General features: G+C 59.1%; 54 protein-coding genes and 2 pseudogenes (1 of these 56 running past the window's edge). 27 read left to right on the forward strand and 29 right to left on the reverse strand.

The window, feature by feature from the left end; translation table 11 throughout:
- The 5 genes from JH25_RS28970 to JH25_RS22515 form a co-directional block, all read left to right on the forward strand.
- Positions 1 to 220, forward strand: a 220-nt coding sequence (locus tag JH25_RS28970) for a hypothetical protein (protein ID WP_236648023.1), incomplete at its 5' end; no start/stop codon positions are given.
- Positions 217 to 1104, forward strand: a complete 888-nt coding sequence (rhtA, locus tag JH25_RS22530) for a threonine/homoserine exporter RhtA (RefSeq protein WP_032876927.1) — start codon at positions 217 to 219, stop codon at positions 1102 to 1104. The genes JH25_RS28970 and rhtA, both read left to right, overlap by 4 nt.
- Positions 1105 to 1266: 162 nt before the next feature.
- Positions 1267 to 1548 (forward strand): hypothetical protein, encoded by a 282-nt coding sequence (locus tag JH25_RS22525; protein WP_003190182.1) that lies wholly within the window; start codon positions 1267 to 1269, stop codon positions 1546 to 1548.
- Between the two features lie 108 nt (positions 1549 to 1656).
- A complete protein-coding gene (locus JH25_RS22520) occupies positions 1657 to 2388 on the forward strand; it encodes an SDR family oxidoreductase (RefSeq protein WP_032876930.1) in 732 nt (243 codons plus the stop codon).
- Positions 2389 to 2423: 35 nt separating this feature from the next.
- A complete protein-coding gene (locus JH25_RS22515; RefSeq protein WP_032876933.1) occupies positions 2424 to 3014 on the forward strand; it encodes a 2-hydroxychromene-2-carboxylate isomerase in 591 nt (196 codons plus the stop codon).
- Between the two features lie 37 nt (positions 3015 to 3051).
- On the opposite strand, the gene JH25_RS22510 is transcribed toward JH25_RS22515, so the two are convergent.
- From JH25_RS22510 to JH25_RS22500, 3 genes are all read right to left on the reverse strand, one after another.
- Positions 3052 to 4860, reverse strand: a complete 1809-nt coding sequence (locus JH25_RS22510) for an aminopeptidase P family protein (protein WP_032876936.1) — start codon at positions 4858 to 4860, stop codon at positions 3052 to 3054.
- Positions 4861 to 4909: 49 nt separating this feature from the next.
- Entirely contained in the window at positions 4910 to 6070 is a 1161-nt protein-coding gene (locus tag JH25_RS22505) for a cysteine desulfurase family protein (RefSeq protein WP_032876939.1), read from the reverse strand.
- Positions 6071 to 6303: 233 nt separating this feature from the next.
- Entirely contained in the window at positions 6304 to 6573 is a 270-nt protein-coding gene (locus tag JH25_RS22500; protein WP_032876941.1) for a hypothetical protein, read from the reverse strand.
- A gap of 421 nt (positions 6574 to 6994) precedes the next feature.
- Between JH25_RS22500 and JH25_RS22495 the strand changes: the two genes are divergently transcribed.
- Entirely contained in the window at positions 6995 to 8098 is a 1104-nt protein-coding gene (locus tag JH25_RS22495) for a sigma-54 interaction domain-containing protein (RefSeq protein ID WP_032876943.1), read from the forward strand.
- Here JH25_RS22495 and JH25_RS22490 read toward each other — a convergent pair.
- Positions 8087 to 8452, reverse strand: coding sequence for an antibiotic biosynthesis monooxygenase (locus tag JH25_RS22490; protein WP_005786757.1), 366 nt, complete (start codon positions 8450 to 8452; stop codon positions 8087 to 8089). The genes JH25_RS22495 and JH25_RS22490 overlap by 12 nt on opposite strands.
- A gap of 100 nt (positions 8453 to 8552) precedes the next feature.
- Here JH25_RS22490 and soxR point away from each other — a divergent pair, with 100 nt between their 5' ends.
- Complete coding sequence (soxR, locus tag JH25_RS22485; RefSeq protein ID WP_032876945.1) at positions 8553 to 9008, forward strand: redox-sensitive transcriptional activator SoxR; 456 nt, start codon at positions 8553 to 8555, stop codon at positions 9006 to 9008.
- 74 nt (positions 9009 to 9082) lie between these two features.
- Complete coding sequence (locus JH25_RS22480; protein WP_032876949.1) at positions 9083 to 9541, forward strand: VOC family protein; 459 nt, start codon at positions 9083 to 9085, stop codon at positions 9539 to 9541.
- A 119-nt stretch (positions 9542 to 9660) separates the two neighbouring features.
- On the opposite strand, the gene JH25_RS22475 is transcribed toward JH25_RS22480, so the two are convergent.
- Genes JH25_RS22475 through JH25_RS22460 form a run of 4 tightly spaced genes read right to left on the reverse strand, consistent with a single transcriptional unit; the run spans position 9661 to position 14111 of the window.
- Positions 9661 to 10893 carry an MFS transporter gene (locus tag JH25_RS22475; RefSeq protein WP_032876951.1) on the reverse strand — a complete coding sequence of 411 codons (1233 nt, stop codon included), beginning with the start codon at positions 10891 to 10893 and terminating at the stop codon, positions 9661 to 9663.
- Positions 10890 to 11606 carry a 2OG-Fe dioxygenase family protein gene (locus tag JH25_RS22470; protein WP_032876954.1) on the reverse strand — a complete coding sequence of 239 codons (717 nt, stop codon included), beginning with the start codon at positions 11604 to 11606 and terminating at the stop codon, positions 10890 to 10892. Before JH25_RS22470 ends, JH25_RS22475 begins: the two co-directional genes overlap by 4 nt.
- 4 nt (positions 11607 to 11610) lie before the next feature.
- Positions 11611 to 12978 (reverse strand): ATP-grasp domain-containing protein, encoded by a 1368-nt coding sequence (locus JH25_RS22465; RefSeq protein ID WP_032876957.1) that lies wholly within the window; start codon positions 12976 to 12978, stop codon positions 11611 to 11613.
- Positions 12975 to 14111 carry a KamA family radical SAM protein gene (locus tag JH25_RS22460; protein ID WP_236648024.1) on the reverse strand — a complete coding sequence of 379 codons (1137 nt, stop codon included), beginning with the start codon at positions 14109 to 14111 and terminating at the stop codon, positions 12975 to 12977. Before JH25_RS22460 ends, JH25_RS22465 begins: the two co-directional genes overlap by 4 nt.
- A gap of 782 nt (positions 14112 to 14893) precedes the next feature.
- On the opposite strand from JH25_RS22460, the gene JH25_RS22455 reads away from it, so the two are divergent.
- Genes JH25_RS22455 through JH25_RS22420 form a run of 8 tightly spaced genes read left to right on the forward strand, consistent with a single transcriptional unit; the run spans position 14894 to position 21047 of the window.
- Positions 14894 to 16096, forward strand: coding sequence for a PepSY-associated TM helix domain-containing protein (locus JH25_RS22455; RefSeq protein ID WP_032876963.1), 1203 nt, complete (start codon positions 14894 to 14896; stop codon positions 16094 to 16096).
- Positions 16093 to 16629: a hypothetical protein gene (locus JH25_RS22450; protein ID WP_032876967.1), complete on the forward strand. Its 537-nt coding sequence runs from the start codon at positions 16093 to 16095 to the stop codon at positions 16627 to 16629. Before JH25_RS22455 ends, JH25_RS22450 begins: the two co-directional genes overlap by 4 nt.
- Entirely contained in the window at positions 16626 to 16949 is a 324-nt protein-coding gene (locus JH25_RS22445) for a hypothetical protein (RefSeq protein WP_005786738.1), read from the forward strand. Before JH25_RS22450 ends, JH25_RS22445 begins: the two co-directional genes overlap by 4 nt.
- The gene (locus JH25_RS22440; protein WP_032876971.1) at positions 16946 to 17506 is read left to right on the forward strand and encodes a DUF6162 family protein; all 561 of its coding nucleotides are present in this window, start codon (positions 16946 to 16948) and stop codon (positions 17504 to 17506) included. Before JH25_RS22445 ends, JH25_RS22440 begins: the two co-directional genes overlap by 4 nt.
- 19 nt (positions 17507 to 17525) lie before the next feature.
- Positions 17526 to 18446 (forward strand): metal ABC transporter substrate-binding protein, encoded by a 921-nt coding sequence (locus tag JH25_RS22435; protein WP_032876974.1) that lies wholly within the window; start codon positions 17526 to 17528, stop codon positions 18444 to 18446.
- Positions 18443 to 19189: a metal ABC transporter ATP-binding protein gene (locus JH25_RS22430; RefSeq protein WP_005786733.1), complete on the forward strand. Its 747-nt coding sequence runs from the start codon at positions 18443 to 18445 to the stop codon at positions 19187 to 19189. Before JH25_RS22435 ends, JH25_RS22430 begins: the two co-directional genes overlap by 4 nt.
- On the forward strand, positions 19186 to 20085 hold the full coding sequence (locus tag JH25_RS22425) for a metal ABC transporter permease (protein WP_005786732.1): 900 nt from the start codon (positions 19186 to 19188) through the stop codon (positions 20083 to 20085). The genes JH25_RS22430 and JH25_RS22425 overlap by 4 nt, the downstream gene beginning before the upstream one ends.
- Positions 20085 to 21047, forward strand: a complete 963-nt coding sequence (locus JH25_RS22420; RefSeq protein WP_032876978.1) for a metal ABC transporter solute-binding protein, Zn/Mn family — start codon at positions 20085 to 20087, stop codon at positions 21045 to 21047. The genes JH25_RS22425 and JH25_RS22420 overlap by 1 nt, the downstream gene beginning before the upstream one ends.
- Here JH25_RS22420 and JH25_RS22415 read toward each other — a convergent pair.
- Positions 21028 to 21753, reverse strand: coding sequence for a UTRA domain-containing protein (locus JH25_RS22415; protein WP_032876981.1), 726 nt, complete (start codon positions 21751 to 21753; stop codon positions 21028 to 21030). The two genes, JH25_RS22420 and JH25_RS22415, sit on opposite strands and share 20 nt — an antisense overlap.
- Positions 21754 to 22104: 351 nt before the next feature.
- Here JH25_RS22415 and JH25_RS22410 point away from each other — a divergent pair, with 351 nt between their 5' ends.
- The 8 genes and pseudogenes from JH25_RS22410 to JH25_RS0126840 form a co-directional block, all read left to right on the forward strand.
- Positions 22105 to 23181, forward strand: a complete 1077-nt coding sequence (locus JH25_RS22410) for an ABC transporter substrate-binding protein (protein WP_005786727.1) — start codon at positions 22105 to 22107, stop codon at positions 23179 to 23181.
- A 179-nt stretch (positions 23182 to 23360) separates the two neighbouring features.
- Positions 23361 to 24167: an alkaline phosphatase family protein gene (locus JH25_RS22405; protein WP_032876984.1), complete on the forward strand. Its 807-nt coding sequence runs from the start codon at positions 23361 to 23363 to the stop codon at positions 24165 to 24167.
- Positions 24168 to 24172: 5 nt separating this feature from the next.
- A complete protein-coding gene (locus JH25_RS22400; RefSeq protein WP_164699551.1) occupies positions 24173 to 25009 on the forward strand; it encodes an ABC transporter permease in 837 nt (278 codons plus the stop codon).
- Positions 24996 to 25796, forward strand: coding sequence for an ABC transporter permease (locus JH25_RS22395; protein ID WP_032876990.1), 801 nt, complete (start codon positions 24996 to 24998; stop codon positions 25794 to 25796). The genes JH25_RS22400 and JH25_RS22395 overlap by 14 nt, the downstream gene beginning before the upstream one ends.
- The gene (locus JH25_RS22390) at positions 25793 to 26782 is read left to right on the forward strand and encodes an ABC transporter ATP-binding protein (protein ID WP_032876992.1); all 990 of its coding nucleotides are present in this window, start codon (positions 25793 to 25795) and stop codon (positions 26780 to 26782) included. The genes JH25_RS22395 and JH25_RS22390 overlap by 4 nt, the downstream gene beginning before the upstream one ends.
- Positions 26783 to 26815: 33 nt before the next feature.
- The gene (locus tag JH25_RS22385) at positions 26816 to 27469 is read left to right on the forward strand and encodes an HAD family hydrolase (RefSeq protein WP_032876994.1); all 654 of its coding nucleotides are present in this window, start codon (positions 26816 to 26818) and stop codon (positions 27467 to 27469) included.
- 361 nt (positions 27470 to 27830) lie between these two features.
- The gene (locus tag JH25_RS22380; protein WP_228309648.1) at positions 27831 to 29912 is read left to right on the forward strand and encodes a carboxy terminal-processing peptidase; all 2082 of its coding nucleotides are present in this window, start codon (positions 27831 to 27833) and stop codon (positions 29910 to 29912) included.
- A 180-nt stretch (positions 29913 to 30092) separates the two neighbouring features.
- Positions 30093 to 31133: pseudogene (locus JH25_RS0126840) on the forward strand (GGDEF domain-containing protein); the annotation flags it as partial.
- Here JH25_RS0126840 and JH25_RS22375 read toward each other — a convergent pair.
- The 4 genes from JH25_RS22375 to JH25_RS22360 form a co-directional block, all read right to left on the reverse strand.
- Positions 31130 to 31501 (reverse strand): hypothetical protein, encoded by a 372-nt coding sequence (locus JH25_RS22375; protein WP_005786715.1) that lies wholly within the window; start codon positions 31499 to 31501, stop codon positions 31130 to 31132. The pseudogene JH25_RS0126840 and the gene JH25_RS22375 sit on opposite strands and share 4 nt — an antisense overlap.
- A complete protein-coding gene (locus JH25_RS22370; protein ID WP_005786712.1) occupies positions 31498 to 31836 on the reverse strand; it encodes a helix-turn-helix domain-containing protein in 339 nt (112 codons plus the stop codon). The genes JH25_RS22375 and JH25_RS22370 overlap by 4 nt, the downstream gene beginning before the upstream one ends.
- A 97-nt stretch (positions 31837 to 31933) precedes the next feature.
- On the reverse strand, positions 31934 to 32389 hold the full coding sequence (locus tag JH25_RS22365; RefSeq protein ID WP_005786711.1) for a YkvA family protein: 456 nt from the start codon (positions 32387 to 32389) through the stop codon (positions 31934 to 31936).
- 290 nt (positions 32390 to 32679) lie between these two features.
- A complete protein-coding gene (locus JH25_RS22360) occupies positions 32680 to 33420 on the reverse strand; it encodes an FKBP-type peptidyl-prolyl cis-trans isomerase (protein WP_005786709.1) in 741 nt (246 codons plus the stop codon).
- A 247-nt stretch (positions 33421 to 33667) separates the two neighbouring features.
- Between JH25_RS22360 and JH25_RS22355 the strand changes: the two genes are divergently transcribed.
- A complete protein-coding gene (locus tag JH25_RS22355) occupies positions 33668 to 35476 on the forward strand; it encodes a di-heme-cytochrome C peroxidase (protein WP_032876997.1) in 1809 nt (602 codons plus the stop codon).
- Positions 35477 to 35505: 29 nt separating this feature from the next.
- A pseudogene (locus JH25_RS0126845) lies at positions 35506 to 36638 on the forward strand (catalase family protein).
- A gap of 270 nt (positions 36639 to 36908) precedes the next feature.
- Here JH25_RS0126845 and JH25_RS0126850 read toward each other — a convergent pair.
- Positions 36909 to 37157, reverse strand: a complete 249-nt coding sequence (locus tag JH25_RS0126850) for a helix-turn-helix domain-containing protein (protein ID WP_103735460.1) — start codon at positions 37155 to 37157, stop codon at positions 36909 to 36911.
- A 132-nt stretch (positions 37158 to 37289) separates the two neighbouring features.
- Here JH25_RS0126850 and JH25_RS22350 point away from each other — a divergent pair, with 132 nt between their 5' ends.
- The gene (locus JH25_RS22350; protein ID WP_050549314.1) at positions 37290 to 37865 is read left to right on the forward strand and encodes an acyl-homoserine-lactone synthase; all 576 of its coding nucleotides are present in this window, start codon (positions 37290 to 37292) and stop codon (positions 37863 to 37865) included.
- Here the strand turns inward: JH25_RS22350 and JH25_RS22345 are convergent.
- The 15 genes from JH25_RS22345 to ileS all read right to left on the reverse strand — a co-directional run.
- Complete coding sequence (locus tag JH25_RS22345) at positions 37858 to 39396, reverse strand: amidase (RefSeq protein ID WP_032876999.1); 1539 nt, start codon at positions 39394 to 39396, stop codon at positions 37858 to 37860. The two genes, JH25_RS22350 and JH25_RS22345, sit on opposite strands and share 8 nt — an antisense overlap.
- Positions 39397 to 39433: 37 nt before the next feature.
- Complete coding sequence (locus JH25_RS22340) at positions 39434 to 40138, reverse strand: helix-turn-helix transcriptional regulator (protein ID WP_050549315.1); 705 nt, start codon at positions 40136 to 40138, stop codon at positions 39434 to 39436.
- 191 nt (positions 40139 to 40329) lie between these two features.
- Complete coding sequence (locus tag JH25_RS22335; RefSeq protein ID WP_032877002.1) at positions 40330 to 41721, reverse strand: aromatic ring-hydroxylating oxygenase subunit alpha; 1392 nt, start codon at positions 41719 to 41721, stop codon at positions 40330 to 40332.
- Between the two features lie 39 nt (positions 41722 to 41760).
- The gene (locus JH25_RS27585; protein WP_050549316.1) at positions 41761 to 43749 is read right to left on the reverse strand and encodes an alpha/beta fold hydrolase; all 1989 of its coding nucleotides are present in this window, start codon (positions 43747 to 43749) and stop codon (positions 41761 to 41763) included.
- A gap of 34 nt (positions 43750 to 43783) precedes the next feature.
- Positions 43784 to 45361, reverse strand: a complete 1578-nt coding sequence (locus JH25_RS22330; RefSeq protein ID WP_032877004.1) for a class I adenylate-forming enzyme family protein — start codon at positions 45359 to 45361, stop codon at positions 43784 to 43786.
- 69 nt (positions 45362 to 45430) lie between these two features.
- Complete coding sequence (locus JH25_RS0126860) at positions 45431 to 45814, reverse strand: Rieske (2Fe-2S) protein (RefSeq protein ID WP_050549317.1); 384 nt, start codon at positions 45812 to 45814, stop codon at positions 45431 to 45433.
- Positions 45804 to 46046: a hypothetical protein gene (locus JH25_RS22325; protein ID WP_032877005.1), complete on the reverse strand. Its 243-nt coding sequence runs from the start codon at positions 46044 to 46046 to the stop codon at positions 45804 to 45806. Before JH25_RS22325 ends, JH25_RS0126860 begins: the two co-directional genes overlap by 11 nt.
- A 144-nt stretch (positions 46047 to 46190) precedes the next feature.
- Positions 46191 to 48428: a beta-ketoacyl synthase N-terminal-like domain-containing protein gene (locus JH25_RS27590; RefSeq protein ID WP_050549318.1), complete on the reverse strand. Its 2238-nt coding sequence runs from the start codon at positions 48426 to 48428 to the stop codon at positions 46191 to 46193.
- Positions 48425 to 48745, reverse strand: coding sequence for an acyl carrier protein (locus tag JH25_RS22320; protein WP_032877008.1), 321 nt, complete (start codon positions 48743 to 48745; stop codon positions 48425 to 48427). Before JH25_RS22320 ends, JH25_RS27590 begins: the two co-directional genes overlap by 4 nt.
- Entirely contained in the window at positions 48739 to 49512 is a 774-nt protein-coding gene (locus JH25_RS22315; protein ID WP_078820783.1) for an SDR family NAD(P)-dependent oxidoreductase, read from the reverse strand. Before JH25_RS22315 ends, JH25_RS22320 begins: the two co-directional genes overlap by 7 nt.
- A complete protein-coding gene (locus tag JH25_RS22310; protein ID WP_032877009.1) occupies positions 49509 to 50864 on the reverse strand; it encodes an ANL family adenylate-forming protein in 1356 nt (451 codons plus the stop codon). Before JH25_RS22310 ends, JH25_RS22315 begins: the two co-directional genes overlap by 4 nt.
- A gap of 47 nt (positions 50865 to 50911) precedes the next feature.
- Entirely contained in the window at positions 50912 to 51841 is a 930-nt protein-coding gene (locus tag JH25_RS22305; RefSeq protein ID WP_032877010.1) for a VOC family protein, read from the reverse strand.
- A complete protein-coding gene (locus JH25_RS22300; protein WP_032877012.1) occupies positions 51838 to 53202 on the reverse strand; it encodes a cytochrome P450 in 1365 nt (454 codons plus the stop codon). The genes JH25_RS22305 and JH25_RS22300 overlap by 4 nt, the downstream gene beginning before the upstream one ends.
- 125 nt (positions 53203 to 53327) lie before the next feature.
- Positions 53328 to 54179, reverse strand: coding sequence for a 4'-phosphopantetheinyl transferase family protein (locus tag JH25_RS0126870; protein ID WP_050549320.1), 852 nt, complete (start codon positions 54177 to 54179; stop codon positions 53328 to 53330).
- Positions 54180 to 54239: 60 nt separating this feature from the next.
- A protein-coding gene (gene ileS / locus JH25_RS22295) for an isoleucine--tRNA ligase (RefSeq protein ID WP_032877014.1) crosses the window boundary here: on the reverse strand, positions 54240 to 57228 show its 3' portion. The gene runs 104 nt beyond the window's last position; the window shows 2989 of its 3093 coding nt (coding positions 105-3093); its start codon lies beyond the right edge, outside the window — the gene reads right to left on this strand; its stop codon occupies positions 54240 to 54242.

Genomic DNA, 57228 nt, shown 5'->3' on the forward strand with positions numbered 1-57228 from the left:
AATTTCGACTGCGCCGGAAGTGGGGCGAATTATAGGCTTCCAGAATCTGCCGTCAACTCTTAATTTTGGTTTTCTATTAAATCCGCGGCAAACTCAAGAATTACACTATATAGACAACCACTGCGTGCGATTTGAGCAATATATTGCTCATCGCTTGACAGTTAAGCATCATAGCGTCTTCTGCTTATTGACTACGACCTCAGAAGAGCCCTCTCAATGACCACTTCACCCCGCAGCCTGGCCTCGGCACTGTTTCCCGTCGGCCTGCTGTTGATCGCCATGGCCTCCATTCAATCCGGGGCATCATTGGCCAAGAGCATGTTTCCCGTTGTCGGCGCACAAGGCACCACCGCCCTGCGTTTGATTTTTGCCAGTGTGATCATGCTGCTCATATTGCGACCATGGCGCGCCAAGCTGACGGCCAAGTCACTGCGCACAGTGATCATCTACGGGATGGCGCTAGGTGGCATGAACTTCCTCTTCTATATGTCACTGCGCACTGTCCCCCTGGGAATTGCCGTAGCGCTCGAATTCACAGGCCCGCTTGCTGTAGCTATCTATGCCTCGCGCCGAGCTGTCGACTTCGTGTGGATTGCTCTGGCGATCATTGGCCTGCTTCTGTTGATTCCGACGGACAAGGCCAGTAGCGGCATTGATCTGATAGGGGCCGCTTACGCGCTGGGCGCCGGCGTATGCTGGGCGCTCTACATTTTGTTCGGCCAAAAGGCGGGAAATGACAATGGCGTCCAGACCGCCGCGCTCGGGGTAATGATTGCCGCCCTCTTCGTTGCACCGATCGGCATCGTGCATGCCGGCGCCGCGCTGCTGACGCCGGCACTGATCCCTGTCGCCATCAGCGTGGCGATTCTGTCCACTGCCCTGCCCTACACCCTTGAGATGGTCGCACTAACACGCCTTCCCGCCCGTACTTTCGGCACACTGATGAGTATCGAGCCGGCGTTCGGCGCCCTCTCCGGCCTGTTTTTCCTGCACGAGCATCTATCGCTCGCCCAGTGGCTGGCCATCACCTGCATTATCCTGGCCTCGGTCGGTGCCACTTTGACGATGCGCCACGAATCCAAACCACTGGTACCCGCCGACTGATCATCTTTAACCCCAGCTCTGGTATTTGCCGCTCATTTAGGCCATGTTTAGGCCGTAACCGAATGTCATTCATGGAGAATTTCGACACGGACTGCATGAACGCTTCGCTCGAGAGCGAGTAAAGCAGCCCTGTTCTTTGCAGGGCGGCTATTAAGGATGGGAATGAAACGAATTTTGATACTGTTGCTGGTTGTGGGCATCGCGGGGTGTGCCGCCACCACTAAAACAGAAGTGAAACGCGGTAAAAAAGGACTGCATATCAACTGTTCGGGCCTGTCCTCCTCCTGGGACCAGTGCTACACCAGTGCCGCCAATTCATGCGGCGCCAAGGGTTATCGAGTGATTGCCAAGTCCGGCGACAACTCCGAAGAGCCAGGGGACTATCCCTTCGGTCTCAACCCTGCCGGCTATACCAGCCGCAGCATGATCGTCATCTGCAAATAGCTGCCCGAGCAGTCTCCCTGACTGCTCATCTTAAATTTCCACACAGGCCAGGCGATTTACGACATGGCGACTAAACTCCTGCTCGATCATCGAGCCAATGGAGTTCCCATGACGCACAACAACAAAATCGTATTGGTGGTAGGCGCCGGTGACGCAACCGGCGGCGCCATAGCCAAGCGCTTTGCCCGAGAAGGTTACATCGCCTGCGTTACCCGTCGTAGTGCCGACAAACTGCAACCACTGGTAGACAGCATTCAATTGGCGGGCGGGCAAGCCCATGGCTTTGCCTGTGATGCACGTAAAGAAGAAGACGTGATCGCACTGGTAGAGCAAATCGAAACGGAGCTGGGGCCCATTGAAGCGTTCGTCTTCAACATCGGTGCGAACGTGCCTTGCAGCATTCTGGAAGAAACCGCACGCAAGTACTTCAAGATTTGGGAGATGGCGTGTTTCTCCGGCTTCTTGAACGCGCGCGAAGTCGCCAAGCGTATGGCCACCCGTAAACGCGGCACCATCCTGTTCACCGGCGCCACTGCCGGCTTGCGTGGGGCCGCGGGATTTGCCGCATTCGCCGGGGCCAAACATGGTATCCGCGCCCTGGCCCAAAGCATGGCGCGGGAATTAGGCCCGATGAACATCCACGTCGCCCATGTAGTAGTCGATGGCGCCATTGATACCGAGTTCATTCGCGAAAATTTCCCGCAAAAATATGCCCTCAAGGATCAGGACGGCCTCCTCAACCCTGACCACATCGCCGAAAACTACTGGTACCTGCACAGCCAGCCCCGGGACGCCTGGACGTTCGAGCTGGACCTGCGCCCCTGGAACGAACCCTGGTAACACGCCCCTATAACAATAAGCAGCGAGTATCGACCATGAGTAAAACCCTGGAATTTTTCTTTGATCTCGGTAGCCCCGCGACTTACCTGGCCTATACCCAACTACCGGCACTCTGCACCGAGACCGGCGCGCATCTGGTCTATCAACCGATGCTGTTGGGCGGCGTATTCAAGGCTACTGGCAACGCCTCACCGATCACTGTGCCGGCCAAGGGTCGCTACATGCTGGATGACTTGGCGCGCTACGCCAAACGCTACAATGTACCGCTCAGGTTCAACCCGCACTTTCCCATCAATACACTGGTACTGATGCGCGCAATCACCGGCATACAAATCCATGAGCCTGAGCGCTTCTCCGACTTTATCGACTGCCTGTTCCGCGCCCTCTGGGTGGAAGGCCGACACCTGGGCGATCCCGAGGTCGTGGCCCACGTGCTGACCGAGCATGGGTTCGACCCAGAGCAGGTATTGGCCCTGTCCAATGATGAAGCCGTCAAAAGCGCGCTCAAAGACAAAACCGAACAAGCCGTTAAACGCGGCGTGTTCGGTGCCCCCAGCTTTTTTGTAGGCAATCAGCTGTTTTTTGGTCAGGACCGGCTGGATTTCGTGCGCGAAGCCCTCAGCTAAATATCGCTTGCAGCCGGCACAGGCCGGCTGCTGCCAATCAAATAGCTGTGGTACGCACCTGCAACCACTCAAGCGCCGCACCACTGAGCAACGGGCTCAAGCGCTCACGCACCTGGGCGTGATAGGCGTTGAACCATTCGCGCTCATCCGCCGTCAGCAACGACGGTTCCAGGCAACGGGTGTCAATCGGGCACAAGGTCAGGGTTTCGAACTTGAGGAACTCCCCAAACTCGGTCTTGCCCGCTTCACGGTTCAACACCAGGTTTTCGATGCGTACACCCCAACGACCAGGGCGATAAGTCCCCGGCTCGATGGAAGTAATCATCCCGGCTTGCATCGCTGTTTGTGGCGCGGCAGCGGCCTGGTAGGCAATAACCTGCGGCCCCTCATGCACATTGAGGAAATAACCTACGCCATGACCTGTACCGTGACCGTAGTCCACCCCTTCGGCCCAGATCGGCGCACGGGCAATCGCATCCAGCAACGGTGAGAGAATACCTTTGGGGAAGTGTGCACGGGACAGGGCAATCACACCCTTGAGTACCCGCGTGCAATCGCGCTTCTGCTCATCACTCGGGGTACCGATGGGCACCATCCGCGTGATGTCCGTGGTGCCGCCCAGGTACTGGCCACCGGAATCGATCAATAGCAGGCCATCGCCTTCAATCAGGGCATGCTCTTGTTCAGTCGCGTGGTAATGCGGCATGGCGCCGTTGGCGTTGAACGCAGCAATGGTGTTGAAGCTCAGCGACACATAGCCAGGGCGGCAGGTACGCGCCGCAGTCAAGTGTTCGTCGATCGTCAGTTCGGTAATGCGCTCGCGGCCCAGGGCGCTGTCGAGCCAGGCAAAAAATTCGCACAACGCAGCGCCATCCTGCTCCATGGCCTGACGAATATGTTCCGCGTCCGCCAGGCTCTTGCGGGATTTTGCGAGCGTAGTCGGGTTGAGTCCTTCAACCAGCTTGACGCCGGCATCGAGATTTTCCAGCAAGCCGGCCGTCACGCGTACGGGGTCCACTTGCAAACTGGCCCCCGACGGTACGGCACGCAGTGCATCGGCCACTTCGCTGTAGTCGCGCAACGTCACGCCATCCTGCTCGAGCATCACCCGCAACTCGGCATCGACCTTGCCCAGCGCGACAAACAACGTAGCCTGCTGTTGGTTGATCAACGCAAAAGACACAAACACCGGGTTGAAGGACACATCACCGCCACGCAGGTTGAACAACCAGGCGATGTCGTCCAGCGTCGCGATGAAATGCCAATCGGCGCCCTTGTCTTTCAAGCTGGCGCGCAGTGCGGCGAGTTTCTCGCCACGGCTGACGGTGGCTTGAGGCGGCAGATGCTGGTAGATCGGCTGGTTTGGTAGCGTCGGGCGGTCTTGCCAGACTTCGTCGAGCAGGTCGATATCAGTGCGCAAGCGGGCGCCGCGCTCGGCCAGCTTGCCCCCCAGAGTACGTGCCGAAGCCACGGCCATGACCGCACCGTCCACAGCCACTACGCCACCTTCAGGGGTTTGCTCGGCCAGCCATTCCAACGGCCCAGGCTGGCCCGGTTGCAGCTTTACCAACTCAATGCCACTGCCCTTGAGTTCCTTGGTCGCCTGCTCCCAGTAACGGCTATCGGCCCAGACCCCGGCAAAATCCGCCGTGACGATCAGTGTCCCCACCGAACCATGGAACCCCGACAACCATTGGCGCCCCTGCCAGTAGCCCGGCAAGTATTCGGACAAGTGCGGGTCAGCCGATGGCACCAGCAGGGCGTGAATGCCCTCGCGGCGCATCAGTTCACGGGTATGCGCCAGGCGCTGGGGAACCGTTCCATGGGTCAAAGGCTGCGTACTCATTGTGTCTCCTGCTAACCACGAATAATTGTTATATGTTGCCAATGATAAATCAGACCGCCCAAAACGCCGGGGCGCTGGCCAATGCTGCCTTGATCAACTGTGCGGCTTCGTCGATGTCCTGTTCGGTGGTAAACCGGCCCAGGCTCAAGCGAATGGTACGACCGGCGGTGCAAGCATCATGCCCCAGGGCCAGAAGCACATGGGACGGTGCGTTGCTTGCCGAATTGCACGCCGAAGTCGCGGAAAAGGCAATGCCCGCGCTCAGTGTGGCAGAGTTGAACTCACCCTCGCTGAACGTCAGGCTCAGAGTATGTGGAATACGCTGAGTTGGGCTGCCATTGAGGCGCAAGCCGGTAACTGACGTCAGGTGATCCAGCAGGCGCTGGCGCAACGCTGCAATCCGAGCCTTCTCATCAGCAAAGGACGCTGCCGCCAAGGCAAACGCCGTCCCCATGCCGGCAATCTGATGGGTCGCCAGGGTGCCAGAACGCAAGCCCCCTTCGTGTCCACCGCCATGAATCTGCGCCAGCACTTTCTGCTGCGCCAAAGGCCCGACATACAACGCGCCGATACCTTTGGGGCCGTACAGCTTGTGCGCGGAGAATGACATCAAATCCACCGGCCACAGGCCCAGGTCGATGGCTACCTTGCCAGCCCCTTGCGCCGCGTCCACATGAAACAACGCGCCATGCTCACGTACCCGCGCACCGATGGCCGGGATGTCATTCAGGGTGCCCAGCTCGTTATTGACCAGCATCAGCGAGACCAGGAAGGTGTCCTCGCGCAGGGCTTCGCTGACCGCTTCGACGCTGATCAAGCCGTCCGCATCCGGCACCAGGTAGGTCACCGCCACGCCGGCTTCCTGCAGTTGCCGCGCAGTATCCAGTGTGGCCTTGTGCTCGATCTGGCTGGTGATGATATGCCCACCCGCCACACCCCGGGCCTGGGTCACTCCCTTGAGCGCCAGGTTGTTGGACTCCGTGGCGCCGGAGGTCCAGACGATCTGCTCCGGCTGGGCGCCGACCAGTTCAGCGACCTGGCGACGCGCCTGTTCAACCGTGTGCCGGGCCGCCTGGCCGAATGCATGGGAACTGGACGCCGGGTTACCAAAATTGGCATTGAAGCCCAGGCACTCGACCATCACCTGGATAACCCGCTCATCCACCGGCGTGGTAGCGGCGTAGTCAAAATACAACGGACGTTTATTCATGACGTTAGAACTCGCAGAGCGTGCTCCCGAAAGCAGCGTCTCGGGGGGGCATCGACCGGAACAGAGGTCGTCAGGTTTAACCGATCGAATGCCATTAAAGAAGGTAACTTTATTTAAATGTGCGTAGGAACGCTCCTGGAATTGAGCTTAACAGGCTGAAGTAGCTCCATGGCAAACAAAAAGCCCGAGGTTCCTTAAGGGAATCCTCGGGCTTTTTATCGTAAGAGGCCGGCTCAACTGGGGCGACCATGCAGGACTACGCTGCGCTCGGCGTTCATTTCACCCTGGCGATCAAAAGAGAAAGGCTTCTGTGGCTGGCCAAGCAACGCAGCGCGCTGCTGCTGATATTCGTCAAACGACAAGCCGCGACGGCTCAGCGCCTCCAGGGCCAATTGCCTGGTCTCCTCGGCGGTGTATGGACGCAATTCCGGGGCTGGATGGGACGCACATCCGGCAAGGACAGAGGTAACAAGTAGCAGCGAAACAGCGAGGAAACGGTTCATGGCGGCGGCTCTGCGAGAGGGGGTTCAAGTCAATGAACACAGGCTACTCCCGGTCCTTCTCGGTGAAAAATCATCGCCCGTGATAGTCGCTATCAACCGGCACGCCACCTTCAACAATCAGCTGCTAATATTCCTTAAAGATCTATAAATATGCAAACACATCCATTTACGGAATAAATCATTTTCTCTATAAATAGCTTCACACGTCAGCAACTGTGCAGTGGCAACAGCCAACCCCAAAACTGGGGTCAGACAACAACTCCCTTTCTCGGCAGCGAGCGCCATACCCATACAGATCAAAGCCTGAACCCGTTGGTACAGCCCTTGTTCAACCTACTTCACCTCTGTTGCTCAGTACCCCGCCGTTAAAATTGAGCCAGTCCCTGCCGATCCCGACGTTCTACTCCTGAGAGAGGTGCCCATGCAGCTTTTGACCCTACCGCCCTCGCCCGCCCTTGCGACCTCGATCCGCGCCACGGCCCAGGTCTTCGAAGACCCCAAATCCCAGGCACTGCTCGACCATATCCAACAAGTGGCGCCCAGCGAAGCCAGCGTGCTGATCATCGGCGAGACCGGCACCGGCAAAGAGCTGGTGGCGCGGCATATCCACAACCTCAGCGCTCGGCGCAACCGGCCGTTCGTAGCGGTGAACTGCGGGGCGTTCTCTGAATCCCTGGTGGAAGCCGAGTTGTTCGGCCACGAGAAAGGCGCGTTTACCGGCGCCCTCAGCGCCAAGGCCGGCTGGTTCGAAGAGGCAGACGGCGGCACCTTGTTTCTCGATGAGATCGGCGACCTGCCGATGGCCATCCAGGTCAAACTGCTGCGGGTGTTGCAGGAGCGCGAAGTGGTGCGCCTGGGCTCACGCAAAAGCATACCTATTGATGTAAGAGTCCTGGCCGCCACCAACGTACAACTGGAAAAGGCCATCAACGCCGGGCATTTTCGCGAAGATCTGTACTACCGCCTCGATGTGGTCAGCCTGGAGCTGAGCCCGCTGCGCGAGCGCCCCGGCGATATCCTGCCGCTGACCCGCCACTTTATCCAAGCCTACAGCCAGCGTCTGGGCTACGGCCCGATCACCATCAGCAGCGAGGCCGAGCACAAACTCAAGCGCTACAGTTGGCCGGGCAATATTCGCGAGCTGGAAAACGTGATTCACCACACCTTGCTGATCTGCCGCAACGGCGTGATCGAGCGCGACGATCTGCGCCTGTCGAATATGCGCATCGAGCGCCAGGACGACAGCCAGCACGCCACCGACAACAGCGCCGAAGCCTTGCTTGCGCGGGCGTTTCAAAAGCTCTTCGAGGAACAGGCCGGCGCCCTGCATGAAAAAGTCGAGGACGCTTTATTACGCGCCGCTTACCGCTTCAGCCATTACAACCAAGTACACACCGCCAACCTGCTGGGCCTGAGCCGCAACGTTACGCGCACGCGCCTGATCAAGATCGGCGAGCTGGCGGTAAACAAACGCCGGCCCGGGCAAACGCTGCTGGGCGAACGGATGCTGCATTTATCCATTTAAGCGGCAGTGCAAAGCATCGTCCTGACTGCGCTCAAAACTGCGCAACACCTGGAATGATCCGAAGGTCACAGCCGTCGCTTGATGCGCGCGGATCAGTGTCCAGAAATCTTCGTCGCCGTGCTCGAAACGCTTGAAGGCTGCTTCTCCGTCCTCGCGGGATTGCCATTGCAGGTAATTGAGCACCCGCCGCCCATCATCGCTGACCTGCACACTGGCACTCAGAAAGCCACCATGGCTTGCCGCGAGGCGCTCGCTCTGGGTGGTCAAGGCCGCCACCAGGGCTGATTGCTGGCGGGGCTCGATCTGAAATTCGATCAATTGAGTGAAGCTGCGATTTTTCTCTGATACCTGCATGAGCACTCCCCTTTCTCTGTAGGCAGAATCTTGCGATTCGATGTCACGCAGGGTAAAACCTCTAGTTAAGTCGAGGTCAAGCACTGTTTGGGAGTCTTACATGCTCAGCAACGAACTCAGCGTCGGTCAGTTGGCCGCCCGCAGCGGCATAGCGGTCACCGCCCTGCACTTCTACGAATCCAAAGGGCTGATCAAGAGCAATCGCAATGCCGGCAATCAACGGCGATATCCACGGGACGTACTGCGCCGGGTGGTGCTGATCAAAATTGCCCAACGCCTGGGCATTCCGCTGGCGACCATTGGCGAGGCATTGCGGGCCCTGCCCGATGGGCGCACACCGAACGCTCACGACTGGGAACGGCTGTCGGCCTTGTGGCGTCAAGATCTGGATGAGCGCATCAACAAGCTGACGCTGCTGCGCGACAAGCTCAATGGTTGTATCGGGTGCGGGTGCCTGTCGATGGAGGCATGTCCGTTGCGCAATCACGATGACCAGCTGGGTGAGCGTGGCCCTGGTGCGCAACTGCTGGAGCCCACGCTTGATTCCGATCGGTAAAGCCGGTTGCGCAATGCAACGTGACCTATAGTGAAAAGGCTGTGACTCCATAACCACAATCAAAGGAGAACGTTATGAGCGTTAAACCTATTCCCGAGGGTTACCACGGCATTACTCCCTACCTGGGCATCAACGAGGCCGCAAAGGCGATAGATTTCTACAAAAAGGCCTTTGGCGCCTCGGTGTTCATGCGCTTGGACATGCCCGACGGCAGGGTCGGCCATGCGGAGCTGCGTATTGGCGAAGCGGTGATCATGCTGGGCACGCCCTGTGACGAAACGGCCCTGCGCAATCCCGACTCACATCCCAGTGTCGGTTTGCACCTGTATGTGAATGACGTGGACGCACAATTCAAACAGGCGGTTGATGCCGGCGCCAGCGTAGTGTCCGAGCCGCAGGATCAGTTCTATGGGGATCGCTCGGCGAGTGTGAAGGATCCGTTCGGTCACCTCTGGTTCCTGGCCACCCATAAGGAGGACCTGACCGAGGAGCAAATCCGCCAGCGTGCCATGCAGATGTTCAAGCAAAATTAACCCTGTGGGCGTGAGCTTGCTCGCGCCTGCAACACGCCACGCCTTGCCCCAGGTTCCAGCCGGCCAACACGCGTGGCCTGCTCCGGCAAGCTAAAGGCCTGTGTGGAGTCTGGAACACTTCAAGGGTTTGTCGATCTGACACCCCGGTACGCATTGCGCCCCAGCCATACCGTCATGACCAACAAGGCGGTCAATGGCAGCCCATGGAACAACACGATCACCTGGGCCGGCGTCCACGTCACATAGAACGGCCCGACCACCAGCATGCCCACGCCAAAACCGGCCATCTGGATCAGGGTCAAGAGGCTGAACAGCGGCAAGCGCAAGCTATCGGGCTCGCTTTGCGCACGGGAGATCAACGCCACCTCGGACAATCCATCGCCCAGCCCTGCCCACACCACCAGCAACAGCGCCAGCCACAGTTCGGTCTGCTGGAATGTCAGGATAAAGCCGCTGGACATCAACGCCACACCGAGCATGAACAAGCGCTCCATGCCTTGAGTGCCACGACCTTTCAACACTGCACTGGCGATGCGCGCGCCAACAAACTTGCCACAGGCCCACACGGCCAGCAGATAGCCCATGACCGTCTTGGCCGTGTCCGGTGAAATGTACTGCGACAGCACTGGCCAGCCGACGTTATGGGCCGCGCTGCCAAGGGTGTCGAGCATGCTGATCAGCAACATCGCAGCCAGCACCGGCGCACCGCGCAACCCCTTGGTCAGCTCGTGCCATTCGGCGGCCAGCCCGCGATGCGCGGCAACGGCAACGCTAAACAACGCGCGCAAGGGCAAGACCAGGCAAGCGGCAATCACATAGGTGCCGATGTTGACGGCAAACACCGCTTCAAATCCGCCCGTGGCGATCAGCAAGCCGGAGAGCAAACTTCCGAAGACCGCGCCGGTGGCGGCCGCCGAGGTGATCCATGCATTGGTATTCACCCGCTGCTCCAGCGCGACCCAGGTGGGCAACTGACTGTTGAGGCCAATGGCAAACAGCGAATTGCACAGGCCGATACCGAAGGCGATAAAGGGAAGAAGGGTGAGTTGATGGGCCGGTAACAACACCAGCAGCGGCGTCAGCAACAGCGCCCGGGCCAGGTCCAACCCCGCCAACGTCCCACGCCCGGCAAACCGCCGAAAAAACGGGATGCCAAACAGGCTGGCGACAATCCCGCCGGTGACCCGGCACGCCAGGAAAATGCTGACAAACACTACGCTCTGGCTGAGCCAGTACACATAAGTGGACAACGCCACCATGTTGAGGAACGCGCCAAAATCCGACACACCGCGAGCAAAGATGATCAGGCGAGCGTTGCGGGTCGACAGATTCAGTTGTTGATGGTGGCTCATGCAGGCTGTGCCTCCTCGACACTGCGCAGGCTTACCAAGAGCACATCGCGCCAGGCCGGTGCCGTCTCCACCCGCGGTCGCACCTCCCCGGCCCGATGGTAGAACCCACGGTCGTTGATCACGATAGTCTCCAGAAATTTCTCCATCGGCAGTTGCAGCAGCCGGCTGTGCTCCGTTTCGTCGGCAAACACCTCCGACACCACCGGCACCGTGTTGCATTCGCCAATAAAGTGCATGAACACCCAATCCAGGCCGTCCTGGTGAATCCCCGAAGTGGTCGGGCTGCTCGATGGCCCATCCGCCCGCACCCGGAACTGATGGATATCGATCGTATAGGTCTGTTCGCCCAGGTGCGGGGTAATCACTGCAAGGTCCGTCGCCAGCAGCTTCTGCATGAGTGGGTGCTCGATAAAGCCCTCCTCGCTATAGCTCAGGTGGTTCACGCCCTGGCGATAGTTCACCGCGTAGGTGACCGGCGATTTGAACGCCGTATTCCTGTCGATCTGCAATTGCCGTGACGGTAACAGACGATAGCGCAAGATGCGCCGTTCGCGGTGGGTGTAAGTCCTGAACGCCTCGTCGCGCACCAGGTTATCCCAATACGCGCGAAAGCTTTGCTCCTCACCCGGTTCAACTTTGACCAGTTCGCGAAAGTCCGGGCGATGACAGAAGTGATGTTCGCGCAAAAGCGCCGAAATCTGAGGGATGTCCATATCGCTATCCTGCAACCGGTGGATCGATGAGGATGCGCAGGTGTTGCTGCAACGCATCGTGCAAGGCATGGGCGTCGGCGGCATTGCCAACCTGGGCCCAGCATTTGAGCAAATAATGCTCCTCGATATCCGCGTCAATATAGTGGCCGGGGTCCTGCGGGGCATATTCCAGCACCGAGCGGTGTTGGTCCAGGAACTGCAGGCCGTCAATACCCCTGAAAAGGCCACTGTGCTGCGGATAAATCGCCAGCATCGCGTAGTGTTGCCGCGCCTCGGCGTTCTTATGTGCGCCGGCCTCCAATTGTGCATTGATGCCCTTCTCGCCCAACAACAATCCCATGTACAACTGATAAGGATCGACACCGGCCAAGTCGCGGAACGCCGAGTTCACATACAGTCCGCCCAGGCGTGGGTTGATCTCGATAACCACCGGCCCTGCGTCCGTCATGCGAAACTCGAAATGCACCACAGCGTTGGTCAGGCCCACCGCGTGCAGGCAGTCCACCGCGTACTGGCGGATCTGCTCACACTGGGCCTGGCTGAACGACGTCGGCGGGGAAATCAGCAGGTTTTCAAGGACGGTGCCGCTGCGCTCGGTCAGCAGCAGTTTTTCATTGATCAGCAGCGGATGGACACGCTCGCCGGCAATCACACATTCCACACTGCCTTCGATGCCAGGAATATAACCTTCCAACAGAATGCTGCGCCCTGGCAGGTATTCACGCCGCAGCCCACCCTCAGGCGGCAGGGCGTGCGCACAGCCGTAGAAGTCCGCATAAGCGGCGGCGCCATGATCACTCACGAAATGCCGATAGTGGCTGCGTAGCTCCTCCCAGTTCGAGCATTTTTTGATAAACGCCGAAGCCCCGCCAAAGGGCGGTTTGGCGATCAGTGGATAACCCACGCGCTCGGCGCCTTGCTGGAGTTCCTGTTCGTTGTTGCACAGCACGAACGGTACCGAACGCAACTCATGCTGTTTCAACACGCGGCGCATCAAGAACTTGTTATTGCACGCCGCAATCGCCTCTGGGTGGCTGTAGACCAAGCCCAACCGCTGACACGCCTGCGCAACGATACAGCCCACCTCCCCTTGTGCGGACGGGTGCCCGGCCTGGCAGAAAATCCCCCGCACCTGATAACGCCCGTCCAACTGTCCGACCAACTCCAAGATGGACTGCTCACTGAGCGTTTCGAGCAGGAACACTTCGTCACTGTCGTCCCTGAGTCGTTGCAGGTGCTTGCGCCCCGCCACGGCGGCCGTCAAACACGCCAAGCCGTGGGCGCGGGCCACCGTGAAATGCGGTTCCCGGTAGCGGTAGCGAGCGCAAGCGCTGTCATCCACATCAATAAACAGAATCGCACCCTGTTTCATACCGCATCCTGCCAACTGCACCATTGGCCCTCCCAGTTGCGAAAACGGTAAGTACGCTGCCCATCGCGAACTTCAAAATGCGGTAAGTCTTCAGGTTTTTCAAAGTCCAACAACGGCACGGTGAACTTGCCTTGTGCGTGAGGAAGTACATATTCGGGCAGGGCAATATTGGATACGCGGCGTTTGAGCCGATCCATTATGACGATGGCTTGGCTGATCGAGGCCTTATACTCTGAAGCACCGGGTGAAAACGGCATGAAGTGATATAAGTAATAGGGCTTTACGCCCAGACGATAAAGATCAATGAATAATTTATGCAACGTCGCTTCATCATCATTCACGCCACGCAACAGCGGCATGTTAGAGAATACTATCGGCACCACGCCCTGAATCCGTTTAACCGCGAGGGCAAAATCAGCACTGAGTTCAAGCGGGTGGCAGACATGCACACCAAATGCATTGACTTTGTACTTGTGCAGCATCGCCACCAACTCATCGGTCACGCGAAACGGGTTGAAACTCAAGGCCCGCGAATGAATGCGTATCAGCAGGTCATCACGAATGCCGCGCAATGCGGCCAGCATCTCCTCAAGCTTGCGGTCGGCCAGCATCAGTGGGTCACCGCCACTGAGAATCACCTCTTCAATCGCCGGGTTAGCGCGGATGTACTCCACCGAATCCTTGAACGAGTCGGTGTTGGCGTTAGCTTTGTCGGTGCCCACCTGCAGCGTGCGCAGCGCCTCGAAACAGAACTGGCAATAGGCATTGCAGGTGTTGGTGGTGCGCAGGATCACGCGGTTGTCGTACTTGTGCTGGCAGATGGGCGTCTTCATCTCATGATTGAGTTCCCAGTTTTCGGAACTGCCGTCATAGTCGCCCTGCACCTGTTCGCTCCAGTACGGTACTACCTGGCGCCACAGTGGGTGGTCCATCACTTCGCCGGTGGTGAGTGAACGCTTGATCAAATCAATATAGTAAGGCGTGATCTGCATCTTGCGATCTTGCAGGTTGTGCTCGATATGCGCCGTTGTGGCCTCGCCCCATCCACCGCAGGCATTGCGCAGTGCAGGTTCATCGCGGATGGCATTCTTCTGCTGCCAACGCCAGTCTTGCCACTGAACTGAACGATGCATGGCTTGATCAAAAATCGACATGAGTTTGAACTCTCTGTTAAGGCATAGGGACGCGTACTTTTCCAGCGCAGGAAAAGTATTATTCGCAGCAATGGCAATCGACGGACATACGACAGACCACGATCAAGTAACTAATTTGATCACCGGCACCAGAGAGATATAACAGTTCGCCACTTGAGGGCGCGAATAAACGACTAGCACGGTCATGCAATCAACTTCCTTTTTATAATATTTCGACTTCCAAGTCCGCACCCACTAAAGCCGATACCCGCCAATGTGTCAATACAATAAACTTGTAATTTGTCTGGAATTAACCTGCCCCCGCGCCAACACCCTTTAATGACAAGGGGGGGCTTTCGTTCAAGCCAAGCTATTTGAAAAACAAATAATACTGAAAGCAACGCGCGCCGCTGTTATAGAGAGCGTTATTTCTACTTATATAACTACGTAGCCGCACTTCCGCTGAGCCAGGGGTTGGGCGCGAGGCAGTGGCGCTCAAATGCATGGCTGATGACGAAATCACCCAGCGGCATGATCACGTCCCTGGAGGTCAGGCCCGGCCTCACGCAAGCCGCTGAACGCTTGCAGGCTGGTGTATTGCGTGTTCGATCAGCTCTCAAATGCGGCCTGAATGTGAACCTGAAACATTTTCTTTCATATGCGCCTTAGGGATTTCTCATTCTCATTCGTCTTAATTTAGATACAGCCCGTCGCGTCAGCAAAAGCTACGACTGGCCTTTTCCGGGCTTTCATTGCCCCCTTCGCTCAAGACCCTCATTCATATGTCGAAGAAGTCACGCTCCAAACTCTGGTTTCTCGTACATAGCTGGCTGGCGTTGCCCATCTGGTTCTTTGTACTGATCGTCTGTGTCACCGGCACCCTGGCCGTGGTGAGCCAGGAAATCGTGTGGCTGGCCAACCCGGATATCCGTGCGAGCAAGCCGTCGGATGACGCCCAGCCACTGAGCTTTGACCAGGTGATCGCGGCCATCAAGCGCGATGAGCCCAAGGCAATCGTCCAGTCCATCATTCGCCCGGATGAGTCGCACTTCGCCCTGAGCGTCGGCCTCAGCTACCCGGATGGGCGCTCGGTGGACGTCTACGCCAACCCCTATACCGGAGCGATCCAGGGCATCAGCCCCTCGTTCAACTTCCAGCAATTTACCCGCGCGCTGCATGGCTGGTGGCTGGTGCCGTTCACCAATGGGTACAGCTGGGGCTGGTACCTGGTATCCGCGCTGGGCTTGCCACTGCTTGCCTCGCTGATCACCGGGCTGGTGGTGTACAAACGCTTCTGGAAAGGTTTCCTGCGCCCTACCCTGCGTATCCGACACGGTGCGCGGATCTTCTGGGGCGACTTTCACCGCCTGAGCGGCATCTGGTCCATCTGGTTTATCGCGGTCATTTCAATCACCGGCACCTGGTTCCTGATCGAGGCGGCCTTGAGCGACAACCAGATATCCATTTCCAGTGAGCCCATCGTGCCGGTGATTGCCCGTGAAAAGGTGCCATTGTCGGCGTCGGGCGTCCCGGCACCGATGATCCCTATCGATAAGGCCATCGACATCGCCGCCGAAAAAATCCCGGGGCTGGACGCCAGCTTTGTGTTCATGCCAAGCAACGCGTACAGCCACCTCCAAATCGGCGGGCGCGGCTGGTACCCGTTGATGTTCCAGACCGCGCAACTGAACCCCTATGACGGTGAAATTGCTGTCTCGAACCTGTTGTCCGACCGCACCCCCCTGGAGTTCGTCACCGAGTCGATGCGCCCGTTGCATACCGGTGACTTCGGCGGTTTGTGGATCAAGTTGATCTGGGCCTTCTTCGGCCTGGTGCTGAGCATGATGGTATTGAGCGGCTTGCTGATCTGGACCAAGCGCACGGCCCTGGCCACCCTCAATGCCCTCAAGCGCGAAGCCAAGACGCAACGTCAACCCGCTTCTATCCCGGCCATGCACGCCAAAACCTCGGAGGCACAGCGATGAGCAAGGTCGCGACCGTACCGCCATCCCCCCTGCGCGCCTTCTGGCTGAAATGGCGTTTTCACATCAATGTTCTGCTGTTGCTGATACCCCTGGGGTTCATGCCCAAGTACTTCGCCGACGCCGCACTGTTTCGCGGGGATACCGGCATCGGCGAGCGCGTAGCCGGGCAAGTGCAAGTCGGCCCCTGGAGCCTGACCCTGGCCGAGTTCCGCAATGAAGGCCCGAGCCCAAACCCGGCCGGGCCGATGAAATTCTTCAACGCCGCCCTGTGTGACACCTGCGCCAACGAAGTCAAGGCCACCTACCTGCGTATCGGTAAACCCCGCAGCCTGCGCGCCGCCGGGGTGATCTTCTTCGGTACGCCATACCGCATGGGCGCCGCCCTGCCGGTGCCGGAACGCACACCAGTGGACGCCGAAGTCTGGGTGACCATGGAAGGCTGGGACGGCAGCATGCACCAGGGTTCCATCCCGCTGAACCAGGCTTCGCCTGCCACCATTGCCTGGCTGAACAAGCAAGGAGTCAAACCATGACGTTCAAGCGCCTGACCCGCGCCGCACTGTTACTGTGCGCCGGCTTGAGTACCACCGCCTTTGCCCACAACCCGATGTGCGAATGCAAGGAAATCCCCGGCGAGCAGATCCAGTGCAAAGGCGGTTTTTCCGACGGCAGTGGCGCACCCGGCGTGACGCTGGATGTGATCGGCTACGACGAAACCATCCTGGTGCCCGGCAAGCTCGGTGAAGATTCGACCCTGACCTTCAAGAAGCCCGCAGCCGAGTTCTATGTGCTGTTTGATGCAGGCCCCGGCCACGTGGTGGAAATCGACCAAGCGGATATCCAGGCGCAATGAGTACTACACAGGTTGTACGCCCCGCCGGTGCCGGCCATGAAACGCTCTATGTGCTGCTGCTGTGCCTGATCATCCTGGCGGTGGCGGGCACGGTCGTGGCGCTGCACGGTGAAACCCAGGAAATTGCTGCGGTGCCAAGCCACCAGTTGGACGCCCGCCGTGACCTGAGCGCCGCCGAGCAAGGCATCTACGCCGACCTGCGGGTGACTCTGGATGAAATCCACTTGTTGCAGCAGGAGCAAAGCGCCCTGCCGACACCTGAGCAACTGGCCGACGAAGGCTTCGCCCCCTTTGCCCAGGATGCCAGCTCGGTCAGCCGTGGTGGCCATCGCTGGCAGTTACTCCCCTCGGCCGCCTACCTGGGCTTGAGCCAGGCACCGGCCACCAGCGGCTCGCTGCTGATGCGCGTGCAGGGCGACGAGCCGGATATCTGGCTCAACCGCAGCGTCAATCTTGCCGCCCCCTCCGACCTCACTGACCAGGCACTGATCGCAGCCGGCTGGCAGCAAGTGGTTGCGCAATTCGATGCCGGCGTGACCCGCCAGCATCGTCACTGAACGAGAAGACCGATTGCCCATGTCTATTTCATCGCCCCTGTTGCGCCTGTTACTGGTCAGCTTTCTCAGCCTGCTGCTCGCTCCCCTGGCGAATGCCGAAGCAGCTAAACGCCTGCGTATCGGCATCACCCTCCACCCCTACTACAGCTACGTGGCCAATATCGTCGGCGACAAGGCTGAAGTGGTACCGCTGATCCCGGCCGGCTTCAATCCACACGCCTACGAGCCCCGCGCCGACGACATCAAGCGCATCGGCACTCTGGACGTGATCGTGCTCAATGGGGTTGGCCATGACGACTTCGCCGACCGCATGATCGCCACCAGCGAGCGCCCGGACATCAAGGTGATCGAGGCCAACGCCAACGTGCCGCTGCTGGCGGCCACCGGCAATGCCGCGCGCGGTGCGGGCAAGGTGGTCAACCCGCACACCTTCCTGTCGATCAGTGCATCGATTGCCCAGGTCAACAACATCGCCCGCGAGTTGGGCAAGCTCGACCCGGACAACGCCAAAACCTACACCCAGAACGCCCGCACCTATGGCAAGCGCCTGCGCCAGATGCGCGCCGACGCCCTGGCCAAGTTGACCAGCGCCCCCAACCCGGACCTGCGCGTTGCCACGGTGCACGCAGCCTACGACTATCTGTTGCGCGAGTTCGGCCTGGAAGTCACCGCAGTGGTAGAACCGGCCCACGGTATCGAGCCAAGCCCCAGCCAGTTGAAGAAAACCATCGATGAACTGCGCGCCCTGGATGTGAAGGTGATCTTTTCGGAGATGGATTTCCCGTCCACCTACGTCGAGACCATCCAGCGTGAATCCGGGGTCAAGCTGTACCCGCTGTCGCATATTTCCTATGGCGACTACAGCGCTGAAAAATACGAAGTGGAAATGACCGGTAACCTCAACACTGTGGTCCGCGCAATCCAGGAGTCAGGGGCATGACCGCCGCCCAACAACTGAACGCCGTCAGCGTCGGCCCGACCCTGAACTTCGACCAGGTCTCGCTGACCCTGGGGCGCACCGTGATCCTCGACGACGTGAGTTTCCAGGTACAGCCAGGCAGCATCCATGCGCTGGTCGGTCCGAATGGCGGCGGCAAAAGCTCGCTGATCAAGACCCTGCTCGGCCAAACGCCCCACCAGGGCCGTTTAAGCCTGGAGTGGCCGGCCGCGCCCGGCACCATTGGCTACGTGCCTCAGGCGCTGGAGTTCGACCGCGGCCTGCCGATGACCGTCGACGATTTCATGGCTGCCATGTGCCAACGGCGGCCTGCGTTCCTTGGCCTGTCCCGGCATTACGCAGCGGCGATCGGTGACGCACTTGAGCGCGTCGGCATGCACGACAAACGCAAGCGTCGCATGGGCGCGTTGTCCGGCGGTGAACGCCAGCGCGTGCTGCTGGCCCAGGGCCTGATCCCTGCACCGCAATTGCTGGTGCTGGACGAACCCATGTCGGCCCTTGATGAAGCCGGCATCCAGGTGTTCGAACGGCTGCTCAATGATTGGCGCCTGGCCGGGATCACCGTGCTGTGGATCGAGCACGACCTGGAAGCCGTCGGCCGCCTGGCTGACCGTGTCACCGGCCTGAACCGTCGCGTGCTGTTCGACGCCACGCCAAAAGAGGCGCTGACCCCGGACCGCCTGCTGACCCTGTTCTCCACTCACCCGCGGAGCCCGGCACAATGAGTTATGAAGCCTTTCGCTTGATGGTCCAGGGCTGGGCGTCTTCCGGTTACCTGCCGGAAGCCCTGGCCTACGGGTTTGTGGTCAACGCCCTGCTCGCTGGCTTGCTGATCGGCCCGGTGCTGGGCGGCCTGGGCACGCTGGTGGTGGTCAAGCGCTTTGCGTTTTTCTCCGAAGCGGTCGGCCATGCTGCGCTGACCGGCGTGGCCGTGGGCATCCTGCTGGGCGAACCCTACACCGGGCCCTATGGCAGCCTGTTCGGCTACTGCCTGCTGTTCGGCATCCTGCTCAACTATCTGCGCAATCGTACCGGCCTGGCGCCGGATACCTTGATCGGCGTGTTCCTGTCGGTGTCGCTGGCGCTGGGCGCCAGCCTGCTGCTGATCCTGGCCGGCAAGATCAACGTGCATATCCTCGAAAACGTTTTGTTTGGCTCGGTACTGACGGTCAACGGCAATGACTTGCTGGTACTGGCAATCGTCGGTTCGCTGGTCATGGCCCTGGCATTGCCGCTGTACAACCGCATCATGCTCGCCAGCTTCAACCCGCAACTGGCGGCGGTGCGCGGTGTGGCGGTGAAGACGTTGGACTACCTGTTCGTAATCCTGGTAACGCTGATCACCGTGGCTGCGGTCAAGGTGATCGGCGCGATCCTGGTCGGTGCGCTGCTGGTGATCCCTGCCGCCGCGGCGCGCCTGTTGAGTCAATCGCTCAAGGGCTTTTTCTGGGTCTCGGTGCTGATCGCCACTGTGAGTACCCTGTGCGGCATCCTGCTGCCGATCATCTTCGACCTGCCGATCCCGTCCGGCGCTGCAATCATTCTGGTTGCCGGTATCGCCTTCGCCTTCGCCGCCATCGCTCGCGGCACCGTGCCCAGCCTCAAAGGGAATCTTGGATAATGCGCCCTGTCTTTCGCCCAATGGCCCTGGCCATCGCTTGCTTGATCAGTACATCGGCACTGGCTGCCGTTGATGGTTTTGACCCGAAGGAATTCAAGGCCGATCACGGCCTCGGCCATGCCGCGCTGACCAAGGCCAAGTCGGTAAAACCGGTCAAGGTGCTGGCCTCGCTGCCCATTACCTACGGTTTGGCCGAAGTGCTGCTCAAGGATACCGACGTGCAACTTGAACGCGCCGCGCCAGCCAACCTACCTGGCTCGCGGCAGGTGTCCTACTTCACCGGCCGCGGCGCGGCGGCACTCAACACCTTGGCGCAGGACGCCGACGCCGCCATCGGCTTGCGCTCGCTGTGGGCCGATGATCCGCTGTACCCCGTGGCACGGCGCAGCAATATCCGCATCGTTGAAGTGGACGCTGCACGCCCGGTGGACGGTGGCTTGCCGGGCATTGCGGTACAACCGGGCGTCACCGATGGCCTCAACAGCCAACCCTGGCAATCGAGCAACAATCTGGGCCGTATGGCCGATGTATTGGCCGCCGACCTGAGCCGTCTCGCCCCAGGCGCCAAACCAAAGATCGATACCAACCTGGCGGCACTCAAGCAACGCCTGCTCAAGCTCACCGCCGACAGCGAGGCGCGCCTGGCCAAGGCCGATAACCTGAGTGTGGTCAGCTTGAGCGATCACTTTGCCTATTTGATCAGCAGCTTGAACCTGGAACTGGTCAGCACCGATGCTCGCCCAGACGCAGACTGGACGCCTGAAGCGCTGCAAAAACTCAGTGCGCAGCTCAAGGACAACGAAGTGGCGGTGGTGTTGCACCATCGTCAGCCGAGTGAAGTGGTAAAAGCAGCTGTCACTGCAGGTGGCTCCACACTGCTGGTGTTGAATGTGGACGGCGCCGAACCGGTGACAGAGTTGCAAACCAATGTGGATCAGGTGATCAAGGCGCTGACGCCATAACGTCTACCCCCACATGAATCGCATCATGGCGCCAGAACTCCAGGTCGCAGTCGATCAAACGCTGGTGCTGGTCATAGTTGACCCGGGCGATGCGCAAGCCCGGGCTGCCCACCGAGACGCGCAGCGCAGCGGCCGCTTCCACCGGCAGTGAGGTCGGCACAATCTCGAAACGCACCCGCCCGTAGTGCAAGTCATATTTGCTGGCATACAGCTCAGTCATCGACTGATTCAAATCACACGCCAGGATCCCCGGAAAATACTGCGGGTTCAGGTAGTGCTCCACGTACAACACCAGGCGTCCGTCAATCCTGCGGCCCCGGCAAATCTGGATCACGCTCGACAACGCCGGCAACTGCAACCACGCGCACACCGCCGCCGACGCCGGTTGCAAGCGTGCGGAAATGACCTGCGTGGAAGCCTCACGCCCCTGGTCGCTGACCATCGCGTGAAAGTGGCTGCGCTGCATCAGGTTATAGGCCAGCCGCGGTGGCGAGACGAACCAGCCCCGGCGCTCTTCGCGATAAATCTGTCCTTGGGCCTCCAGTTGTAACAAGGCTTCCCGCACGGTAATGCGGGTGGTACCAAACAACTCGCTGAGCTTGCGCTCGGCGGGCAATTTGCTGGCTGGCGGCAACAGGCCGTGGTCAATCTGCTCCTGCAGCGCCAGGCCGATGGAAGTTACCGCCTTGATTGCCTCATCCCGCATCAACGTTACCTATCTGGACTAGACCAGCACCGTTCAGGTGCACAAATCGCGCTCTATCTGGGCTTTTGCTGCTGCGAGCCAGCCTAGGCATTACAGATGACCGACAGATGACAGCCGGCATCCGCCGCCTGCACCACACCCTGCAATACATCGGCCAAGTCCAGGGACTGCGGGCTGTTGGGCATGGTCTACGCTAAGTCTGAGCTGAGCGACACCCGTGCTTCAAAAACGACATCGACATGAAACTGTCATCCATCGGGCCTAAATTGGCTCAGGTATTGCTGACCTAGACCACACCCTCGCCAACGTTCGTATAAAACGCCGCGTGTAAAACGCCCAAAGGAGCTTCGGATGAAACAGCTTTTCCTGGCATCACTGTTAGGCTCGACCATTGCCATGTGCACCGCCGCCATGGCCGCTGATACCGATCTAAAAACCTTGGAAGCCGCCGCCAAGGCGGAAGGCGCCGTCAACAGCGTCGGCATGCCCGATGATTGGGCCAACTGGAAAGGCACCTGGGAAGACCTGGCCAAGACCTACGGCCTCAAGCACATCGACACCGACATGAGTTCGGCCCAGGAAATCGCCAAGTTCAAAGCCGAAAAAGACAACGCCAGTGCCGATATCGGTGACGTGGGCGCAGCCTTCGGCCCGATCGCGGTGAAGCAGGAAGTCACCCAGCCATACAAACCCTCCACCTGGGCGCAGGTTCCGGATTGGGCAAAAGACAAGGACGGTCACTGGGCCCTGGCCTATACCGGCACCATCGCGTTTATCGTCAACAAAAAACTGCTGCACGGCTCCGAAGTCCCGACCAGTTGGGCCGACCTGCAAACCGGCAAATACAAGGTGTCGGTGGGTGATGTAAGCACCGCAGCCCAAGCCTCCAATGCGGTACTCGCCGCCGCTATCGCCAACAAGGGCGACGAGAAAAACATCGCACCGGGCCTGCAGTTTTTCACCAGGATCGCCCAGCAAGGTCGCCTCTCACTGTCCAACCCGACCATCGCCACCATGGAAAAAGGCGAAGTCGAAGTTGGCATTGTCTGGGACTTCAACGGCCTGAGCTACAAAGCCAAGATGGCCAACCCGGATGACTACGTGGTGCTGATTCCATCGGATGGCTCGGTGAAATCGGGCTACACCACCATCATCAACAAATACGCCAAGCACCCGAACGCCGCCAAGCTGACCCGCGAATACATCTTCAGCGATGCAGGCCAACTCAACCTGGCCAAAGGCAATGCGCGTCCGATCCGTGCAGAAACCGACCTGAAGCTGCCGGCCGATATCGCCAAGAACCTGATCCCGGGCGAGCAATACACCAAGGCCAACCCGCAGCCGATCAAAGATGCCGATGCCTGGGAAGCGACGTCCAAGAAGCTTCCGCAGATGTGGAACGAGCAGGTCATCGTAGAGATGAAGTAATCGGTCTCTCTGATCGAAGTGCGGTCAGTGTGGGAGCTGGCTTGCCTGCGATAGCGGTCTGACATTCAACATTTGTGTCCACTGATACACCGCCATCGCAGGCAAGCCAGCTCCCACATTTGATCCGGTTTCAACCGAAAAAACGATATCTGCCCATCTGTCGCGGAGCCCCAGCCCCCATGAAGCACACTGTCATCCTTGTCGTGCTCGACGGCCTGAACTTCGAGGTCGCCCAGCACGCCATGGGACACTTGCAGGCCTACGTCGGCGCAGGACGCGCAGCCCTCTACAAACTGGAATGCGAACTGCCCGCCCTGTCCCGCCCGTTGTATGAATGCATCCTCACCGGCGTGCCACCGATTGACAGCGGCATTGTCCATAACAACGTCTCGCGCCTGTCCAACCAGCGCAGCATTTTCCACTACGCCACCGATGCTGGCTTGGCCACAGCAGCGGCGGCTTACCATTGGGTCAGCGAGTTATATAACCGCACGCCCTTTGTCGCCGCGCGTGATCGCCACACCGACAACAAGGCACTGGCGATCCAGCACGGGCATTTCTACTGGACTGACCACTATCCGGACTCCCACCTGTTCGCCGATGCCGAGAGCCTGCGGCTCAAGCACGCGCCCAACTTTTTGCTGGTGCATCCGATGAATATCGACGATGCCGGCCACAAGCATGGCCTCGACACCGCGCAATACCGCAACAGCGCCCGTTCGGCCGACATTATCCTGGCCGACTACCTGCAAGGCTGGCTCGACGCCGGCTACCAGGTGCTGGTCACGGCCGACCACGGCATGAACAACGACCGCTCTCACAACGGCCTATTGCCGCAAGAGCGCGAAGTGCCGCTGTTTGTCCTCGGTGACGCCTTCAGCCTGGATGCTGACGCCGCGCCGAAACAAACCGATCTGTGCGGTACCGTCTGCGAGCTGCTTGGCGTGCCGCACGACAAACCGGTGTGCCGGGAGTTGCTCAAGTGAATTCGATGACCCGCGGCAAATGGCTGGCCCTGCTGTGCCTGGTGCCCTTCGCACTGTTCTTTATCGTGTTCGAGATCGCGCCGCTGGTATGGGTGCTGATCAACAGCCTGCAAACCGAAGAGGCCGGTTGGGGCCTGGAAAACTTCACACGGATCTTCAGTTCGAAGTTCTACCGGCAGGCGATTCAGCTCAGCCTGGAGATCAGTTTCTACTCCAGCATCTTCGGCATCATCATCGCAACCCTGGGCAGCTACTCACTGCGACGGGTGGATTCGCCGCTGCGCAACTTCGTCACAGCGTTTGCCAACATGACCAGCAACTTCGCCGGCGTGCCCCTGGCCTTCGCGTTCATCATCCTGCTGGGCTTCAACGGCAGCATCACCATCATGCTCAAGCAGGCCGGGATCATTCAGGACTTCAACCTGTACTCCAAGACCGGCTTGATCATCCTCTACACCTACTTCCAGATTCCTCTTGGTGTGCTGTTGCTCTACCCGGCCTTTGATGCATTGCGCGAAGACTGGCGTGAGTCGGCTGCGCTGCTCGGCGCCAATGGCTGGCAGTTCTGGCGACATATCGGCTTGCCGGTGCTCACCCCTGCCCTGCTTGGCACTTTCGTAATCCTGTTGGCCAACGCCCTTGGCGCCTACGCCACGGTCTACGCCCTGACCACCGGCAACTTCAACGTGCTGCCGATCCGCATCGCGGGGCTGGTCTCTGGTGATGTGTCGCTGGACCCGAACATGGCCAGCGCCCTGGCCGTGGTACTGGTGGCGCTGATGACGGTGGTCACCGTGGTCCATCAACTGCTGCTCAAGAGGAGCTACCATGTCTCGCGCTGATGCCGGCCCGGCCTCCCTCTACCATCGGGTAGTGGTGTACCTGCTGTTCCTTATTCTGGTACTGCCGCTGATCGGCACCTTTGTCTACTCGATCTCCAGCAGTTGGTCGGCGACTATCCTGCCCGCCGGATTCAGCGTGAAATGGTACGTACAGCTGTGGAGCGACCCGCGCTTTCTGATGGCGTTCGGGCAATCGTTGCTGGTGTGTGTGGGCGCGTTGATCCTTTCGGTGGTATTGATTTTGCCGCTGCTGTTCGTGGTGCATTACCACTTTCCCAAGCTTGATGCGCTGATGAACATTCTGATTCTGCTGCCCTTCGCGGTGCCGCCGGTGGTGTCTTCAGTCGGTTTGCTGCAACTGTACGGTTCCGGGCCGTTGGCGATGGTGGGTACGCCGTGGATTCTGATCGGCTGCTACTTCACCGTGGCACTGCCGTTCATGTACCGGGCGATCACCAACAACCTGCAAGCCATCAACCTGCGCGACCTGATGGACGCCTCGCAACTGCTCGGCGCCAGCACCTGGCAAGCGGCGATCCTGGTGGTGCTGCCTAACCTGCGCAAAGGCCTGATGGTGGCATTGCTGTTGTCGTTCTCGTTCCTGTTCGGTGAGTTCGTGTTCGCCAACATCCTCGTCGGCACGCGCTACGAGACCCTGCAGGTGTACCTCAACAACATGCGCAACAGCAGCGGCCACTTCACCAGTGCCGTTGTGATCTCCTATTTCTTCTTTGTGCTGGTGCTGACCTGGGCCGCCAATATCTTGAACAAGGACAAAAGCCAATGAGCTTCGTCAGCGTCCAACATCTGCAAAAAAGCTACACCGGCACGCCAGTGTTCAGCGATATCAACTGTGAAATCGCCAAGGGCGAGTTCGTCACCCTGCTCGGCCCGTCCGGTTGCGGCAAGTCCACCCTGCTGCGTTGCATCGCGGGGTTAACCTCGGTAGACAGCGGCACAATCCTGCTGGATGGGCAGGACATCGTGCCCCTGAGCCCGCAGAAACGTCAGATCGGCATGGTGTTCCAGAGCTACGCGCTGTTCCCCAACATGACCGTGGAGCAGAACGTCGCGTTCGGCCTGCGCATGCAAAAGGTCAACGCCGACGACAGCCACAAGCGCGTGCAGGAAGTGCTGCAATTGGTTGAGCTAACGGAACTGGCCGGCCGCTATCCGCACCAGATGTCCGGCGGCCAGTGCCAGCGCGTCGCCCTCGCCCGCTCCCTGGTGACCCGCCCGCGCCTGCTGTTGCTCGATGAACCGCTGTCGGCATTGGATGCACGTATTCGCAAGCACTTGCGCGAACAGATCCGCCAGATCCAGCGCGAACTGGGGCTGACCACGATTTTCGTGACCCATGACCAGGAAGAAGCCCTGACCATGTCCGACCGCATCTTTTTGATGAACCAGGGCAAGATCGTGCAGAGCGGCGATGCCGAAACCCTCTATACCGCCCCGGTGGATGTGTTTGCCGCCGGTTTTATCGGCAACTACAACCTGCTCGATGCCGACAAGGCCAGCCAGTTGTTGCAACGGCCAATCAAGGGGCGCATTGCCATTCGCCCCGAGGCCATCGAGTTGAGCCGCAGCGGCGAGCTCGATGCGCTGGTGCGCAGCCACAGCTTGCTGGGTAACGTGATTCGCTACCGCATCGAAGCCCGTGGCGTGGAATTGGTGGTCGACGTACTCAATCGCTCGGCCGACGACCTGCACCCGGACGGCCAGCGCCTGGCACTTTCCATCGACCCCAGCGCCCTGTGTGAAGTAGCCTGACAGGCAGCGACCTATTGAGAGAGAACATGACGGATGGCATTGGTAATTTTTGATCTGGACGACACCCTGATCCACGGCGACTGCGCCACCCTGTGGAGCGAACAGATGGGCCGCCTGGGCTGGGTAGACCCTGAGTCTTTCATGCGCAGGAACAACGAATTGATGGACGCCTACAGCCGAGGCGAGTTGCGCATGGAAGACTTCATGGACTTCAGCCTGGAGCCGATGATCGGCCGCACCCCGGAAGAAATCGAGCATCTGGTGGAGCCGTGGGTTGAGGACGTGATCGAGCCGCTGATCTATAGCGACGCCACCAAGACCATCGCCCGCCACCGTGCGAATGGCGACCGGATCCTGGTGATTTCCGCCTCGGGCACTCACCTGGTCACGCCGATTGCGGCGCGTATCGGTATTGAAGAAGTGTTGGGGATTAACCTGGACGTCGGCCACGGCGTGTACAGCGGCAGCACCGTAGGCGTGCTGACCTATCGTGAAGGCAAGATCACGCGCCTGCTGGAATGGCTGGAGCAGGAAGGAGAAACGCTGGAGGGGGCGTATTTCTACTCGGATTCGCGCAATGACTTGCCGCTGCTGCTCAAGGTGGATCACCCGCAGGTAGTGAACCCGGACCCGGTGTTGCGCGCCCATGCCGAACAGGCCGGCTGGCCGATCCACCACTGGACCTGAATCAATAGAGATCAACCTGTGGGAGCTGGCTTGCCTGCGATAGCGGTGCAACAGTGAAGAATTCTTCATCTGCTGCACCGCTATCGCAGGCAAGCCAGCTCCCACACTGACTGCATTTCAATCCAGGATTCGGTCAGGCTGTTGGCAATATGGACTACATCGAATGTAGGACTGGGTTCTTCTAACCCTCCACATGCCCCTCAACGCCTTGCAATGCTTTCACAGTGCCTCCATAGTGAGTCTGGACTGAGCCCGTAGCAGTAGCGTCGGGCTTTTTGCATTATGCGACCGGACCATATGGAACCGGCTCCCTCAAAGACGGCCTAATATGCGTTATCAATTGCCCCCGCGTCGAATCAGCATGAAGCATCTGTTCCCCAGCACCGCCCTCGCTTTTTTCATTGGTCTCGGCTTCGCGTCGATGTCGACCAATACGTTCGCAGCCAATAGCTGGGACAACCTTCAGCCTGATCGCGATGAGGTGATTGCCAGCCTTAACGTTGTCGAGTTGCTCAAGCGCCATCACTACAGCAAGCCGCCGCTGGACGACGCTCGCTCGGTGATCATCTACGACAGCTACCTCAAGCTGCTGGATCCGTCGCGCAGCTACTTCCTGGCCAGCGATATCGCTGAGTTCGACAAGTGGAAGACGCAGTTCGACGACTTCCTCAAAGGCGGCGACCTGCAGCCCGGCTTCACCATCTACAAGCGTTACCTGGACCGCGTCAAAGCGCGTCTGGACTTCGCCCTGGGTGAGCTGAACAAAGGCATCGACAAGCTCGACTTCACCCAGAAGGAAACCCTTCTGGTGGATCGCAAGGATGCCCCTTGGCTGACCAGCACGGCAGCGCTGGACGACCTGTGGCGCAAACGCGTCAAGGACGAAGTGCTGCGCTTGAAGATCGCCGGCAAAGAGCCCAAGGCCATTCAGGAATTGTTGACCAAGCGCTACAAGAATCAGTTGGCGCGCCTGGACCAGACCCGTGCCGAAGATATCTTCCAGGCCTACATCAACACCTTCGCGATGTCCTACGACCCGCACACCAATTATCTGTCGCCGGATAACGCGGAAAACTTTGATATCAACATGAGTCTGTCCCTGGAAGGCATTGGTGCCGTCCTGCAAAGCGACAATGACCAGGTCAAGATCGTACGTTTGGTGCCGGCAGGCCCGGCGGACAAGACCAAGCAGGTCGCCCCGGCAGACAAGATCATTGGCGTGGCCCAGGCCGACAAAGAGATGGTCGATGTGGTCGGCTGGCGCCTGGACGAAGTGGTCAAGCTGATCCGTGGCCCCAAAGGCAGCGTGGTGCGCCTGGAAGTGATTCCGCACACCAACGCACCGAACGACCAGACCAGCAAGATCGTGTCAATCACCCGTGAAGCGGTGAAGCTCGAAGACCAGGCGGTGCAGAAGAAAGTCCTCAACCTCAAGCAGGATGGCAAGGACTACAAGCTGGGCGTGATTGAGATCCCGGCCTTCTACCTGGACTTCAAGGCGTTCCGTGCCGGTGACCCGGACTACAAGTCCACCACCCGCGACGTGAAGAAGATCCTGACGGAACTGCAGAAAGAAAAAGTCGACGGCGTGGTCATCGACCTGCGCAACAACGGCGGCGGCTCCCTGCAAGAAGCCACCGAGCTGACCAGCCTGTTTATCGACAAAGGCCCAACCGTGTTGGTCCGCAATGCTGATGGGCGTGTCGACGTGTTGGAAGACGAGAACCCGGGCGCCTTCTACAAGGGGCCGATGGCGTTGCTGGTCAACCGTCTCTCGGCCTCGGCTTCAGAGATTTTCGCCGGCGCCATGCAGGACTATCACCGTGCGCTGATCATCGGCGGCCAGACTTTCGGCAAGGGCACCGTGCAGACCATTCAGCCGCTGAACCATGGCGAGCTGAAACTGACGCTGGCCAAGTTCTACCGGGTTTCCGGGCAGAGCACCCAGCATCAGGGCGTGCTGCCGGATATCGATTTCCCGTCGATTATCGACACCAAGGAAATCGGCGAAAGCGCACTGCCTGAAGCCATGCCATGGGACACCATCCGCCCTGCGATCAAGCCGGCGTCGGATCCGTTCAAGCCGTTCCTGACGCAGTTGAAGGCAGACCACGACACCCGCTCTGCCAAGGATGCCGAGTTCGTGTTTATCCGCGACAAGCTGGCCCTGGCCAAGAAGCTGATGGAAGAGAAAACCGTCAGCCTCAACGAAGCGGATCGCCGTGCACAGCACTCCAGCATCGAGAATCAGCAATTGGTGCTGGAAAACACTCGCCGCAAAGCCAAGGGTGAAGATCCGCTCAAAGAGCTGAAGAAAGAAGATGAAGATGCCTTGCCGACCGAAGCGGATAAAACCAAACCGGAAGATGATGCCTACTTGGCCGAGACTGGCCGGATCCTCCTCGACTACCTGAAGATCACCAAGCAGGTGGCCAAGCAGTAAATGATGGCAATTTAATGTGACCGCTCCACGCAGTGTCATCATATAGACATCATTCTGTCGTGAAATGAAAGGACCGTAGGCTTAACGCCTGCGGTCCTTTTTTTTCGATCGAGATCGCCATGACCGTGACCGAACCGCTGAATGCATTGGGCTCAATCCTGGCTCAAGGCAGTTTGCACACCGCAGGAAGCGCGCCTGATGTTGCCCAAGCCGGATAACACCACGACTGCCCTCAGCGATGAAGGCAGTGACCTCAGCGCCCTGCTGAACGAACAGCCAGCGGTGGATCAAGACACCGCCACGGCTCAAGTGCTGGAAGCGTTCCATCACCAGGCCAATCTCAATTCACTGGCGGTGCTGGATGGCGGCGGTCGCCCGATTGGAATTGTGCACCGACACTCGCTGTCGGACGCGCTGCTCAAGCCGTTCGCGACCGACTTGTTTGCGCGCAAACCGATCAGCCGATTGATGAGCGATGATTTCCTGGCGGTGGAGTTGAGCCAGTCCTTGCAACAGGTCAGCCGTTTATTGACCAGCCGCGCACGGCAGCGCATCGAAGAAGATTTCATCATCACGTTGAACGGTGACTATCTGGGCCTGGGCCGGGTGATCGACGTGCTCAAGCTGATCACCGAACTGAAAATCCAGCAGGCGCGCTACGCCAACCCGCTGACTTTGCTGCCAGGCAACGTACCGATCCAGCAATGCCTGGCTCGGCTGTTGCAGCAACAGCGCGAGTCGCTGATCTGTTATGTGGATATCGACAGTTTCAAGCCGTTCAACGATATCTACGGCTACGGGCGTGGGGATGAAGTGCTGCTGTGCCTGGCGCAATGCCTGAACGACCAGGTAGACCCCAGCCGCGACTTTGTCGGGCATATTGGCGGCGATGACTTTTTGCTGGTGCTGGGCCCGCAGGATTGGCGCAAGCGGCTCAACCAGTTGCTGGACGACTTCCATACCCAATGCCGACGCTTTTACCGCGCCGAGCACGTGGATGCTGGTTGCTTCGTGTCACTCAACCGTCAGGGCGTGCGCCAGGAGTTCGCCTTGCTATCGCTGTCTATCGGTGTGGTGCATCTGTATCCACAGGCCTGTGCGCAACTCGATGCCAGCCAGTTGGCAGAACTGGCCTCGCAAGCCAAGCACCATGCCAAGGACGTGGCCGGCTACAGCATCCATGTGATCGACAGCCTGGACATGTACTCAGCAGCGCTTTAAGCCTCGGCGGACTCCGGGTATTCGTACTCGAACACCCGCACCACTTCCGAAGCGTGCCAGGACGCAGCCGCCACGCCATCGGAGGGTCCACTGAAGCGCCCTAGACGCTCCACACACTCAAAGAACCCGGTACGTGGCAGGCGGCTGGCACCCTGGCTGATCACCAGGGAACTGCGCAGCGGCTGCTCGGCCTTGGCATCCAGCGCCGCCAGGTGCTCCAGGGCAGCCGCCAGGGTCTGCATGGCTGGCGTCGGAAATTGCAGGCGCTCAAGCAGCGCCCGGTACGTCAACAAATGGCGCTGGCGACGCGCCTGATCCAATTCGTTGAGCAACCCATCCCAGTGTTGACGGCTGATACGTAGGCTCAAGACTCATCCCTCCAACCTGCCACGCCCAATTCCCAGGCCAGGCTGCGGCGAATTGCGGCATCCGGCTGGCGTTCACCACTTTCAATCAAACCAAGGTACGAGGGGCTGATCCCCACCGTGCGTGCCAGGGTCTCGATAGCCAGGCCCTTGGCTTCACGCAGGCCGCGCAGGTCTGCGAGCGGTCGCAGGTCCTGGTCGATGGCGGCAGAGGCGGCAGGAGAAGAAGCGGGTGTAGGTGGCTGCTGACCGGCAGCTTTTAGCAGCGCCTGGTACTGGTCCCATGGCAACACCGCATATTCGGGTGCGCCATCGCGTGAAATGATCTGAATATCCATGACTGCCCCGTAGGATAAAAACACTTACTAAGTAAGTTCTTTCCTTAGAAGTGTAATCCTAACAGCCACGAAGGTCGCTGGGGGATCCCCGGCATCATTAGTTTTTTTGTGGGTTTTCCTGGGCCAGCAGCTCAGGCGTTGCAGGGAGGCGCTCAACCACCGCGAGTTTTTCCGGACGTTGCGCATCCCGCCAGGCGCGAAAGGCGCTCAGTTCGCCGCTCAGGGTCTTCATGACCCATGCCAGAACCGCGATGTCGTCGAACATGCCGAACATCGGGATGAAGTCCGGGATCGCGTCAATCGGGCTCAGAAAGTACATCAACCCCGCCACCACCGAGATCAACGCCTTGGGGCTGATCGCTCGGTATTCGCCGCGCCAGTAAGCCAGGCAAAGGGCTTGGAGCAATTTGAGATCATCCTTGAGCTGGCCCAGGCGATTGCCCTGGCTTGAGCCTTTGGCCGCAACGGCAAACAGCAAGGTCGGCAAACGTCCACGGCCCAGCAGACGCGCGGCCATGGGCAGAAAACGGGTGAAGTTGAAGGGTGGTTTCATCAGGCACTCCAGTTCCAGGCGAGGTAAAAGGTTATCCACACAAATTGTGGATAACCTTGTGAACAGAGCCTGTTTTATCAGCTGAAAGCCACGGTCTATAAGGCTTACAGTCAGATCGGGCGTTTTTTGCGCACATAAAAAAACCCAAGATTTCATTGACTTGGCCTGTATGTGCGGCTACCCGTGCTCGAGTCTTACATCAGACTGCGCGCAATGCTGCGGGTTCTATCGGATTTACCCAGAAACAACAACGCCCCGTCGAGACGGGGCGTTGTGTGTTCAGGCGCCGATTACTTCTTGGCGGCTGGTGCAGCAGGTGCGTCAGCAGCTTCTGCCTTGGCTGGGTCCTTGATGCCCAGCAGTTCCAGGTCGAATACCAGCACGGAGTTGGCTGGAATCGCCGGGCTCGGGCTCTGGGCGCCGTAGGCCAGGTCGGACGGGATGTACAGCTCGACCTTCTCGCCAACGTGCATCAGTTGCAGGCCTTCGACCCAACCCGGGATCACGCCGCTGACCGGCAGGTCAATCGGGCTGCCGCGATCCACGGAGCTGTCAAAGGTGGTGCCGTTGGTGAGCTTGCCGGTGTAGTGCACAGTCACCACGTCGGTTGGCTTGGGCTGTGCGCCGTCGGCCTTCTTCACGATCTTGTACTGCAGACCGGAAGCGGTGGTGACGACGCCGTCTTTCTTGGCGTTGTCTTCGAGGAATTTCTTGCCGGCAGCTGCCGACTCTTCGCTCATTTTGGTCATGCGCTCTTCGGCACGCTTTTGCAGCGCGGCGAAGGCTTCAACCAGCTCGTCATCTTTGAGCTTCTGCTCTTTCTTGCCGACAGCATCTTCGATGCCTTGGGCTACCGCTTTGGAGTCCAGGTCATCCATGCCTTCTTGGGCAAGGCTCTTGCCCATGTTCAGGCCGATGCCGTAGGAAGCTTTTTGCGCCGGGGTTTTCAGCTCTACGCTGGTCTGCGAATCACAACCCGCAAGTACCAGGCTAACCAGGGCCACCGCCGCCGCCAACCGATGCTGTTTCATGCTATTTCCTTGTTCATGCGCCAAAAGGGCATTCGAATAAAGTCGCGAGCTTATCAGGCGGCCACGACCAATGGCTACCGGCATGTGAGCAGGAAACTTCTGATAAGTTCACGTGTTTAAAAGCATTTCCATTTATCATGGGGCACCGCGACGGATCGCGGGACCGCCTGCCAGCAGGCTCATCGCTACTTGCCGCACCTGTGGCGCAGTGGCATAACAACGCGACAATTCGACAAGGATAGTTATCTTGCGCACTTTTTCCCGTGTTTTACTCCTGATACTGATCGCCCTGGGCCTGATTCTGGCCGTGGTGCTCTATTACACCCTCAACCCCAAGCTACCGGACTACGTGCCAGTAAAGCAGGTGCACTACCAGGATCAATGGAGTGCCGCTGACCGCCAGACCTACTACTTCACGCCCCAGGGCACCCAGGTAAAGGGCCTGCACTACGATTGGTTCACGGCCCTGGAGCTGCCGTTCTCCGAGCAACGCTTTGCCGCGCCGGAGTACCTGGCGCGCTTTGGGTTTCTGGTCGACCCCAAGCAAGTGCCCACCCCGCAAAACCCTGGCAACCTGCCGGTAGGTTTTGCCCGACACCAGAACGCCGACAGCCAGGTTCAATACCTGGATATCACCTGTGCGGCCTGCCACACCGGTCAATTGCACTTCAAGGGCCAGGCCCTGCGTATCGACGGTGGCTCGGCGCAACACGTGCTGCCCTCCAGCGTACCCACCTTGCGGGGCGGCAGTTTTGGCCAAGCCCTGGTCGCCAGCCTTGCCGCTACGTATTACAACCCGTGGAAGTTCGAGCGCTTCGCCCGCAAAGTCCTGGGTGATCAGTACGATACCCAGCACAATCAGCTGCGCCAGGACTTCAAACAATCGCTGAACCAGTTCCTCAAAGTCGCCTGGAATGATACCCATCGCGGCCTCTATCCCACCGAAGAAGGCCCCGGTCGTACTGACGCCTTCGGGCGCATCGCCAATGCCAGCTTTGGCGACGCTATTTCCCCCGACAATTATCGTGTCGCCAATGCCCCAGTGGACTACCCGCAGTTGTGGGATATCTGGACATTCGACTGGGTGCAGTGGAATGGCTCGGCTCAGCAGCCCATGGCGCGCAATATCGGTGAAGCCCTTGGTGTAGGCGCAACCCTGGCCTTCTTCGACAGTGCCGGCCAACCGCTCCAGGGCGACGCTCGCTACCCGTCCAGCGTACGCGTGCGGGACCTGCACCTGATCGAAGAAACCCTGCAACGCCTCAAGCCGCCAACCTGGCCGGAGGACTTGTTCGGCGCCATCGACAACCCCCTCGCCGCCCAAGGCCGCGCACTCTTCGCCGAAAACTGTGCTGGCTGCCATATACCCGCGGTCACCGAGGAAAATGGCCGCCCGGTGCAGCAGTTGAAAATGCTGCCGGTGGACTACATCGGCACCGACCCCGGCACCGCCAGCAACATTGCCGACCAGCGTTATGACCTCAGCGCCCTGCAATGGGACCCGGCCGAACTGGCCCAACTCAATGTTGAACTACACCCTGCGCCCACCGCGCCACTGGATCTGAAAAAAATGTCCGTGGCCCAGGGGCTGGCCTACGTCACCGCCTTTGTCGAAGAACATGCCTACCGCGCTGCCGGCGTGACCCCGGCCGAGCGCCCGAGCCTGGACGGGTTCGGCCTGCCGATTGGCGTGCGCGAATTGCGTGCCTATAAAGCGCGACCACTGGCAGGCGTATGGGCTACCCCGCCGTTCCTGCACAACGGTTCGGTGCCGACGATCTACCAACTGCTTTCGCCCCAGGACGAACGCAGCACCACCTTCTATAAAGGCACGTTCAACTACGATCCACGCCATCTGGGTTTTGAAACCGCCTCGTTCAAGAATGCCTTCCTGTTCGATACCCGAATCACCGGCAATCACAACAGCGGTCACGAATTCCGCGCAGGCGCACGGGGCAATGGCGTCATTGGTCGTGGCTTGCTGCCCCAGGAGCGCTGGGCGCTGCTCGAATACCTCAAAGTACTGGGCGGCCCGCTGGAGCACCAACTGCCATGATTATTCGATCACAAAACAAGGAACGTTCCATGCTCGCTCGTCTCTGGCTGCGTCTCGGCGCTTTTCTCGGCAAGACCCTGTTGTGGCTGGTGGGCGTTGGGCTGTTGGGGTGGCTACTGGCGACCGTATGGTTCGCCTGGCAGCACAGTGGCCCGGTGTCAGCGGATGAACAGATCCCGCCGGGTGAAGCAGCGATGACCCAAGGCATCATCCAGACCGCCGTACGCATCGTTGACCAGCACCGCGAAGGCACTCGCTACCTGCGCGATGCCCATGCCAAGGCCCATGGTTGCGTGAAAGCCGAGGTCAGCGTTCTGGCGGATCTCGACCCGGCCTTGCGCCAGGGCGTGTTCGCAGAGCCGGGCAAGGTCTGGCAGGCGACGATGCGCCTGTCCAACGGCAACGCCTACCGCAATTCGACAGCATCCGCGATGCCCGCGGCATGGCGATCAAGCTATTGGATGTGCCGGGCAAGCAACTGATGGCCGACCAGCAAGCCCGCACCGAGCAGGATTTCGTGATGTTCAGCCACCCGAATTTCTTTGTCAGCGATGTCGCCGAATACGCGCAGAACATCGGCGCGCAAGCGGATGGCAAGAAGGTCCTGGCGTTCTTTCCCAAGCTCGACCCGCGCAGTTGGCAAATACGTCACCTGTTTATCGCCCTGGCAACGCTGGCGCCCGCACCGGCCAGCCCGACGCAGACGACTTACTTTTCAGTGTCGCCCTACAAGTTTGGCGCGGCCAACGCCAAGTTTCGCGTCGCGCCCGACCCGCAAAGCTGCCCGGAATACGTACTGCCTAAACAGAACCAGGCCCTGCCGAACTTCCTGCGCAGCGCCCTCAATCAGCAACTGTCCACCGACCGCGTAGCGGCCTGTTTCGTGCTGCAGATCCAACGGCAGAACCCGCAAAAGTTCATGCCCATCGAAGACACCAGCATCGAATGGAAAGAAAGCGATGCGCCGTATGAAACCGTGGCCAAGGTCAGGATTCCTGCCCAGGATTTCGACACGCCGGCGCAGAACCTGGCCTGCGATAACCAGTCGTTCAACCCTTGGTTCGGTGTGGAAGCACACCGCCCCATCGGCGGCATCAACCGGTTGCGAAAGGCGGTGTATGAAGCGGTCAGCGACTACCGTCACAGCCGCAATACGCCGTAGCGGCCGTTGCGCGTAAAGAGCGCGTAACAATGGGCCCGGCGCCGTAAGGTTTGCGTCGGGTCTATTGAAGCCAGGAAGCCGAGGCCCTAGCGTGATCGTCAACTCAAATCTAAGCAGGAAATCACCGTGGAAAGCTCAACTCTCGGCATGCTCGTGCTTTCAATAATTGCAGTGTTCGGCACCGCGTCGTTTATTTTCGAACACTTGGCCGTTCGCCAGACACGCAAGAAAAAACTCAAATAACCCAGCAGTACTCGCCAGGCTTGGGAGTCAGCCGAACCTGTCCGAGGCAGACTTGCCCATACGCTCGAACTCCAACTCAAGATCATCGTCTGCAATAACCCCTGCGCAGTACAAGCGCAGCAGCATGTACAACGGAACAAGCATCCGCCCCGTCTTTTCAATTCGACTTCCTGAACTCTGGGTGACACCAAATTTCGCCCAGAAATCCGCTTGGGTCATCCCTTTTTTCGTTCGAAAAAAAATGACCTCATTCACAAACTTTGAACATCTATACATACACGCCCAACTCCCGCTCAGAAGAAGGGGATCTTCACATACTCCTTGATATCAGGATACCTATCAACACTTATAGTTTAACGCTTATGCAATCTGCATAAAGCTATGCACTTCGAAGCCGAGGAAGCCAGCATGAAATATCTAATAGACAAACGCGAGAACATATCACCACGTTATCTGGAGGGCATGCATAAACTTCGGGCTTCAATCTTCAAGGATAAAAAAGGCTGGGATGTGTCGATAATTGCCGACATGGAGATAGATGGTTACGACGCCTTGGCCCCCACTTATATGCTGCTGATCGATGATATCAACGAAAACAAAGTGGCGGGCTGCTGGCGTATATTGCCAACCACAGGTCCCTATATGCTCAAAGACACGTTCCCCAACCTGTTGACCACTAAAAAACCTCCGCGTGCCGCCAACATCTGGGAGCTTAGCCGATTTGCCATAAGTGCCAGTGAGCGCGGCGGCTTCGGCTTTTCCAATACCGCCATGAAGGCCATTGGTCACCTCATCAGGCATGCGCACTCGCAGCACGTTGAAAAGCTCATCACCGTTACTTCCGTGGGTGTCGAAAAGATGCTGATGAAAGCGGGGCTGGAGTTGGTCAGACTAGGCCCGCCCCTGACTATCGGCGTAGAACGAGCCATCGCTGTTGAAGTTAACTTGAGCAACAAGACCCTGGACGCAGTCAATGCTATTTGATCTGAGTACTTGACGCCGCTGAAGAGTGAGGCGGGCTACGATGTCGCCAGGGCCGTGCAACTTCAAGCGAACGTGCAAGTTGCAGCAGCAAGGCCTCATTGCCCATCTTTGCGATGAACTGTGTGCCGATGGGAAGTCCTGTTTCGTTCCAGTACAGAGGCACACTCATCGCCGGTTGCCCGCTCATATTGAACGGTGTCGACCACCCCATATATTCCATGACAGTGCGCGAATGTTCTGCAAGGCGATTGCCCAGTCGCAGGGGCCAGTCCATTCCCCATTTACCTAATACTCTACGCGATAGGCGATCCTCCAACGGACTCAAGCGAAACGCTCCCACCTTCGATGCCAACTGGTTGGCTACCGGCGTCACCAGCACATCGTAGTGTTCATGAAAGGCGCTCATGATGCGCCCCTGATGAAGCGCCAACTCTCTCGCCCTGGCGAGATCGACCGCTTTGAGGATATGGCCCTGCCGGGCCAGGGCCCAGGTCCCGCTCTCGAAATCCGCGTAAGTCGCCACGCGATCAAGCATGCGCCCCGCGTTCTGCACCAGGCTCGCCATTTCCCCGCACACCAGGGTCAGCATGGCTTCGCATAATTGATCGGGGGATGCCAAGGGTGGATGGGCTTCAACCACCTCGTGCCCAAGGTCCGTCAACAGCTTCAAACTGCTTTCCAACGCGGCGCGACAGTCGGGACTCAAATCCCCACCCAGAAAAGGCTTGAAGGTGTAAGCAATGCGCAGCCTGCCAGGCGCATCGCCGATACCCGCAAGAAACGATTGAGCCGGTGCGGGCCAACGGTAAGCATCAGCATCATCACTCCCCGCAATCAGGATATCGAGCATGGCAGCACTGTCGCGCACGCTTTTTGAGACCGCGTGTTCAACTACCAGACCCTGCCATAACTCTGAAAAATGCGGCCCGCAGGGAGACCGACCACGTGTTGGCTTGAGGCCGAAAACCCCGCAATGGGAAGCGGGTAGCCGAATTGAGCCACCTCCATCGCTGCCGTGGGCAATCGGGGTCATGCCCGCCGCGACCGCTGCACAGGCACCGCCGCTGGAGCCGCCCGGCGACAATTCCAAGTTCCAGGGGTTACGTGTGGCACCGGTTGCATCAGACTCGGTATAGGGATGCAAGCCCAACTCCGGCGTCGCGGTTTTACCGACAAAGATCAACCCCGCCTGTCGATAACGCTTGATCGTCTGCGAGTCCTCCCTGGCAACAAAGTGCGCGAACAGCCGGGAGCCGTTACGTGTGGGGCAGCCCTGAATCTCCGCAAGCAGGTCCTTGACCAATAGGGGGACGCCGGACAACGGGCCGTCTGCCAATGGCACCTCGCATTGTGCCTTGGCCTCGCGCTCAAGAAGATGCACCACCGCGTTGATCGCGCCATTTCCTGCGTCGATCCGCTGAACGGCGGCGCTCACAAGCTCCAGAGGGGTTACTTCTTTAAGGCGCACCATCTCAGCCAGCGCAATGCCGTCCAACTGGTCGTATTCAGGAAAGTGGAACGCGCTGACCATAAGAACCCTTAATTGAAGGCGTTATCGATAATCCGCATCAGGGCGTGACCAGGCCGGAACGGATGCCGCTGATCACGGCGTGCTGGCGCGATTCAGCATTGAACTTACGCATAAAGTTGGTGACATGGTAATTAACTGTAACTTCTGCACAGGACAGAATTCGCGAAATTTCCCAAGAGGTTTTACCGGCGGCCACCCACTTCAGACATTCCAGCTCACGAGCGGTCAACTTCGGTGGTTTTTCGACCTCCTTTTCAGCAGCACTCTGTATTTTCTGGAACGATTCGATCAGATAATCACGCATCAAGGCAAATTGTGGCAGCCCCTTGGAACGAATGACGTCGGCCGGTGACTTCTCATCCGTAATAAAGTTCAACATTCCGAACTCTCCGCGCGGCCCATGGATGGGCATACACAGCCCCGAACAAACACCACTGGCGCTCGCAGCCTCATACAATTGCTGTTCGGGCTTGTTAATAAAATTTTCCTTTGTCCAGACCAACGGCAATGAACTGTTCAAGCAATGAAACACAACAGGGTCGACTTCGTAATAGGCATTCGCGTCATAGATACTGCGCCATGACCTGGAATAATTACTGATGATGGTCGAAGAGCTGAAAGGCGTACTGATCGTGGGCTTAACCCCAAACAGCACCGAAGAAAATCCATACTCTTTCGCCAAGGCAAACAGCACTTTACTCCAGGCCTCCAGCGTCTCACACATTAGAATGTCTTCAAGCATCTTAACCTCCTTGTTATATGGGGACTATTAGTGGCCGCCCCACATTGAATGGCCACTATTCGAAGAGCAACGCTCACCTTGCCAGGCAGGTTGGATCCAATCCACTTCAAGAAGTAAGTTAACGAAAAAACATAGATTGTCAAATTAAACAAAAGTCATAATGGCGCGCATTAAGTCCCGTGACGAATGGTTCAATCGCGCCTGTCAAGATAGTGCATAAGTGTGTTATGGAAGTGCCGTATCCTGGATTCATGAAGATCGCTCAATACCAGCGGGTCATTGCTCAAGGCTTGCAGGCCCGCACGCATATTCTTGATATTGTCCATGTCCTGATCGTATACATAGCCTAACCAGTCAGGCAGTACACCGGCGTGCTCATAGGTGTCGTCCGGCCCCATTTCCACGGTCGCTGCAGGCTCGGGCCGCTGCGCGCCCTTGGGTATGTCGACCAAGTAGAAAAGATCGAAGATGCAGCTGTTATGGTCGTTTTGGTTGGGGCGAAAACGCAGCACGGGCGGCAGAGAAATGCCGCGAAAGAAGATCATATTCGGGAACAGCGAATACTGCAGTACATCGACGGCTTCAGCGTCAGACAACCCACTGACATCCCTGCCACTGGCCAACCCGTATTGCAAACGCATCACACTGGCCATGTAGCGCCTTGCTGTCATGCCGGCCTGAAGGTGAGGGGCGTAGGGGCCGCTTTTCCCATTGAGTACGTTGCGATGAAATTGATCCATGATCGCCTGTTCGGACAGCGGCTCATGATCCTCGCAGACCGACAGCCCGACCGCGTGAAAACTGCGGCTCACATGACGCTCATCGGGTCGAACATCGTATTGCAGGGTATCGCTCAGATGGGCCCATGTATGCCCGTGCGTCTCGGGGGCATGCAACCCTTCCATGAAGGACTCCATGACGTTTTTCCAGTTCGCCGGGAGTATGTGCCGGCTGTGCCCCGCAATGTACTTGCCCTCATACTGATTGATGGCCAACTCACCGGGCAGGCTCTCCATATAATCGGCCAAAGGCTCGCAGGCAGGATCCATATTGATGAAAATGAAACCGCCCCAGGTGTCTGTCTTGACCTCCAGCAAACGGCGACCCTCCCAGTCAAGGTGGGCAAAATCCCATGCCGCCGGTATGCGCTTGAGGGTGCCATCCAGGTCCCAGGCAAATCCGTGATAGGGGCAACGCAGTTCTCGCACGCTCGAATCGCCCGAGCACAGGCGCCGGCCACGGTGACGACAACTGTTGTAGTAGGCCTTGATTTCCAGTGCTTCGTTACGAACGAGGATGAAGGATAACTCGCCGATCTCGTAGAGCGTCAAATCCCCCGCCTCTGGAATTTGTTCCTCCCGCGCAGCCATCTGCCAAACTCGAGACCACATCCGATCCATTTCCAGTTGATGAAAACCGGCAGACAGATAGGCGTCGCGATCAACCTCCATCCTGTACCGGCCTGCGGGAAAATGCTCCCGCATATCGGCCGGGACACTGCTCTGATCGTCGCGTGCCAGGACCTCTTGATAATCGATGGGCATGGACAAGTCCGCGACGTGCTCGATCAATTTGCTTTTCATCTTCCCTCCTTTGATGCCGTGTGGATGAGCAGGCTGGACTTATGCATCCGCCTGGGAACCCGGCATCACCGGGCTGAGGTTCTTGATATACGCCGTCACCACCCCCAACAACCCCAGGTGGTTATACAAACCAAAATGATCCATGCCAGCGATTTCCGAATAGTCAGCACCCTCATGCAGTTCGATAAAGCGCTTTGACTCATGGGGGCTCACAGCTTCATCACAGGTGCCGGCGATGACATGGCACGGTACCCCGAGTTGCTCATCCTGCAGCGGGTACTCGCCGACTTGCAGCGCGGTAATAGCCCGGCTATAGCAATACAGCGACTCCGCGGATTCAAAGGGCAGGCTCGTCAGGTGGATAAGGTTCGGATCCGTCGCGTCGAGGATCTCGCTGGATTGGCGGCTCTGTGTCGCACTCTCGGTATTCTCACTGCCGGAGCGCGCAAAAAACGACGCGTGAAAGCGCTCTGCCTGGCTACGCGACTGTGAAATAAGCGGCAACACCTGCCGCAGGTTGCGCATGAAAGCGGTCTCCTCTTCCTCTGCGCTCACCAGGCCATACGCGCCACTGATAAGCGTCAGGCTCGCGACTTCTTTCAACTTGCGGGCGTGATAGGCGATGTAGGCCCCCGAACACCAGCCGATCAGATGTGCTTTTTCTATATTGAAGTAATCAAAAATCCGCTGCAGGTCGCCGATATGCGCCGCAACACTGACGTCAATGGTGTCGATATCATCCACGGGGCTGGGGATACCGCGGCTTTCCCAGGTAACAAAGCGGAAGTCATCTTCCAGGGCCTCCCTGAGGCGGTTGGCCAGTTCCAAAGGCATGCCGACTGCGTTGATGAAGACCACGGTTTCCTTGCGCTTGTCCGCCGAGGCATAGACATTGAGGGGCACCCGGTCTTGTGTATCGATCACGTATTGACGCAAGAGGTCAGGTTTGCGTTGGCTCAGCGCCACCACCCCACCCTTGATGTAGCCCTCGACGTCTGCAATCGTCAGCGCACAGCCGCCTCCGTCGGCCCGAAGAAAGGTCTTGGTGTTGTGGATGTAGGGGTTGTAAAACACGGTTTTACGGGCCAGCAGTTTCTCGATGGCCGAGGGGTTTTCCAGCCCGCTTTCATCGATCTGCAAACCACTGAGCTCAATGGCCCGGGAAATAATATCGAGCAACACGCGCACTTCGATATTGGTCGACGACGTGGCGTGGAAGATGCCCCGCGGGCAACTCGCCAGATTGTCGTACACCCGCATGATGTCCTGGCACACCTGATCTACTGGCACCAGGTTGACCCTGGCGTGGGGCTTACCCGACAGGCGCACGGTTTGTTCAGTGTTGCGCATGGCGCGCTTGAGGCGGTTGACCTCCCTCAGGAACCCATACAGGCCAGTGGTGCTGCCACCTGCGGATTGAGTGGCCTGCGGACCGATAACAATCGACGGTCGGATAATCACCAACTCAATTCCACTGGCAGTGCACAGGCGGTCAATCAAGTGCTCGGCCGCACATTTGGTTTCTTCGTAATAGTTATTGAATTCAGTGCTCTGGTGCAGGCATTCCTCCACCTCACCCGAACCAACGCCTGCGGTATAAGCAGTCGAGATATAGAAAAACGTCTGGCAGCCCAACGCCTGTGCTGCATGGAACGCATGGGTCAGGCCGTTGATATTGTGCTCATAGATAATGTCGCGGTTCTTTTCTTCGAAATTGAGCGATGAAGCAAAGTGCAGGAAGACCGCCTGCTCCGAGGCCTGCGCCCGGGACTGAGCGATATCCATCCCCGCCAACGGCTGGGTGATATCGGCGCGCCGGGCTTTCAAGCCGGCAAAAGAGAGTCGCGCGTCAGTGGCAGGATAATGCTGGCCCGCCGAGAGCACCGCATCGCGGATACGATGTCGGCACTCATTGTCGTCGCGCCCCCTGACCAGGCAGGTCACATCGAACTCACCGGTGAGCAAATGCCGATAGATAAAATGGCTTCCCAGAAAACCAGTGCCGCCGGTCACATAGAGCTTTTTCATGTCGCCTTCCTCAAACGGTAAATGACGGGCCTGCTCAGGCCGGTTCATGGGCCTGTTGCAAAGCCATCTGGCGCAATTGATTTTTGGCAATCTTGCGCAAGCCGGCACGGGGAAAATCTTCCAGGAAAATAATTTCGCGAGGCCGCTTGAAGTCGGCCAGGCGCTCGCGGCAGGCCTGTTCGATATGCCGCCTGGCGAGCGCCTGGTCCTCACGACCGCTAGCGTTGAGCACGGCAAACAACACCGGTGTTTCCGTCAACAAGGGATCGGGGCGCGACACTACCGCCACTTCGCTGATCATGGCGCTGGCGTACGCAGCGAACTCAATCTCCGAAGCCGATACGTTTTCCCCGCCCACCTTGATGATGTCTTTCAAGCGCACATCAAAAAACAGCACGCCCTCGGTAGTCTCGAAAAAGCGGTCGCCAGTGATGTACCAACCGTCCTCTGTGAAGGCGTCGCGGGTTTCGCCAGGCTTGTTGAGATAGCCCAGAAACAGATTCTTGCCGGGTTGCGCGTTGAACTGCAGATCGGCACTGATTCGCGCATTGAACGGCCCGGCATTCGTGACGGGATCGGTCAACCGATAGCGGTAGCCACTCACTGGCTTGCCAATCGAATAATTGAGGTCCGCGCTGTGCTGCTCGCTCGTCACACTGCCAATGGCAAACAGCTCAGTCATGCCCCACCACCCTACGGTCTTCACACCAAACAGCGCCTCCACGTCGGTGTTGCGGCTGGGAAAGCCCCAAAACCTGAAGCTGTGTCGAACCGGTTTCTCCAGGGCTGCCAGGGCATGACAAACGAACGGCAGGATCGCGGCCCATGTGCATTCAAAGTGTGCCGCATCGCTCCAGAAGCGTTGGGGGTTGAACACCCGCCGTAGCACCATGGCGGCTCCCGAAAACAATGAGGTGAGCACTTGATAGGAAAAAGCCATGGTGTGGCAGAGCGGAAAAAACACCAGCGTCACATCGTTTTCGGTGACCTGCAGGTGCTCGATATTGGACTGCGCTGACCACACCAGGTGCGCGTGGGAGATGACGACGCCCTTGGGCTGGCTGGTAGTGCCCGACGTATAGAGGATCAGCGCTGGATGATCGCCTGCGACGCACGCCATGCCGACGCAGGCCCCCCGCATGGAGACGAGCTCATCGATGCCAGGAAAAACGGAGCACTCGCCGGTGTCCTCGTCCGAGGCTGCCACCACTACCATGGAAGTATGCAGGTCGCCGGCAAACAACCCCAGGTCATTGAGTGAGGTGACGACCATCTTCGGCGCAGCATCGCTGACGATGTAGCGCATTTCTTCCTGACTGAGGCGATTACCCACTACTACAGCGGTCGCTCCGAGATAGGCGCAGGCGAATACCAGGATCAACGCATGGGCTTCGACATCGAGGCACAGCACGATTCGATCGTCACGCTTGATACCCAGCCCGGCCAAGGCCACCGCTGCGTTGCTGATAGCTTGATGAAGCTGGGCATAGGACAGCTTCGCGGCACTGCCCAGATCCGGTAAGTGCAGCGCGGTACGCTGGGCATGCCGATCGCACACCTGCGCTAATGCCAGGCATACATTTGCACCGACGTCAGGGGTCAACTGTTCCATCTCACATTCCCTTGCCATACCAAAAATAGAAGACGCACATTGCCAGCCGCGGTGCCAGGCAAAGCAGGCTCACGTACCGCACTCCGGCCTGGCCTGTGCGCGTTGCTCGATCATCACGTCGCTGTCGATCAGATGCACCTTGTAGGTCGTCAGTGCGCAGCGGGTATGCGGCCCCAACGCCTCGCCCGTCTCCAGGTCGAACCTGGCGCCGTGGTGCGGGCAAATCAGTTGGCCGCGCCGGATCAAGGCGCCGTCCATCGTCTTACCCTGATGCGGGCAGCGGTTTTCCACGGCATAGACCGCCTGCCTGGCCTGGCAAAGCAATATCGCCTGCCCTTCTACTTGAACAGCCAGCGTGCCGCCTTCCTCCAGCGCATCCCGCTTCGCGGCGAACTGACAAGCGGGCGGATGCTCTACCAACGGCGACGACGCCTTCACGACCTCACTGCTCACGTTGGGCGAACCACTGGACGATCTGGTCGATACTGCAACCGTAGAGGCCAACTGCATCTTTTTGCGCAACGGTGACCTGGCTGACACGCTCAAGCTGCGCGAACAGTGCCATCATGGTCAGCGAGTTGATTTTCAATCGAGTCTCGATCAGTGGCACATGTGGCTCGACCGTCACGGCTCGGCCCAGGGTGGCCTGCAACGCGTCCTGGACGGTCTGGCGAGTGATCTGCATCTACGCCTCCTGTGGATGCCGGCGACCCGGGCATCGGTGCGGATTGGATTTTTATATTCCCCATCTTCCTGGCGGCCATCAACCTATAAGCCTTATGGGGAGACATCTTCCCGCGCCCATGAAAAACTTACCGCACGCGGGCTTTCAGTCTTCAACTGGCCAATAGCGTTGACGGGCGAACGGATACGTGGGCAGTGACAGTTTCTGTGCCTTTACCAAGCGGTAATAATCCAGCCAATCAAAGCTGATTCCGGCCTGCACAACGTCGCAGGCAAAGCGTTCCACGTCAGCGAACGTCAGCATTTCCTCGGCCAGATGCACGCAGCGCCCGGACGATGGCACGGTTACAGCCCAGGCCTGGCGGCTGACGACGAGCACTGCAACCTGGGCCGAATCAGGCCAGCCAGGGGAAGCAAGCTGGGCGGCGCCCTGCCCCTCCTGCACAAACGCGCTCAACCACTCAGGGCTAGCGTCTAGTGCCGACGATGCGCCGCACCCGAGCTGCAGACAGCGGTTGATCCAGTGGCCGTAACCCCTGTCGATCACGGCCTCGAACACCATCCCCCAGCGCACCAACTGTTGATACAGCGCCACTTCGAACGCCAGTTCGGCGCAGCGAGCCGCCGCTTCAACGGTCTGTGGCGTACTGGAGAGACGGCCCAGGCACTCTGCGTAATCATCGGCCATGCGCTGGTATCTCGGCGCCGCCAGCCATGCCTGCCGACTGGCATCGTCAAGGTGCTGCGGCTGCTCGCACAGGTAATACACCAGGCGCGGCGTGAACGTCGCCGGCGCATCCAGCACGCTGTGTGCGGCCTCTTCAAAAAACCTGTCCACGTCTATGCCTGCTTTCAACACACCAGCGAACCGCTCGCGATGTGCGCTGCGGCTGATGTTTATGGTATGCGCCAGCGCCAGACGATCAATTGGCCCGCTGTCACGGACGAAATGGGCGAACCGCAGCAGGTATTGGCGTAGTTGCTCTCGCGTTGCGGCAGACAGACAAATCGGCACGTCCACCGCTGCGTCGGTCCCGCGCACCAGAGCTGGCGCAACGGACTGCAGCACGCTGAACACATTGGTGCCGCCGATCCCCAGGCAATTGATCGCTGCCAACCGCGCAGTGTCGGCGGGTTGCTCCAGCGCCTGCGACCACACCCGGGTGTCCTGGCTGACCCGGAACGGCGAATGCTCGAAATCGATGCGCGGATTGGGCGTGGTGAAATGGAGTGAAGGCACCAGGGTGTCGTGCTTTAGCATCAACGCCACTTTGATCAGGCTGGCGATGCCGGCTGCCTGTTCAAGGTGACCAATATTGGATTTGACACTGCCTATCGCACAAAAACCGTGGTCCTGGGTATCCAGGCGGAAGGCTTTTTCAAGCGCCTTGATTTCCAGAGGGTCGCCCAGGCTGGTGGCGGTACCATGACACTCCACATAACTGATCTGCCGCGCATTGGCGCGCGCCAGCGTGATCGCCCGCACCATGGCTTTGGCCTGCCCTGGCACACTGGTGGCGGTGTAGCCGATTTTCATCGCCCCATCATTGTTGACATGGCTGGATTTGATCAGCGCATACACATGATCACCATCGCGTATCGCGTCGGCGTGGCGGCGCACGATGACGCTCGCCACGCCGCTGCCGAACAACGTGCCGCTGGCATCACTGGAAAACGGACAGCAACGACCGTCGCGAGACAATAACGGGCTCTGTCCGAGGGGATAACCGGTATGGTGCGGAATACGAATGGCGGCTGCCCCCACCAGCGCAGTGTCGACCTCCCCCAGGCGCAGAGCGTTGCAGGCCAGGTGCAACGCCACCAGCGAACTTGAACACGCGGTCTGCACGGTCATGCTCGGGCCTGTCAGGTTGAGCTTGAAGGACAGGCGCGTGGCGAGAAAATCCTTGTCGTTACCCTGGTGAACCAGGCTGGCGGTTTCATGATGCAAGGGGTCGAGACGGTCACCAAACTGATGCAAATAGCTGGTGGTGATGCCCCCCATGCATGCATAGACACCCGTCACGCCGGCTTGAGCCGCCTTGACATGCCCGGCATCCTCAAGCGCCTCATACCCCACCTCCAGCAACAGTCGATGCTGCGGATCGAGCAATATGGCCTCGCGCGCGGAAACCCCGAAGAACCGCGCATCGAACCATTCGATGCCTTCAAGCACCGGGCTGCGCCGGATATAACCAGGCTCGCTCCATTGCTCGCGGGTGACACCCGCCGCGCTCAGTTGCTGATCGTCAAGGTCAACGATCGACTCGCGGCCCTGGCGCAGGTTCTCCCAGAACACTCGCTGGTCAGGTGCACCCGGAAAGCGGCATGCCAACCCGACAACGGCCAGGTCGCCCAGATGGCTCTCTAGGGCCTGGCTCACAGTTGGCGCAGATCACGCAGTTGGGCGTCCAGCGGGTCCGGACTCGGCCCCGGCACACCCTGTTGCGCATACGCTCGACACAAGTCCGCCACGGTCACGATGCTGGTGATCGCCACGGCATCGGCGAAGGGGTCTGTTCCATAAACCGCTTCCAGGTTGCTGATCAGCGTCGCCAGATCCAGGGAGCTCAGGCCCAAGTCGCTGAAGCGGCTGTCAATTTCCACCGCCACCAAAGGCCCACCCTTCGCCCCCAGAACCTGAGCGATCTGGTGCTCTACTTGATCGAATACTTGATCCATGACTTGATGATTCAGCATGTGAAACCTCCATCGACTGCGATGTTTTGACCGGTGACAAAGGTGCCCCGGTCTACCAGGTACAGGATCAGATCCGCCACTTCCTGCTGGGTACCCAGACGCCCCAACGGTGTGCGGCGCTCGATCCTGCTGAGTGTCTGGGGGCTCAGGTCCTTGACCATGTCGCTGGAAAAGTAGCCAGGCGAAACTGAGTTGACGCGAATGCCCCGTGGGCCCAGCTCCTTGGCCAGGCTGCGGGTCAAGCCATCCATCGCGGCCTTGGTTGCGCTGTAAACCGTCAGGCCGGAATGACCCCGCAGGGCATTGATAGATGACACATTCACCACGCTGCCCGCGCCACGCTTGAGCAGCTTGGCCGTGACCAGCTTGGTCAGGTACAACTGGCCCTTGAGGTTGATATCAAGCGCACTGTCGATGTCCGCCACGCGCATCGTGCTGAGAATGCCTTCAACACCGGTGGCGGCATTGTTGACGAGCCCGTCGAGGCCACCGAAGCGCTTTTCCACCTGCTGGACGAAGGCGGTGAGCGCTGAGTAGTCGGTGCAGTCCAGTGCCTGCCAATGAAAGTCGGCACGCTCGCTCAACTCCGTGACAGCCGGGGACTCTCGACGACTGAAGGTCGCGACGTTATAGCCTGCCTCCAGGAAACATCGGACCGTCGTCAATCCCAGGCCCTGGCTACCGCCACTGACAATGATGGTGCCCTTTACCGCAGATGGAGCGCTGTCATGGCGAGTGTGTAAAGCGTCAGAAACTGCATCAGTCATTGCGAGGCCACCTTGATTTTCTTGAATCGATCGCTGTGCAGGCGCCCGGTCACAAATTCGATATGACGCGGCACCTTGAAATCTTCCAACCCTTGCTGGCAATGCAGCATGATCTGGCGCTTGGCGTCGTCGGTGTCCAACTCACCCTCCAGAACGACCGTGGCGGCCACGATCTGCCCGGTGACCGGACTCTTGCGCCCCCATACCACGGCATCCTTGACGAAGGGGAGGCTCAACAGCCGACTCTCGACTTCTACCGGCAGCACTTTGAGCCCTCCCACATTGATCAGGCTTTCTCCACGCCCGAGGATGCGGAAATAATCGCCACGGGTTTCAACCAGATCCCCCGTGCATAGCCAGCCCTCCTGATCGATCACCGACGGCGCGTTCAGATAGCCGAGCATCGCGGTGCGGGTCTTGATCCACAGAATCTGATCAACCACCTTCACCTGCACATCGTCAGTGGCAATTTGAATCCACAGCGAGTCACTCGACTCCGAGCGCGTGGAGAGGATGCCCAGCTCGCTCATGCCATAGGTCTGCTTGAAACGCACAGCCGGGAACACCTCGTTCAGCGCGGCCAGGGTCGATTCGGGCATGGTCTCGGTGCCGTAGGTCACCAGTTCCAGGCTGGAAAGATCGTAGGTCTCGTATGCCCGTCCCCATAGCAGCATGTTGAGAAATGTAGGGGTGGCGGGAAGGAGCTGGATCCGGTGTTCAGCAATCTGCCGGCAAATGCTCACGGCGTCGCGGGAATCGAGCTTGACCAGTGTCGAGCCGCTGAATAAACAGTGCAGCAACGTATTGAAACCGCCGATATGGTCCAGCAACAGGAATGCAGCCGTGGTACGAGGCCTTGAGCGCGGCGCATCGCGGTATTTGGCAAAAAGCCTTTCGAGGCTGAGCAGGATGGCCTTGGGCTCGCCGCTGCTGCCTGAACTGAGCAATATCAGACCGGCTTCTCGGCGATCGAACAGGCCTGCCACCAACTCGTGGGTGGGCAACTGTGTGGTTAACGCCTGCAGATCGCCGGGGTGATCGGCGTCGATGATCCAACTGGCCCCTGTCGTACGTGCCACCGCCGCGCAGCGTTCAGACGAACTGCGATTGAGTGGCACCACCACGCAATGCCGGGTGTACAAGGCCAGAATCGCCCCCACCATCGCGCAGCTATAATCACCATTGACGATTACCGTGCAGCACGCGATGTTCTGGTGCGCCAGAAGCGCCTGCCAGGACATCATCGCTTGCCCTATGGCGTTGAAGGAGGACTGCTGGCCATCGGCGATCAGCGCAATGCCGTCGCCGAACGAAGCCAGGCGGTCGCTGATCCAATTACGTTCCTCTCTCATGTCTGCCTGTGCTCCTGTTGCTGTTTGCCAAAACACCGCACGAACGCTCAAGGCGATGCGCGAGCCATCCTGGCCGACAACCCGACCAGCCCTCCAATCAGTAACCGCGCCAGCCTGGCCAACCTTCCGGGAGCGCGAAAGCCCCAGATGGCATCCATCCAGGCGGGCAATTGCAGCAACTCCACCGACAGCCCAGCGCGGCTGCGCAGGTACACCACGTGGGATAACCCACCGCCAACCGGCGGCGTGCTTGAGCTGAAGCCTTCACGCAGCACGCGTCGGTAAAGGGCATTGAAGTGGCTTGGGCGGCGTACGCCCAGGGCGACATTCATCAGTCCGGGTTCATTGAGTGGTCGTACGGCGCCCACGCCTTGGCGGTGCACCAGTTCGATCCAGTGCTCACCCGCATCCAGGGCGCAGCGCGGCGTGTCGCAGCTGACCGTGGCCGAGGGCTGGCACGCCGACAGCGGCAGCCCCAGCGCCCGATGAAAATAATCCACGGCGTCCTCCAGATCTTCGACCACCAGCCGTACGCCGATAATGCGCCCGACCGCGCCGCCAGCCTCAGCCTCCACCAGTTGCACCGGTACGCCATCGGGGTCGCGCAGCACTGTGCCGGTGAGGTCGACGGGTATACCGGCCGCCTGCAAGCGCGCCACGGCGGCGTCTATATCGGCTACCGCGACAAACAAGCGCTCGTAGCCGCTGCGTGTGCGCGTTGCCGCCGGCAACCGGCACGGTTGGCTGAACTCGAAGAATTCAAGCTGAAAAAATGCCTGTGCGTCAGCCATCCAGTAATTGACGCCCTGCACCGCCGTCATCTCGAACAGTCGGGCAGCCATGGGTCCGCGAACCTGAAAACTGCCGGTGGCACGCAAACCCAACAACGCGGCATAAAACTGCATGCTGGTGGCGGCGTCGGCGGAGCAGATTGCGACCTGGCACAATCGCGGCGGCGCAAGTTCGGACCTGCTCACGGGCGATTCCGTGGCGTAAAGGAAATGGCAAATCGCTCGCTCAAGCCTGCGGCGGGGTTGGAGAAATCCATCTTGATATCGCTGAGCTTGCACGCCGGGCGCAAATCGGTGTGATACAAAAACAGCGCCAGGTTCAACGACAACAGGATATTGGCCAGCCCCGCCCCGATGCAGGTGTGCGGCCCACGACCGAAGGGTGCCCAGGCGCCGCTGGCGCGGTGTTCAAGCCGCGGCTCTTCATAGCGAGTGATGTCGAAGACCTGAGGGTTCTTGAACCACGCAGGATCCGTGTGGTTGGCAGTGGTGAATAGAATGATGTCCTGCCCTTTGTCGATCGAGTAACCCTGGAACTCGAAGTCTTTCGCTGCCGTACGGCGCACGGCGTAGGCCGTTGGATAAAGACGCATCACCTCGCGGATGAAGTTCTTCAGGGTCTCCATGTTTTCCAGGCCATCAGCGTCCGGCAATCCCTGGCTGAAACAGGCATCCACTTCATCACGCAACGCCTGGTGCAAGTGCGGCTGCTTGAAAAGCTCCAGCAGCATGAAGCTCAAGGTGGCACCGACGGTGTCGATGCCTGCCAGGTAGGAGATGATGGCGTGGTTGCGCATATCTCCTGGGGTAAACCACTGGGGCTGGACCATCTGCCCTTTTTCCTTGAGCGTCTGGAAGTAACCCTGGGTTTGCTCCTGGGTCCGTTCCGACTCGATAATCCGGTCAGCCAGCGCCTGCACCTGCTTTTTCGCCGCCCGGTAACCCGGCAGGCGCAACGCCAGCCGCGGCCACTTTTTCAGGGCACAAACGTTCATCGCGGTATTCTGATACCGCATCAGCGCCTCGACTTCATCCGGCGTGGGTTGATAACCCTGCAGTGACCCACCAATCTGCTGCGACAGCACATGCCGAAACAGCGCCGACACCTTTTGATCAACGCCGTAGCGCGCTTGCAGGGTATCCGTGAAGATCTGCGCAAGCATGGGAATGCGCTCGTTGAACGCCGACTTGGAGAACAGCGGCTTCATCAGGTTGCGCTGGAAGCGATGGGCATCACCATCCACGCCGATGAACGAATGCGGGCATTGCATCTCTTGCAAGGTCGCTTCCCAGAACCCGCTTGAGACAAAGCAATCCTTGCCCTTGTCCGCCACGAATCGGTTCGCCTCCATGCCGGCCAATACCACGAAGTTCATATGCGCGGCCTTGACCCGGTAGACATCGCCATAGGTACTGCGCGTGGTTTGCAAGAAGCCCAGGGGGTTGCGGATCAAGGCAAGCGCACTGCCGAGCAGTGGCCAGCCCTTGACCACGGGAAGCTGGCGGTTGCCGGCCCCACTCGAGACCTCTCTTTCCCACGATGTCATCGTTGCTCTCCCGGATGGCGTTTGGTCTATGCATTGCCGCGCCCTGCCTGCGACACATCAGTGCCCAGCGAAAAAAGCATAACCAAAAGCGGCGCGATCCAAACCTATAAGCACTGATAGGTAAATTAGCCGAGGTCGATCTCGGGTGTGGCGCAGATGCCCGGCAGCCTCCATGGCGGCGTCACCGTGTGGGGGGCCGCTTGGCGCCGACACAGGCAGGCCAGGTCGAGGGTACGCACGCGGGGAATGACTTCCTGCACGCGCAGGCAAAACCTGGCCCGAGGCGATTCATGACAGGCAGCCACAGCCAGGCAGTAGCGCGCCAGCAGCATTGTTGACCAGAATTGCCAATGCCGGGCGTCGGTTGTCGGTGGGTTGAATTGAAGGGAATGCCCGCAGCTTGGCCCCAGCCGGAAGGCAAAGCTGTCGAGCGGTACAGCAAGACCTTCGCCGCGGGCCTTTATGTAGGCTTCCTTGAGTGTCCATATCTCGAAAAATCGCTGCGCACGGTGCGCTGCGCCACACTGCTGCAGGTCGTGGCGCTCGGCGGCCGCAAAGAACGTATCGGCCACCGAAACGCCGTCGCCCTGGCGCTGCAGGTCTTCAACATCGATGCCGATTGCCTGTCGCGACACGGCCATGACGATCAAGCCATCGGTATGGGAAACATTGAAGTGCAGGGAATGCGAGGGGTCCAACACCGGATCGATACACGGCTTGCCGTGATCGTTGTAGGCAAAGCACCAGTGCTGCGGGGGAATACCGGGGCGATACATCGACAACACATGACGCACAAGCGCCCGGGTAACCAGGTACTGATGGCGATGTCGGGCAAAATGAAATTGCGCCATCCGCTGGCGCTCACTGTCACTGAGCACCGCGGCATATTCGGCCAACAGGTCAGCCGCGACGATCAACTCATCACGACAGACCCACAACTGGATATCGCCCGGTGGTAACGGCCACTCACGATCCATCGTGACTCCAGCGGCACCACCTGGTGCCGCTCGACAGCGCGGCACCAGGTCGGCATTGCCTCAGGCCAGTACGCTACGGCGCAGTTGAATACGCACAGGGTCGCCCTCGGGCAGCTCGACTTCGTCCACTGCCAGCGGCGCCTCAAGATCGCTGCGCAACAAGCTCTGGACCAGTAACTGGCTCTTGAGCCAGTCCTCGTGGTGCACCAGGATCTCATCGACATAGGCACCGCCGAGCACGGCGATGTCGACTTTTTCGGTGTAGCCCAGCTTGGCTTTCTTGCGCAGGTCTTGCAGCCTGCGGTTGAGCTCACGTACGGCGCCTTCGCGCTTGAGCGAGGCATCGATGTCCAAGTCCAGCCAGACCACCATGTTCTCGACAATCCCGACGTTATTGAGCGTGTCACGCACGGTCAGGCGACGCTCGAACTCGTGGGGCTGGATCGTCTGCCCTGCGGCAACCAGCACCCCCTGTTCATCGATTACATACTCTCCAGCCTTCACCGCTGTGGTGACCGCCTTCATCGCCGGGCCCAGTCGCTTGCCGAGCAAGGAGAAGATCAATACCACCACGGGCTGCGCCCACTCGTCGGCATCGGCGGCCCACTGGACCTGCTTGACGTTGAGTTCCTCCTCGAGGAACTGTGCATAGCGCTCCAGTACGGCCTGTTCGATACCCGCGACGCGAATGCTGCGCAACGGAAACTTCTGCGAAACCCCATTGGTTTCGCGCACATTGCGCACGCTGGCGATCAAGTTACGCAGGCTGCTCATCTCATCGGCCAGCTCGTACGACAGGTACTGGCGATCGATGCTCGGCCAGTCTTGCAGGTGCACAGAGTCGGCATACCCCAGTTCGGTGTAGACCGCCTCAGCCAGAAACGGCATGAAGGGCGCCAGCAGACGAGCAAAATTAGATAACGCGTAGTGCAGCACTTCATAGCACTGGCGCTTGTCGTCATCCAGGCCATCGCGCCAGATGCGTGCCTTGTTCAAGCGCAGGTACCAGGTACTCAAGACGTTGATGAACACTTCGATACGCGAATAGATCTTGGAAAAATCCAGAGACTCCATCCACATCTTGATATCCGATTCCAGCGCCGCCAACTCATGCAACAAGTAGTGGTCCAGGACATTGTCCAGGGGCTGGCCAAGGTCGCCGGAAGGACTGAACTGGTCGATTTCGGTGAACGTTTTATAGAACTGCAGGCAATTCCAGAACAGCAGATGGTAGCGGCGCACCACGTCGCGCACCGACTCTTCACTGAACTTGATGTCCTCTCCCTTGCAGACCGGCGATGCCAGCAAGGCCACGCGCAAGGCGTCCGAACCGTGGGTCTGCATGAGATCCATCGGGTTGGGGTAGTTCTTCAGGCGCTTGGACATCTTGCGACCGTCCTTGGCCAGAATCACCCCGTGGCACATGGCGTTCTTGAAGGGGTTCTGCTCGAAACAGCCGGTGGAGATGACCATCATCGTGTAGAACCAACCGCGGGTCTGCGCAAGGTACTCGACGATGAAGTCGGCAGGGAAAGTCTGTTCGAACTCCTGCTTGTTTTCGAACGGGTAGTGCCGACTGGCGAACGGCATTGCGCCCGATTCGAACCAGCAATCGAAGACACCGGTCACCCGACTCATGGTGCCCTCGCAGCACTGGCAGGCGAAACGATGCTCGTCGATATGAGGCACATGCAGGTCTTCGACCTTGCGCCCGGAACGCGCTTCGATCTGCGCGATGCTGCCCATCACCTCGACGGTGCCGCACTGGTCACAGCGCCATACCGGGATGGGCGCACCCCAGAAACGGTTGCGCGACACCGCCCAATCGCGGGCATTACGGATCCAGTCCCCGAAGCGCCCTTCCTTCACATGCTCGGGCACCCAGTTGACCTGGCTGTTGTTTTCCACCAACTGCTCGCGCAGCGCCGACGCGCGGATGAACCAGGACTCTACCGCGCGATAGATCAGAGGGTTATCGCAACGCCAGCAGTGTGGATAGTTGTGTTCGATCTGTTCTTGCTTGAACAGCAAGCCACTGCTCTTCAGATCTGCAAGGATGCGCGGCGTGGCCTCGAAAATATTCTGCCCGGCATACTGCGCCACCGCATCGGAAAAGGTACCGTCGTCGCGAACAGGGTTAGGTGCAGGCAACTCGTATTGCTGCCCGAGCAAGGCGTCGTCCTCACCGAACGCAGGGGCAATGTGGACAATGCCAGAGCCATCGCCCATCTGTACGAAGTCGGCGGTGACCACGCGATGGGCCGAGGCATCGATCACCTCGCCGACCACCGGCAGATAACGCAGCCCAGCCAGCTCTGCGCCGGTACAGCGTTCCAGGATCACCGGCTCATCGAACAAGCCGCCCAGGCAACCTTCGGCCAGCCATAGGCGCTCTTCGCCGTGCTCGATGCACACATAGTTTTCATCGGCGGCCACGGCCAGTGCGACGTTGGCAGGCAACGTCCAGGGTGTGGTGGTCCATGCCAGGAAGAAAGTGTCCGGGCGGTCTTGTTGCCTGAACTTGACATAGGCGGACATATCGCGGCGCGGGCGGAAGGCGTCGTCCAGGCGCGCCTCGAAATTCGACAACACCGTCTGGCAACGCACGCAGTAAGGCACGATCTTGCCGCCCTCGTAGACATGCCCCTTGTCATGCAAGGTTTTAAAGCCCCACAGCACCGACTCCATGTAGTCGTTATCCATGGTCTTGTAGGCGCCATCGAAATCGACCCAACGGCCCATCCGGTTGACAAAGCCACGCCAGTCATCGGCGTACTTGAGCACCAGTTCTCTGCACTCGTCGTTGAACTGCTCCACGCCAAACTCGAGAATATCGCGCTTGGACTTGAAGCCCATGGCCTTCTCGACTTCGAACTCCACCGGCAAGCCGTGGCAATCCCAGCCCCAGCGGCGTGGGACCTGTTTGCCGAGCATCGTCTGGTAACGCGGTATGACGTCTTTGATATAGGAAGTCAGAATATGGCCGTAGTGCGGCAGGCCGGTAGCAAACGGCGGGCCGTCATAAAATACGTACACCGGCTTACCCTCA

This window comes from Pseudomonas sp. BRG-100 (assembly GCF_000737955.1).
Classification (GTDB): Bacteria; Pseudomonadota; Gammaproteobacteria; order Pseudomonadales; family Pseudomonadaceae; genus Aquipseudomonas; species Aquipseudomonas synxantha_A.

Excerpts from the sequence above, each read along its gene's own strand:
- rhtA (WP_032876927.1), top strand. The coding sequence starts at position 217 with ATGACCACTTCACCCCGCAGCCTGGCCTCGGCACTGTTTCCCGTCGGC.
- JH25_RS22525 (WP_003190182.1), top strand. The coding sequence starts at position 1,267 with ATGAAACGAATTTTGATACTGTTGCTGGTTGTGGGCATCGCGGGGTGT.
- JH25_RS22520 (WP_032876930.1), top strand. The coding sequence starts at position 1,657 with ATGACGCACAACAACAAAATCGTATTGGTGGTAGGCGCCGGTGACGCA.
- JH25_RS22515 (WP_032876933.1), top strand. The coding sequence starts at position 2,424 with ATGAGTAAAACCCTGGAATTTTTCTTTGATCTCGGTAGCCCCGCGACT.
- JH25_RS22510 (WP_032876936.1), bottom strand. The coding sequence starts at position 4,860 with ATGAGTACGCAGCCTTTGACCCATGGAACGGTTCCCCAGCGCCTGGCG.
- JH25_RS22505 (WP_032876939.1), bottom strand. The coding sequence starts at position 6,070 with ATGAATAAACGTCCGTTGTATTTTGACTACGCCGCTACCACGCCGGTG.
- JH25_RS22500 (WP_032876941.1), bottom strand. The coding sequence starts at position 6,573 with ATGAACCGTTTCCTCGCTGTTTCGCTGCTACTTGTTACCTCTGTCCTT.
- JH25_RS22495 (WP_032876943.1), top strand. The coding sequence starts at position 6,995 with ATGCAGCTTTTGACCCTACCGCCCTCGCCCGCCCTTGCGACCTCGATC.
- JH25_RS22490 (WP_005786757.1), bottom strand. The coding sequence starts at position 8,452 with ATGCAGGTATCAGAGAAAAATCGCAGCTTCACTCAATTGATCGAATTT.
- soxR (WP_032876945.1), top strand. The coding sequence starts at position 8,553 with ATGCTCAGCAACGAACTCAGCGTCGGTCAGTTGGCCGCCCGCAGCGGC.
- JH25_RS22480 (WP_032876949.1), top strand. The coding sequence starts at position 9,083 with ATGAGCGTTAAACCTATTCCCGAGGGTTACCACGGCATTACTCCCTAC.
- JH25_RS22475 (WP_032876951.1), bottom strand. The coding sequence starts at position 10,893 with ATGAGCCACCATCAACAACTGAATCTGTCGACCCGCAACGCTCGCCTG.
- JH25_RS22470 (WP_032876954.1), bottom strand. The coding sequence starts at position 11,606 with ATGGACATCCCTCAGATTTCGGCGCTTTTGCGCGAACATCACTTCTGT.
- JH25_RS22465 (WP_032876957.1), bottom strand. The coding sequence starts at position 12,978 with ATGAAACAGGGTGCGATTCTGTTTATTGATGTGGATGACAGCGCTTGC.
- JH25_RS22460 (WP_236648024.1), bottom strand. The coding sequence starts at position 14,111 with ATGCATCGTTCAGTTCAGTGGCAAGACTGGCGTTGGCAGCAGAAGAAT.
- JH25_RS22455 (WP_032876963.1), top strand. The coding sequence starts at position 14,894 with ATGTCGAAGAAGTCACGCTCCAAACTCTGGTTTCTCGTACATAGCTGG.
- JH25_RS22450 (WP_032876967.1), top strand. The coding sequence starts at position 16,093 with ATGAGCAAGGTCGCGACCGTACCGCCATCCCCCCTGCGCGCCTTCTGG.
- JH25_RS22445 (WP_005786738.1), top strand. The coding sequence starts at position 16,626 with ATGACGTTCAAGCGCCTGACCCGCGCCGCACTGTTACTGTGCGCCGGC.
- JH25_RS22440 (WP_032876971.1), top strand. The coding sequence starts at position 16,946 with ATGAGTACTACACAGGTTGTACGCCCCGCCGGTGCCGGCCATGAAACG.
- JH25_RS22435 (WP_032876974.1), top strand. The coding sequence starts at position 17,526 with ATGTCTATTTCATCGCCCCTGTTGCGCCTGTTACTGGTCAGCTTTCTC.
- JH25_RS22430 (WP_005786733.1), top strand. The coding sequence starts at position 18,443 with ATGACCGCCGCCCAACAACTGAACGCCGTCAGCGTCGGCCCGACCCTG.
- JH25_RS22425 (WP_005786732.1), top strand. The coding sequence starts at position 19,186 with ATGAGTTATGAAGCCTTTCGCTTGATGGTCCAGGGCTGGGCGTCTTCC.
- JH25_RS22420 (WP_032876978.1), top strand. The coding sequence starts at position 20,085 with ATGCGCCCTGTCTTTCGCCCAATGGCCCTGGCCATCGCTTGCTTGATC.
- JH25_RS22415 (WP_032876981.1), bottom strand. The coding sequence starts at position 21,753 with ATGCGGGATGAGGCAATCAAGGCGGTAACTTCCATCGGCCTGGCGCTG.
- JH25_RS22410 (WP_005786727.1), top strand. The coding sequence starts at position 22,105 with ATGAAACAGCTTTTCCTGGCATCACTGTTAGGCTCGACCATTGCCATG.
- JH25_RS22405 (WP_032876984.1), top strand. The coding sequence starts at position 23,361 with ATGAAGCACACTGTCATCCTTGTCGTGCTCGACGGCCTGAACTTCGAG.
- JH25_RS22400 (WP_164699551.1), top strand. The coding sequence starts at position 24,173 with ATGACCCGCGGCAAATGGCTGGCCCTGCTGTGCCTGGTGCCCTTCGCA.
- JH25_RS22395 (WP_032876990.1), top strand. The coding sequence starts at position 24,996 with ATGTCTCGCGCTGATGCCGGCCCGGCCTCCCTCTACCATCGGGTAGTG.
- JH25_RS22390 (WP_032876992.1), top strand. The coding sequence starts at position 25,793 with ATGAGCTTCGTCAGCGTCCAACATCTGCAAAAAAGCTACACCGGCACG.
- JH25_RS22385 (WP_032876994.1), top strand. The coding sequence starts at position 26,816 with ATGGCATTGGTAATTTTTGATCTGGACGACACCCTGATCCACGGCGAC.
- JH25_RS22380 (WP_228309648.1), top strand. The coding sequence starts at position 27,831 with ATGAAGCATCTGTTCCCCAGCACCGCCCTCGCTTTTTTCATTGGTCTC.
- JH25_RS22370 (WP_005786712.1), bottom strand. The coding sequence starts at position 31,836 with ATGGATATTCAGATCATTTCACGCGATGGCGCACCCGAATATGCGGTG.
- JH25_RS22365 (WP_005786711.1), bottom strand. The coding sequence starts at position 32,389 with ATGAAACCACCCTTCAACTTCACCCGTTTTCTGCCCATGGCCGCGCGT.
- JH25_RS22360 (WP_005786709.1), bottom strand. The coding sequence starts at position 33,420 with ATGAAACAGCATCGGTTGGCGGCGGCGGTGGCCCTGGTTAGCCTGGTA.
- JH25_RS0126850 (WP_103735460.1), bottom strand. The coding sequence starts at position 37,157 with ATGTATAGATGTTCAAAGTTTGTGAATGAGGTCATTTTTTTTCGAACG.
- JH25_RS22350 (WP_050549314.1), top strand. The coding sequence starts at position 37,290 with ATGAAATATCTAATAGACAAACGCGAGAACATATCACCACGTTATCTG.
- JH25_RS22345 (WP_032876999.1), bottom strand. The coding sequence starts at position 39,396 with ATGGTCAGCGCGTTCCACTTTCCTGAATACGACCAGTTGGACGGCATT.
- JH25_RS22340 (WP_050549315.1), bottom strand. The coding sequence starts at position 40,138 with ATGCTTGAAGACATTCTAATGTGTGAGACGCTGGAGGCCTGGAGTAAA.
- JH25_RS22335 (WP_032877002.1), bottom strand. The coding sequence starts at position 41,721 with ATGAAAAGCAAATTGATCGAGCACGTCGCGGACTTGTCCATGCCCATC.
- JH25_RS27585 (WP_050549316.1), bottom strand. The coding sequence starts at position 43,749 with ATGAAAAAGCTCTATGTGACCGGCGGCACTGGTTTTCTGGGAAGCCAT.
- JH25_RS22330 (WP_032877004.1), bottom strand. The coding sequence starts at position 45,361 with ATGGAACAGTTGACCCCTGACGTCGGTGCAAATGTATGCCTGGCATTA.
- JH25_RS22325 (WP_032877005.1), bottom strand. The coding sequence starts at position 46,046 with ATGCAGATCACTCGCCAGACCGTCCAGGACGCGTTGCAGGCCACCCTG.
- JH25_RS22320 (WP_032877008.1), bottom strand. The coding sequence starts at position 48,745 with ATGCTGAATCATCAAGTCATGGATCAAGTATTCGATCAAGTAGAGCAC.
- JH25_RS22315 (WP_078820783.1), bottom strand. The coding sequence starts at position 49,512 with ATGACTGATGCAGTTTCTGACGCTTTACACACTCGCCATGACAGCGCT.
- JH25_RS22310 (WP_032877009.1), bottom strand. The coding sequence starts at position 50,864 with ATGAGAGAGGAACGTAATTGGATCAGCGACCGCCTGGCTTCGTTCGGC.
- JH25_RS22300 (WP_032877012.1), bottom strand. The coding sequence starts at position 53,202 with ATGACATCGTGGGAAAGAGAGGTCTCGAGTGGGGCCGGCAACCGCCAG.
- JH25_RS0126870 (WP_050549320.1), bottom strand. The coding sequence starts at position 54,179 with ATGGATCGTGAGTGGCCGTTACCACCGGGCGATATCCAGTTGTGGGTC.